This is a genomic window from Kordia sp. SMS9, from assembly GCF_003352465.1.
Lineage (GTDB): Bacteria > Bacteroidota > Bacteroidia > Flavobacteriales > Flavobacteriaceae > Kordia.
In genome coordinates, this window is the sequence record NZ_CP031153.1 from 2,383,843 (window position 1) to 2,441,513 (window position 57,671).

A 57,671-nucleotide genomic window follows, 5' to 3' on the forward strand; every position below is an offset into this window, starting at 1 on the left:
GATTCGTTATTTACGAGCGACAGTGCGGTAATCTGTTTGTTTCATAGCAAAATGGTGCTTTGATAGCAGAAGATTGCCACGTCGTAAACTCCTCCAAGGACGTTTCATATTTTATCAGGAAAATCGTGAATCAACAATCGTAAATCATGAATCAAATTTCATCACTTCGAGTGTTTTTTCAAAGAAAAAAAGTATCGAGAAGTACTTTGAAAGTTAATGCTTCTCAATAGATTTCGATACAAAATCTTTTCAAGATTTCACTCAATCTGACGTTTGAAAAAAAATCAAGAATCGTAAATCATAAATCAAATTTCATCACTTCGAGTGTTTTTTCAAAGAAAAGAAGTATCGAGAAGTGCTTTGAAAGTTAATGTTTCTTAGCAGATTTCGATACAAAATCTTTTCAAGATTTCACTCAATCTGACGTTTGAAAAAAAATCAAGAATCGTTAATCAACAATCGTAAATCATGAATCAAATTTCATCACTTCGAGTGTTTTTTCAAAGAAAAGAAGTATCGAGAAGTATTTTGAAAGTTAATGTTTCTCAGTAGATTTCGATACAAAATCTTTTCAAGATTTCACTCAATCTGACGTTTGAAAAAAAATCAAGAATCGTTAATCAACAATCGTAAATCATAAATGAAATTTCGTCACTTCGAGTGTTTTTCCAAAGAAAAGAAGTATCGAGAAGTACTTTGAAAGTTAATGTTTCTCAGTAGATTTCGATACAAAATCTTTTCAAGATTTCACTCAATCTGACGTTTGAAAAAAAATCAAAAATCGTTAATCTACAATCGTACATCAAAAATTTACTGAAACGTAAAGTTGATAAAAATCCCACGTGTTTGCATTTTCTGAATATTACTTGTCCACGGACTGTTAGGATCTTGATCGCGCACCAATTCATCATTCAAAGCAAATACACCACGAATAGAAGGCGTAAATTTAAAGTAGTATAAATAGAAATCCACTCCAAAACCTAATTCATAATAAAACGTTCGTTGCTTCATACGAAATTGGTTGTTGCTATTGTCATCAGGATTTTTTTCATTGCTCGATAAGTTGATCGACGTTGAAAATCCGCCCACAATAAACGGCTTGAAGTTGTTGATTCGCTTCGTTCCAATTTTTAACAATAATGGAATGTGCACATAACTCGATTTTATTTCACGTTCTCTATCTACAGGATCAATCAAACCGTAACTCGCAGGATATTCAATATTACGTGTTGTAAAGAAGATTCCTGGTTCCAAGCGCAAGTTCATATAATTATTCAACTTTACATCTCCCACCAATCCAACATTAAAACCAGTAGAAGGTTTTAACTGAATAGCATCTGAATTTTGGTTATACGTAAATTTAAAATCGTAACTGTTAAATCCTAAAAAATAACCCCAAGTAAGCGTGTTGTTGTCTATTTGACCGTTTCCGCCACTTGCGTCATTTCGAACTTTTTTCTTGCTAAATAATTGAGAGTGCGCAGATTGGAGCGCAAACAAACAACAGATGATGAACAAAATTTTCTTCATAAAATCTATTTTGTTGCGGTGTAAATACTCGCTACACCAAACGTTTGTGGTTTATCTTTCACATCTATAAACCCAATTTTTCGTAAAATATTGTTGAAATTTTCTCCATACGGAAAAGCCGCTGCCGATTCTGATAAATATCCATAGGCAGAATTGTCTTTTGAAAACAGTCTTCCAATTAATGGTAATATGTATTTTGTATAGAATTTGTAAAATTGTTTGAAAGGTGTTTTTGTAGGGACAGAAGTTTCTAACACGACAAAAATTCCTTTGGGCTTTAAGACTCTGAGAATTTCTTGCAATCCTTGTTCTAAGTTTTCAAAGTTACGCACACCAAAAGCTACGGTAATGGCATCAAAGGAATTGTCTTCAAACGGTAACTTTTCGCCATCGCCCAATACCATTTCAATTTTTTCGTGGAGTGCTTTCTTTTTAATTTTTTGTTTTCCAACGTCTAGCATTCCTGGCGAAATGTCCAAACCTACAATGCGTTCCGCGCTAGTTTCTGCTAAATTAATCGCCAAATCGGCGGTTCCGGTAGCGATATCCAAAATCGTTTTCGGATTGGTTTCGCCCACCAAACGCACAACTTTTTTACGCCATTTGATATCGATCCCAAAAGAAATCACGCGGTTCAATCCGTCATAATTCTTCGAAATGGTATCAAACATCTCCGTAACCTGTTCTTTCTTGCCACGATCAGACTCTTTATACGGTGTTACATTCTTTGACATATAGGAAATTTTGGCAAATATAATTAATCCTATCATCAAACATGTGTTGTAATGCCTATAATTTGTCAGCGATTCAAAAACGTGTCAGCACAAAAATCTTTCACAAATAATAGAAGACTCTCAAAACGTAATCTGCACGAAATCTAGCAGACTCCGTTAAACTATTAGCAAGAGATTGCTTTTTTCTCGTATATTTGTATACTTTTTCAATAAGAATATTCGATGAAAATTATAATTGCGGGAGCTGGTGAGGTAGGATATCATTTGGCAAAACTACTTTCTTACGAATCTCAAGATATTACTTTGATAGATTGTAATAAAGAAAACTTAGAATATGCAGATGCACATTTAGACATTCGTGTCGTTAAAGGTGATAGTACTTCCATTAGTGTATTAAGAGAAGCCAGAGTTGCTACGGCAGATTTGGTAATTACCGTTACATCTTCAGAAACAACAAATATTACGATATGCGTTTTGGCGAAGCAATTGGGTTGTAAACGTACAATTGCACGAATTTCCAATACGGAATTCATCGACAACCAAGAAGAATTAAAATTTATCGACTTAGGAATCGACGAATTGATTTCTCCTGAAAAATTAGCCGCTGCCGAAATAAAATTACTGTTAGACCAATCTGCCTTTAACGATAGTTACGAGTTTGAAGATGGTGCGTTAACGATGGTCGGAACTATTTTACAACGAACTGCGCCTTTTGTAGGCAAAAGTGTGAAAGAAGCTGCAAATATTTTTCCAGAATTACACTTTGTGCCGATTGCCATTCAGCGATTTGGAACGCAATATACGCTCATTCCACGTGGCGATACCTTATTTAAAGAAGGCGATCAAGTATATTTTGTCATCTCAAAAGAAGGTGTGGAAGAATTGTACAAATTGATCGGAAAACAACGCGAAGACATTAAAAACGTCATGATTCTTGGCGGAAGTAATATTGGACATAAAACGGCGAGAGATCTTTGTAAAAATCGTTTCAATGTAAAATTGATCGAAAAAGATAAAGAAAAAGCGTTCGAACTGGCAGATCAGTTGCCAAATGCTATGATTATTCAAGGTGACGGACGCAATGTAGAATTGCTGGAAGAAGAAGGAATTTACGATATGGATGCGTTTATTGCGGTTACTGGAAACTCAGAAACGAACATTATGTCGTGTTTGGTAGCAAAGTCGAAAAGCATTCGAAAAACCATCGCTTTGGTGGAAAACATGGATTACTTTCAACTGTCACAATCTATTGGAATTGATACCTTAATCAATAAAAAACTATTAGCGGCAAACAATATTTTCAGACACATTCGTAAAGGTGACGTGGTGGATATGACGCGTGTAAACAATATGAACGCTGAATTGTTAGAATTTGTCGTAAAGCCAACTTCACGCGTATGCGATAAAAAAATAAAGGATCTTGATTTTCCACGATCTGCCATTATTGGTGGTGTCATTAGGGAAGGTGAAGGACTCATCGCGTTGGGCGATTTTCATATCAAATCTGGCGATAGAGTTGTCGTCTGTAGTTTGCCACAATCCATCAACAAAGTAGAACGCATGTTTCTCTAACCTTGGGTGATGAAGATAAATTATAAAATCATATTTCACTTGATGGGATTGCTGTTGATTTGCAACGGCGGATTCATGTTAGTCGCAACTTTGGTCAGTTTTCTGTATGAAGATGGAATTACGTTTCAGTTGTTTTTAGCAGGATTGGTAACCATCATTGCAGGTGCGCTTTTTATGCTGACCACAAAAGATCATAAAAAAGAAATTAAAAAGCGAGAAGGATATATTGTCGTAACTTTTGGCTGGATTTTTATGTCCCTTTCGGGAACGTTTCCGTATTTATTTACGAAAGTCATTCCGAAATTTACCAATGCCTTTTTCGAAACCATGTCGGGCTACACCACAACTGGAGCCACCATTTTAGAAAAGATTGAAGGTTTGCCAGAAGGAATTCTGTTTTGGCGAAGCATGACACATTGGATTGGCGGCATGGGAATCATTGTATTGGCAATTGCTATATTACCCTTGTTGGGAATAGGAGGCATGCAGTTGTTTGCCGCAGAAGCGCCTGGACCAAGTGCTGATAAATTACATCCGCGAATTACCGATACCGCCAAACGATTATGGCTAATTTACGTAGGATATACAGTTGCCGAGACCATTTTATTACAAGTGGCAGGAATGTCATTTTTTGATGCAATAAATCACGCGTTGTGTACCTTGTCAACAGGAGGGTTTTCCACAAAAGATGCCAGTATAGCGTATTGGAATGACAACCCGATGATACAATATATTATCATTTTATTCATGTTTTTGGCAGGAACGAACTTTATATTGAGTTATTTCGCTTTTAAAGGAAAAGTCCAAAAAGTTTTTCGCGATGAGGAATTCCGAGTCTACGCAATTTTTGTCGTCATCTTTACATTGATTGCCACCTTTATTGTATATACACAAGCCAATGTAGAACCGTCTGACTATCATCCAATGGTTTGGGGCGAATTGGAAAGTGACTTCCGGCATTCCTTATTTTCGGTCATCGCTGTCATTACCACCACAGGATTTGTCACCGCCGATTTTACAGGATGGACGACCTTTTTAACCATTTTCTTCTTCGGATTAATGTTTCTCGGAGGTTCCGCAGGTTCCACTTCAGGAGGTGTAAAAGTAGTGCGGCACTTGTTGATGATTAAAAATGGTTTGTTGGAATTTAAACGAACTTTGCATCCGCGTGCAATTATTCCTGTGCGTTATAACAACAAGTCTGTCTCAGAACATATTGTCTACAACATTTTAGGATTCTTTATTTTGTATATGTTGTTGTTTATTATTGGAGCTTTAGTTTTAGGATTTGTTGGTTTAGATTTCGAATCTGCCATTGGTGGCGCAGCATCTTCTTTAGGAAATGTAGGACCTGCATTGGGTGACTTAAATCCGCTTGAAAATTACAACTCTATACCTTCTGTTGGAAAATGGTGGTGTACTTTTTTAATGCTTTTGGGACGATTGGAATTGTTTACGGTTTTAATCCTTATGACGCCATTTTTCTGGAGAAATCGTTAGTTTACAGTGTTTTAAAAATCTACGCTTTAAATTTTTTTTAATTTTTTTTGTAACATTTTTTTTGTTGATCCGTCATACTTATGTAAATCAATCAAAAAACAATCATCATGACAACAACAAATTTTACACACACCTTTTTGGTTCCTGAGGAACCCACGGTATCCACTAGAAATTTTGTAAACAGAGGAATGTTAACTTCTCGTTACAAAGAAGAAATCAAAGACAATTTTAGCAATATGGAATCAAGTTCCTTGTTCCGCTTAAAGCAACACGTTCGTGCCAATCAACACAGATTTATGCCTGCAGCGGGAACTATTTTAAAAGTATCTGTTTTCGTTATTGCATATCTAATCGCTTTCATATAAGTTGAAGCTATTAGTATAAAAGTACGAAGCCGTTTCAATACATGTTGAAACGGTTTTTTTATGTTTTTATATAGAAATCTTATTAAAAATATTGCTTCAAAACAGGACTTTTTTAAAGATTTTAGAAACGTGTACATACTTTCTTAAAGGGTTTTCCAGTAAAAAAGGGGAAAAAACCCCTTTCACAGCTCACAGGTTTTATGGATATTTACAAATGTGAAACAAAAGTTAAAAAACAATGCTTAGAAAGTTTAATTTCTTGGAATTCTGCTGGTTAGCGACCGTTATTTTGCTTACAAGTACGGTGATTACCATTTTTACCAATACAGATGTTGCGGTAGAAGCTACGCCTGCACGTACGCTATTCGGAATAGACCTCACGTATTGCATTGTGATTTTTTATGCCTTTAATACATTTTTATTCTTCGGAATTAAAGAGTTTTTCTGGCGTTACGAACGAAAGTTTCCAAACACCATTATCATGTTTAGTGGTGCAATATTGACCATTTCACTTTTAATACTTAATATTATTTAGTTAATCTCAACCGAGCCAAAAGATGTCTTTATCACACATTTTTTGGCTTTTTTGATTTTTGATCGCTTCACTTCGACAGGCTCAGTGTGAACGCTTTTGGATCGCTTCGCTTTTGGATCGCTTCGCTTTTGGATCGCTTCGCTTGGACTCTTACAATACTTAAGCGTCATTTCGAGTGATTTTTCGCAGAAAAATTGTATCGAGAAATGCTATGAAAGAGTTTTTTCTGAAACTTTAAAATAAACGAACTCATCATACAAAACAAAAAAAAGCTGCTTCCCGAAGAAAACAGCTTTTAGTGATTGTGTAGCATTTATTTTATTGTAATACTTCTTTAATTTGCTTAATCGCAGCACGTAATTCTGCTTCCGAAGCCGCATACGAAATACGAATACAGTTTGGATTTCCGAAGGCTTCTCCTGTAACCGTAGCAACTAATGCTTCTTCCAATAAATACGTTGAAAAGTCAGTGGCATTGTTGATTGTTTTTCCGCGCAATGTTTTTCCGAAGAAGGAAGAAACATCTGGAAATACATAAAAAGCACCTTCAGGAATGTTGAGTTTGAATCCTTCAATTTCTCCGAGCAATCCTAAGACGATATCTCTACGTTTTAAAAATTCGTCCATCATGTATTGAATTTTATCTTTCGTAGCTTCTAACGCAGCAATAGTAGCACGTTGCGCAATACAATTGGCACCACTTGTAACTTGTCCTTGAATTTTATTGCAAGCTCTGGCTATTTTTTCAGGCGCACCGATATATCCAATTCGCCAACCTGTCATCGCAAACGCTTTTGAGACACCATTTACTGTAATTGTACGGTCGTACATAGATGGAATTCTTGCAATGCTGAAATGTTCACTAGTAAAGTTGATATGTTCGTAAATTTCATCAGCGACTACATAGATATTCGGATGCTTTTCCAACACTTGCGCCAACGCTCTTAATTCTGCTTCGCTATATACAGAACCACTTGGGTTGCATGGCGAACTGAACCAAATCATTTTCGTTTTTGGCGTAATGGCAGCTTCTAACTGTTCAGGTGTCATTTTGAAATCAGTTTCTATGGAAGTTGCTACTTGTACAGGCACGCCTTCTGCTAATTTTACAATGTCACTATAACTTACCCAAAATGGCGCAGGAAGAATTACTTCGTCGCCATCGTTTAATAAAACCATCGCTGTGTTAGCTAACGATTGCTTTGCGCCTGTAGAAACCACAATTTGACTTGGTGTATAGGTTAACTTATTATCACGCTTAAACTTATTGATAATGGCTTCTTTCAAATCCGCATAGCCATCTACAGGAGTGTAGCTATTGTAATTGTCGTTAATCGCTTGAATAGCTGCTTCTTTTACAAATTCGGGTGTGTTGAAATCAGGTTCGCCCAGGCTTAAACCGATAATGTTTTTTCCTTCATTTCGTAGCTCTCTTGCTTTTGCTGCCATTGCCAAGGTGGCAGAAGTAGACATGTTTAAAACTCTTTCAGATAATAATGACATGGTTGTGTGTTGTTATATTTTTATAATGCTGAACGTTGCGAAATTAGGTATTTTAAAATTTAAGAAGAAACAAAGCAGCGACTAATTGTTTCGTTTTTTGGAATGTGTTTTAGTTTTTAGAAAATCCTCATAAATTCTGTGTAGATTGTTACAGAAATCAAAAAAAGCCTACGGAAAGTAGACTTTTTGTAAGTGATGCTATTTTTTAGTTAGCAAGACGCATTTTTTCAAGTTTATAAAACTCTCTAAACGAAATCATACGTTGTTGTTCTTCATCCCAAAGTTTTAAAAACATCATTTTTAGTCCGTCTTTAAACGATAAAGTTGTTACGTATTTTGATAAGATTTTATTTTCTTGGATACACTTTTTTAGGTTGTAATTTGGAATTCGACTGTTTAAATGATGAATGTGGTGAATGCCAATATGTCCCGTAAACCATTCCATCACTCTTGGTAGTTTTAAATACGTACTTCCTTTGATAGCAGACAGTAAAAAGTCCCAATCCTTTTTCCACTTTTTATAGGAAAACTCATGTTGATGCTGAATGTAGAAGAACCAAAATGCAATGATTCCGAAGAAAAATAGAATGATGAATTGCACCGCAAAGAAGTTTGCCCAACCTACTAAATACCCAATAATTAAGTATGGAATGATGATGATGAGGTTATCTTTTAACAGTAATAACGTAGTTTTTTGCCATTTGTTAAATTGTAAGAACGGATATTTCGTAGTTACAATTAGGTAATATGCAGGCGCAATCACGAAAATGACGAGCGGACTTCTGAATATTTTGTATTTGAATTTTCCCCACCAACTTTTCGCGCGGAATTCTTCTACCGTTAAGGTTGGCATATCGCCGATTTGTCTCGTTTCTAGCTGTCCGTTGTGTCCGTGATGGAACGTATGTGTTACCGACCAATATTTGTAAGGTAAAAAACTAAATACACTACACACATAGCCAATAATATCACTTGCTTTCTGCGATTTAATAAAGGAACCGTGTCCGCAATCGTGCTGAATAATGAAAATTCGCACTAAAAAGAAGGCATTTAAAATTCCTAGTAAAATGGTTAGGGTTAACGAAAATTTAAGCGTAAAATACATTAAAACCCACACGGCAATAAAAGGCAAAAAGGAAGATGCCATTTGTCCGATAGCAATTTTTGTATTTTTCTTTCTGTATTTGGCTATGATTGATCTCCAGTTTTTCAGCGCTTCTTTAATCTCTTTATCAATATTTTTTTGCATAATGGAGGAAACTTTAATCTTTAGAATGATTTCAAATTACGACTACAATATATTGCAAATATCGCAATTTGAAAACAATAAATTTACTAAATCGTAAATAAAGAGTAGTTTTGTTCCAGATATGAGAATTATACAAAAATACTTTACAGATATAACAGAAGTTCAAGCCGCACAGTTTGAACAGTTGGAAGCTTTATATAAAAAATGGAATGCACAAATTAATGTGATTTCACGAAAAGATATTGACGAATTGTACCTACGCCATGTGTTGCACGGATTGGCAATTGCGAAAGTGCAACCGTTTGTGGCTGGTTCCAAAATACTCGATGTTGGTACAGGTGGCGGATTTCCTGGAATTCCGCTGGCAATTTTATTTCCAGAGGTCAAATTTGTACTGGTTGATGCCATTGGTAAGAAGATCAAAGTGGTACAAGCTGTTGCCGAAAGTATTGGATTGACGAATGTTTCTGCGCATCATTTGCGTGCCGAGAAAGTGAAAGGCGAGTTTGATTTTATTGTCAGTAGAGCAGTTACCAATATGCCCGATTTTGTAAAATGGGTTCGTAAAAAAGTAGCTAAAAAACAGCGACACGAACTTAAAAACGGAATTTTGTATTTGAAAGGTGGCGACTTAACCGAAGAATTGAACGGTTTTCCAAAAGCAACGTTGTATGATATTCCCGATTATTTTGAAGAAGATTTTTTTGAAACTAAAAAAGTAGTGCACCTTCCATTAAAGTATAAACCTTAAATTAAAATCCCTTATGCAATAATTCATAAGGGATTTTTCGTAGTTAGTTGGTTGGTTTGGTTATTGAAAGTTTTTTTTAAAATGCGGTTGTTATGTTGACGGTAAGTCCAGTGCTTTCTGGTACAAAACGACAAACACCACCAACACAAATCAATCCGCCTCGTTGTCTTCCGTAGTTAAGTCCTATACGAGTAGCACCTCTGGCGTAACTACCTCCAACATTGTAATAGTGAATTTGATCATCTGGATCATCGTTTCCGTAATTGTAAATGTCATTTAGGTAAAATGATAATCTTGGGTTTACATTAAATTCTAGGGTAGCTCCAGCCCAGTTTTTCATGTCGTCTGGTGTCCATAAATGTTGCAATTCAACACGAACCGATCTTCTAGAGTTGATTCGGTATGTGGTTTCTACGACACCAATATTAGAATTTACGACACCAATTTTGTCTACGATATAGCGTTCGTTGTAATATTGATTTACATAGTAAAATATACTTTGCCATTTGCGATTCCATTTTTTACGCACTTCTAAACTATACTCAGAAAAATACTTTGTACCAAAACCAAAATAATCTATTTCGGCTTTTCGATCGGTAAAATTAAAATCTCCTCTTAATCCAGCCCAATACGCAGCATTTACTGCGATTTTTGTCCCGTACTTTCCTCCAAGTGGCGTTCCTTTTTTAAAGTTGTAAAAAACATCAATCTGCCCTCCAATTTCTCCATACTTTAATAAAGAAGGATCTGGAACTGAAATAGTAGGTTGTGCTTGATACACGTATATATTTGTCAATAAATAATCGTGTTGTTTTGTCAATCCTGGTAAATAATTCATGATATTTTCATTGAATACATTTCCAGAAGCTTCCCTTTCAGAGAAGAAACTCATGTTTTCCAGTCTTCTTAATGTTACATCGATTCCTAATCCTTTTTGAGAATATCCAAAGTTTAGTAAAAGTCCATTTCCAGGTTCTACAAAATTAGCTATATATCGTTGTGTATTTACAACGGCATCTTTACTTTTAGTAATAAATTCTATTCCAGAATAAAATGAGTTTCCTGAATAATCAAGTCGTGCAGAAAAGGCATTCGTCATTTCATCAAAGCCAGTATTTTGAAATTCTTCAGGAATATCTTCTTTTCTCCCAACATAGCTAAATCCAGCAGAGAGTGATGAAGTTTCTAATTTGAATACATTTGTAAGATCAATTTCAGAATTAAATCCAAAAATTTCACCTTCTGACACTTCAAAACCATCTCGTTGTCTTGCATACATTCCTGTAAATGATAACGCGTTTGATGGTTCGTACTTTACACGTCCACCTCTAAAAGAGTTATTGATACCTAGTGGTCTGTTTTCCCATCCACGTAAAATAAGTCCGCTTCCAAACTGCTCATAAAAATAACCTGCGGTTACTTCCAGTTTTTTAGTTTTATACATTGCATAATATTGTGCAATGCCTGAATCATCTAATTTTGGGGAATAGTTTAGTAAAGGCATTGGCGCGTATGATTCTACTTGAATTCCTGCAAACCAATTTCCGTAATTATAATCTAATTTTAGGTAATTATTAGATCGTACGTGTTCGTCTTCGGCGAATTTTCCAAGACCCGTATCGTCATTGTACCATTGTACAATGGATTCAAATCCACCAGTAAGGGTTCCCCAGTTTTTTTTATCTTCATCTTCTGTATTTTGTGCAAATCCTACAGCACATATCAATACAAAAGACAAGCATAATAATTTCTTCATGTAAGTTAAAGTTAGTTAGTTTAGTGTTAGGCTGATGTGTAAATAGCGGTGTTATTTGGCGTTTTTCTTTACAACATCATACAATTGGTCTTCTGCGCCAGGAAAGTAGCCTGTGTGGCGAAATACAATTTCTCCATCCTTAATTACAATCACGTGTGGAATCGTAGTAATATTTAATGCGCGTTGTAGGTCTTGATTTTCATCTAAGAGAACTTTATATTCCCAACCTTTACCGTTAATTAGTGGCTTAATTCTTTTTTTAGTTCTAGCATCATCAGTGGCAATGGCGATCAGTTCAACATTCGTTTCATCTTTCCAATCTTCATATACGTCATTTATAGCATCTAGTTCGTTTATACATGGTACGCACCAAGTTGCCCAAAAGCTAAGGATTTTTACGCCTTTTTCTTTGGTAATTTCATTCATGTTTAATGAGCTACCATCTAAATTTTTAACCGTAATATTCGGAATTTTTTTTTGAGCATTTGCCTGTATTGTAAGCATTAAGAATATGCTAACAATACCCATAATTGACTTCATATTTTTTAGTTTAATAGTGAGAATGCTGTAAATATATAAAAGCTAACGTTAAAAAAGCAAGAAAAATAAAATAAATCAATTTTAACATTTTCTCCACATTCTCTATATAAGTTATAGGTTATTTAATTGATTTACTGTTTATTAGATTTTTCTTTTTTTTAACAAAAATTTAATATAAATTAGTCGCCATTATACCATAAACCAAACTTTAATAAACAAAAAAAAGTCTTATGAAAACAAAAAACATTTTTCAATGCCTACTTGTTGTAGCGGCACTATTTACGTACTCATGTAGTAGTGATTCTGACGGAGACTCTGGAGATGGAGGTTCTGGAGGTACATCAGGACTCACTTCAATTACAATCACTGCAAGTCAACTTTCTTTCGAAATTGGAGATTCTGTAACTTTTACCGTAACTGGAAATGATGGATCAAATGTAACGACAGAAGCTACTGTTTTAGTGAACAATAGTTCTATTCAAGGAAATGAATATACGCCAACAGCAACTGGAGGCTATCAAATAAAAGCTACGTATGATGGATTGACGAGTGCTACAATTAATCTTGAAGTAACTCCACCAGTAATCCTTGCATTACGTGTAGAGTCTTCAGCAGACAACATCAAAGTAGGAGATACCGCTGATTTTACTGTTTTTGGAACAAATGCTTTAAATGATGAGTATGATGTTACAAACAGTGCTATAGTATCTGTTGATGGAACAGCTATTGATGGAAACAGATTTATGGCAACTAGTATGGGAACGCTTTCAGCTACAGCTTCAATTGGAGAAATCGTGTCTGATGCTGTTTCAGTAACTGTAGGTGAAGAAACTGCACCAGGAACCTTTCAAAAAACAGTTAATATTATAGATGCAACTGGAACATGGTGTCAATTTTGCCCTAGAGTATCTTACGGAATTGAATTAGTTGAAGATGCTACAGATAAAGCATTTATTATTGCTGCGCATAGCGGTGGAGGTGATGTGATGGAAAACCCAGCTAGTATAGCTTTAGTGAACCAAGTGAATCCTGCGGGAACTTTCCCAACAGCTGTACTTAATGGTACTATCGACTGGGCATTCCCAGAGCCAGACAATGTTGCTCAAGTTACTAACTTAGCTACTGGAACAACATCTAGAGGGTTATCTGTAAACTCATTAGTAGTTGGAGACAACTTGCAAGTATATGTGAGTGCAGCATTTGCACAAGCTATGCCAAACGCTAAATTAGCAGTATATGTTCTTGAAAGTGGAATTGATGCTCCTCAAATAAACGGTACAAGTTACTATGGAGGTGTTAATCCACTTACGGAAGCAGATGGTTTCACACACAATCATACATTAAGAAGTTCACTTACAGCTGTGCTTGGAGATGCTATCCCTGCAGGAAATACTGGTGCAGGTCAAAAGTATACGCAAGTATTTAATGTTCCTATCCCAGCTAGTATTCTTGATCGAAATGAGATATCTGTTGTAGCAATGATCATTGGTGATAACTTTGAGATTGTAGCATCTAACGGAGGTCACACAGGAGTAGACAAAGACTTTAACTAATACTCAATTATAATTAGCTAGAATTATTTTAATTCTTTATATAAAAGCAGCTCTACGGAGCTGTTTTTTTTTGTGACATTTATGCGCTGAATGTAAGTTAATACGAATTTTACTATGAGATGCAAAAAATTCGCAGTGTTCTATTATGCCAAAGCAACTTCACTTTTTATAGTAGAATTGGAATAATTATGGTAAAACCGTAGGGGAAAATGTGAGTTATTAGTTACATTTAGTTGTTATTAACCACAAAACTTATTATCATGAAAAAAAAGTCATTAAAAAAAATTAGTTTAAACAAGAACGTAGTTTCAAATTTTAAGGTAGAGCAATTAAAAGGAGGAGCACTTAGTGATTTATGGCATCAAGACGAAGATGGATACTGGGTATGTTGTACTTTTTTTGGACCATGTTAAATCTGTAAACTGATTTTACCATCAATAACAATAGCATAAAGAATAAAAAAAGCTGAAGAGTTTATCTTCAGCTTTTCTATATATTATATATGGTATATTATCCTAAAAACGGATATCTATAATCTGTTGGTGTTACGAACGTTTCTTTGATTAATCGTGGAGAAACCCAACGCAATAAGTTTTGTGCAGAACCTGCTTTATCATTGGTTCCCGAAGCTCTGGCACCACCAAATGGTTGCTGTCCTACAACTGCTCCAGTTGGTTTGTCGTTTACGTAGAAGTTTCCAGCACAGTTTTCCAAGGCTTTTGTAGCTTCATCAATCGCATAACGATCTCCAGAAAATACAGCGCCCGTTAATGCATATTCAGAAGTTTCATCAACTAACTTTAACGTGTCTGACCAATCTGCATCGTCATAAACATAAACAGTCATCACAGGACCAAACAACTCAGTTTCCATGGTGGTATACTTTGGATCTGTGGTTACAATTAAAGTGGGTTCAATAAAATATCCTTTCGATTTGTCATAGTTTCCACCAGCAATAATTTCTGCATTTGCATCCGTTTTTGCTTGATCGATGTATTTTGCTAATTTATCAAATGAACCTTCATGAATTACCGCTGTAATAAAGTTTCCTAAATCAGCAGGCGACCCCATTTTGAAAGAAGCAATATCTTCCTTTACATAGTTTAGTACTTCATCAGCAATTGATTTTGGTAAATATGCTCTGGAAGCGGCACTACATTTTTGTCCTTGAAATTCATAAGCACCACGAGAAATTCCTGTCGCAACTTGTTTCGGGTTTGCACTTGGATGCGCAATGATGAAATCTTTTCCACCAGTTTCACCTACAATTTTTGGATAGGTTTTGTAGGTGTGAATGTTGTTTCCAATTTTCTTCCACAACTCTTTAAATACATACGTAGAACCTGTAAAATGCACTCCGGCAAAGTCTGGACTTTCCAAAATGGTGTCTGTAATCATTACGGGATCGCCATACACAACGTTGATAACGCCATCTGGCACACCAGCTTCTTTAAAAATATCTACAATTACTTTGGCAGAGAAAATTTGACTGTCACTTGGTTTCCAAACAACCGTGTTCCCCATCATTGCAGCACTTGCAGGCAAGTTGGCAGCAATTGCCGTAAAGTTAAAAGGAGTAATTGCGTATACAAATCCTTCCAATGGTCTGTATTCTACACGATTCCAAATTCCTTCTGCTGAATCTGGTTGCTCTTCATAAATTTGCGACATAAATTCTACGTTGAAACGTAAAAAGTCAATCAACTCACAAGCTGCATCAATTTCTGCTTGGTGTACCGTTTTTGATTGCGCAATCATCGTAGAAGCATTAATCTTTGCTCTGTAAGGTCCAGCGATCAATTCAGCAGCTTTTAAAAAGATAGCTGCGCGTTGTTCCCATGTCAATTGAGCCCATTTTTTTCTAGCTTCCAAAGCACTTTCAATCGCTTTTGTTACATGTGCTTTTTCAGCTAAATGATACGTTCCTACAACATGTTGATGATCATGCGGAGGCGACATTGTGTTGGTGTTTCCTGTTTTAACTTCCTCGCTACCGATGTACATTGGTACATCTACGTTTCCGTTAAAATAGGCTTCGTATTGTGCCACAACCGCAGCTCTTTCAGGACTTCCTAGAGCATACGATTTTACGGGTTCATTAATGGCTGTTGGAACTTGAAAAAATCCTTTTCCCATAGGTGATATTTTTAATTGAGTTATGTTTTGAATTCGAGCCGCAAAGATACAAAAAAAATGCTCCTTATGAACAGCTATAATTTCTCCATGTTTTTCTAGTTTTTTATTGATTTTGAATGTGTTCAAAGGTGTGAAGTGTACACAGTTTTTATGTAGAAGGCAAGAAAAATCTATAGTCTTAAAAGAAAAATCAACTTGAAATAAAATAATTTTCAACAAGCATTTGTAAAATAGTATATTTACTCACACAACCATTCACAATACAAAAAGATGCAACACATACACAAAAATGATATTTCTGAATTGGAGAAAAGCAAATTGGACGTTTTACTGAAAGAATACGAAATTACGAATGCTAAAATTGAGAAGTTTGTGGGAAGTCAGTTTTTGTATACACAAGGTTCGTTAGCGCTGGCTGGCGGTTATGTTCTTTTTTTAGTAGAAGGTGTTAAGTTGATTGATCAATCTGTGACAACTGGTGGCGGAACAAAGTTGTACATTCAGTTTTTGCCGTTTTTAGTGTTGATTATTTTAAGTGGAATTTTGTATCAATATCAACGCACGATTGTGTTGCAAGGATACAAGCAGTATTTGGAGTTTGCTATCAATAAAATTGTGGGAAAAAATTTGATGTCGTACGGTCAAATTGGTGTTAAAAAAATGCTGCAAAGAAATCCGATTGCGTTGATGAATTCGATTATTTATGGACTTGTCTATTTGGCTTCCTGTGCTTTTGCATATTACAAACCGTCAGGAACAGAAGAACCGCGATGGATTGTATATCACATTGTTGCTTTTATTTTGTTTTTGATTATTGCTTTAGTAAGCACAAATGGAAACACGAAAAAAGTGAAGAAGATGGCAATGGCGTATTATGAATCAGAAGAAATAGTGGGAAGTGAATGATGTTATTTGTGTCTTTTTGCTGAAACTACAAGTGTTTAGAGCGATTTAGTAAAGTAGAATCTTTATTTTTGTGAAAATCACAAATCAGATGCAAGAGTTTTTTCTCTCCAAAATTAAAGAAGCGTTACCGAAAAATACTTCCTTAAACGATACAGTTGCGGAGGTGTTAGACATTAGTTATGATGCCGCGCACCGACGTACAAGTTTGAAAAGCAAATTGTCACTCGAAGAAGCTATCAAATTATCACGTTATTTTAATTTTTCTATTGATCAGTTATATGAAATTGGGTTGCAAAATGTAGTTGCGGTTGAAAAAACGCAGATTATTTCAACGCAAGAAGATTTAGAGCAATATTTTAAGGCTTCTCATGAAAATTTACAACAGATTTTGGCAATGAAAGGTTCTGAGATCATTTATTCCGCCAAGGATTTGCCAATATTTTACACGTCTTCGGATAATGTGCTATCGCGATTTAAAATATATGTTTGGTTGCAATTGTTGAGTGAAGATCAACATGTACTTTCGTTTGACAACTTTGCGCCATCGGTTTCATTAGTCGCTGCAGCTTCTAGTTTGGGCGAGTTGTATGCGAATTTAAAAGTCACCGAAATTTGGGATATTACCACGATTAATAGTACGTTGAAGCAAATTCACTTTTATTACAAATCTACCTTATTGTCAGAAGTGATGGCGTTGCAATTGTGCAATGATTTGCGCACTTTGATTGAAGCGATAGAGTTGAAAGTTGCCAATGATGACCACTATCAATTGTATTACAACGAATTGTTATTGATGAACAATACAGTATTGGTAAAAACGCCTGTTATCAAAACCTTGTTTGTTCCGTATACAATTCTTTCGTATTACAAAACCAGCGATACGGAAACATTGTTGCAAGTGGACAAACATTTGCAACGACAAATGCGAAACTCCAAACTATTATCTGCCGCAGGGAAAAAGGAGCAGCGTATCTTTTTCAATAAAATGTATAAAAAAATTGGAGCGTTGCAGTATTTGATTAAAGCGGAAAATGTGTTGGATTTTGAATGATAACTTAGACGCACTTTCGCTCTTAGACTTATTTAAAACTTTAGAATTCTTTGAAACGTCCTTGCAAGGAAGCATGACGCGGCAATCTGTTTCTTTTTAAAACTGCTTTTTGTTTGAAACGGTATATGCATATTGCCTTTATATTTCAAGAGTTCTTTGTCACAAATGCACAAATTTAGACACTCTTGCTTTAAGATCGCTTTTGTCAATTCAAAAATTTAAAAAATCAACGATTCAAGGTTTTTTTGGAACTCTTTTGAAAACTAGTGTTGTCTTATACCAATTTACACATAAAATGATGTTTATAAACTCGTTCATTCAGCATTCTATTTCCTTGCGATTATTTTCCGTAGCTAAGGCTATGCAAAACATTATCAGCGTTCTACAATGCCAAAGCAACTTCGCTTCTTTAGTCGCATCTTACAGTAAAATAGGTATAAGATTTTAGTTTACGTTATTTATGTATTAAAAAAAGAAAATTGTATTTTCAGCTACACTCAATAAAATGTATTATCAAAAAGTCTTTGAAGAAATCTAATAGCTAATCAGCCGTATTAGTGCTAATTTTTATAGTTTGAAATTCTAAAAGTAGGCGCATTGAGCGAAGTCGAAATGCAAATCAATTCAGTGCAAAAGGAGCACTCAGCTTAAACGTAGGAATAAAAACTCGGAATTTCTTTGTAGTAGTGAAATTCACCATATTATAATGTCCGCGCATGGCTCCAATAGGAGAAGCTAAGAGGCAACCCGATTGATAGGTGTGTGATTCTCCAGGTTTAAGTACAGGTTTTTTTCCAATTACACCTTCGCCATCTACAATTTCAACACTATTTAAAGCATCAAAAATTTGCCAATGTCTGGACGTTAATTGTACTGAATCTTTGCTCTGATTCTCTATGGTAATTTGATACCCAAAAGCAAAATGCATCTTGTAGTTTTTGAAGAATGTACCTTCAAAACTCGTCTCTACGGAAATCTTTATGCCTCTCGTAACCTGTTGAATCATTGTTTGTAGTTAATTCGTTTGCACTATTTTTAATTACATCTTTTTTAAATCGAGGTATAATCAAAAATACAAATTTTATAGCTATGATCTTACAAGTCGTTAAAATTTTAACGATTTTATAGGAAAAACAGCTTTTTTTAGTTTTTAATTACTGTTGAATTGGTTGTGCCAATACCAATCACACGATCGTAAATTTCTCCAAATCTTCTAAAGTACACTACTATTAAATAGTCGTTTTCAGTTTCAAAATTAGAACCGCTAATTTTAGAGGAATCTACTTCGCCTTTTTCATTTACGACTACATATTTATAATTGTAAAATCCTTGTTTTAGCAGTAATTGTGCTTCATACATGTCTGTTTCAGGATTGAAAAATAGTTGATTTTCTTCACTAATTGCATGATTGTTAAATCGCCCAACAACATACACTTTACTTCCTGTTAAGTCCATAAAATTCTGCAATGAAAAGTGAATAAACGCATAATCGGCTTCAATTGACGGATCGGTTCCTACGATAGTATTCACTAAAAAATCACCATTAATATCAGGATTAAACGTGTATTCCTGTCCTGCACGCGTAATATCGGTATGTAAATAATTATGATATAAATCGCGTAATTCAATGCTGGCAACACTTACATTACCACCACGGATTTCTTTATTTTCAAAATTAAGGTATTCATTTCCGCCAGGAAAACTTGTTTCCGTGTTGTAGCGATACACAAATCGTGTTCCTAAGGTGTATTGCGGTGTAATGTTGTAAATGGCAGTTTTCCAATCATAATTCTGTAAAATGGCAACTTTCAATTCACGTTCAGGATTGCGAAGGCGTAAACTGGAAGCATTAATTTCAAATTGAATCAATTGATCTTCTTCTATCGTACTCAAATCGCGCGTTCTATGTACTGCGGCGCCCACGCCAATGGAGTTTTCATACACAATAAATCTGCGGGAAAACATCAATTCGTCTTCATCGTCATAAATAGAAAGCATGTAATTTCCTGTCAACAATAAGGTTGTAAACTGATTTGGAATCGTCAATCGGTAATTGGAATATAATTGTAACGTATTGAACGAATTTTCATAATTAATAATGCGTTGGTTGTCCATACCGCGCATATATTGTGCTTTTGCGAGATTGGAAGGTGTCCAATCATAATTGCAATGTACAATCTTATAATAATAGTCCGCTTCATCGCCATTAATATCATCAAAAGTAACTCTTAACGGTTCTCCAAGTTGTAGTAATGGAAATTGATCACCTTGATTCGTTCCAATAAGATCAATACTTTTAATAAAATATGGAGGTTCAACTTCTACAAGTGGTTCTCTTTGTGCGTGTAAACATAAGCTACAGAGTAAAAGTGTTAAAAAAATACTAAAGGTGCGTACTGTCATTCGTTTCAATTTTCTACAAAGATACGCAAAATGCATGCCTAAACGCAGAACGCCTGTAGGCAGCGGCAAAACATCCTTAAAAACACTTAATTTAGAATGAGTATAAATAAATTTTATAGTTCTATATTGGCTTTTAGATGAGGCTATAAATGTTTAAATTTGCACGATTTTTAGATAAAAAATTCATAACTATGTCAAAAGACATTCGCATAAAAAAAGGCTTAGATATTAAGCTTGTTGGCGAAGCAGAAAAAACTACAGTAGCTGCAAAAGCAAGTAGTTATTATGCGATAAAGCCCGAAGATTTTCACAGTATCATTCCTAAAATGTTGGTGAAAGTCGGTCATAAAGTTAAAGCCGGTCAGGCACTTTTCCATTCCAAATTAGACGAAGCATTACTATTTCCATCTCCTGTAAGTGGAGAAATTTCAGAGATTGTTCGTGGAGCAAAACGTAAAATTTTAGAGATTAGAATTTTAGCAGATGCCACACAGACACATCATGATTTTGGAAAGAAAGATGCTGCAAAAATGTCTGGTGATGAGGTTAAAAAACACTTGCTTGCTGCAGGTTGTTGGCCTTTCATCAAGCAACGTCCGTATGATGTCATTGCAGATCCAGCAAAATCGCCAAAAGCAATTTTTGTTTCTGGACATGACAGTGCGCCGTTAGCAGCAGATTTGGAATATACCTTAGCAGGAAAAGAAGCAGAATTGACTGCAGCTTTGACAGCATTAACCAAACTTACTGAAGGAAGCGTTCATGTTGTTACAAAAAAAGGAGGCAATTCTCCTTTGGCAAATGTAGCAGGAACTTCTTCTCATACCGTTTCTGGTCCGCATCCAGCAGGAAATGTTGGAACGCATATCAATAAAATTGATCCTGTAAACAAAGGAGAAGTTGTATGGACAGTAGCTGCCAAAGACCTAGTGATTATCGGTGAAGTGTTGCTTTCAGGAAAGTTTAATGCTACACGCACCATCGCGATCACTGGTTCACAAATAACAAAACCACAGTATGTAACTGCTATTGCTGGTGCCAACATTAAAGATTTGGTAGCAGACAATATCAATTTAGATAACACGAGAGTCATTAGTGGAAATCCATTGTCAGGAAAGCAGGAAAGTGCAGAAGGCAATATCGGTTTCTATGACAACCAAATCACAGCGATTCCAGAAGGAGACGACTACGAATTCTTCGGATGGAACAAGCCTATTTTTGATAAGGTGAGTGTGTCGAGAGCATTTACATTTTCATGGTTAAAGCCAAACAAAAAATACGATCTCAACACCAATACAAACGGAGAGCACAGAGCATTTGTGACTACAGGAACTTTTGAGCAAGTATTCCCGTTAGATATTTATCCAATGCAAACGTTGAAAGCATGTATGTATTCAGATTTAGACGAAATGGAAGCTTTAGGAATGTATGAAGTAGCTCCAGAAGATTTTGCATTGACAGAATTTGTATGTGTGTCAAAACAACCACATCAAAAAATTATCAGAGAAGGTTTAGATTTAATGCTTAAAGAAATAGGATAGAGCTATGAGCTTAAAAGACAAATTACACAATTTAAAAGAAAAGTATAAAGGGAAAAAAATGGCGCCTGCATTCAATGCATTGCACACATTTTTATACTTGCCTAACGAAACTACGCACAACGGAACGCATGTAAAAGCGGCTGACGATTTAAAGCGTACGATGAACACTGTTATTCTTGCATTGGTTCCATGTTTAATCTTTGGAATTTTCAATGCAGGATACCAACACTATTTAGGATTGGGTGAAATTGAAGCGTCTAATGGATTCTTAGGAAGTACATTTTGGACGTTTGATAACTTAATTCACGGTGCATGGAAAGTATTGCCTTTAGTAATTGTTTCTTATGGTGTCGGATTGGCAGTAGAATTCTTATTCGCGGTCATCAAAGGACACGAAGTAGAAGAAGGATACTTAGTAACGGGAATGTTAGTACCATTAATTGTTCCAGTTGATATTCCATTATGGATGTTGTCTGTAGCGGTTATTTTCGGTGTTGTCATCGGGAAAGAAGTTTTCGGTGGAACAGGAATGAACATCTTAAATCCAGCATTAACCATCAGAGCCTTTCTATTCTTCGCCTATCCAACATGGATGTCGGGAGACAAAGTATGGGTGAGTGAAGCTGTTGAAAGAGATCAACTAATTGCTGCAGGACAAAATGTCGATGCTATTTCAGGAGAAACTGTACTAGGATACTACGCAAAAGCAGGACAAGAACTCACTATAGCAGGAACCAACGGAGGAACAGACATTGTAACTACGTATGGAGATAGAGCTGCAGATTTATATTCGTATTCAGATATGTTTTGGGGATTAATTCCAGGATCTATTGGAGAAACGTCTAAATTCTTAATCATCTTTGGTGCCTTATTCTTAATCTTTACCAAAATTGGAAGTTGGAGAATCATGCTAAGTACTGTAATTGGTGCCTTAGTGATGGGATTAATTTTCAACGGCGTTGTAGATGCAGGAATTATCGGAGAATCGAGTAAATTTTACGGATTAATGAGTGTTCCTTTCTGGCAACATTTAATTATAGGAAGTATCTTGTTTGGAGCGGTTTACATGGCAACAGATCCAGTAACTGCTTCGCAAACAAACAAAGGAAAATGGATTTACGGGTTCTTAATTGGTTTCATTTCGATTATGATTCGTGTGTTCAATCCAGCATATCCAGAAGGTGTATTCTTAGCAATATTGTTAATGAATGTATTCGCACCAACCATTGATCACTACGTGGTTCAATCGAATGTGAAGAAAAGAATGAAACGTCTAAAAGTAAAAACAGCTTAACGATGGAAAAAAGAACAGATAAAAATTCATATACCGTTATATTCGCCATTGGAATGGTGTTGGTAGTGGGAGCAATACTTGCGTATTTAGCTTCTACATTCAGACCGATGATCGCAGAAAATGAGCGTTTGGAAAAGCAACAAAACATCTTGTATGCTATGGGCGTTAACAACAACGAACCAGGAAGTGCAACGTTTGTTTCTACACAAGATGCTCCAAAATTATTTCAACAATACATCAAAGAGCAACTTGTTATTGAAGATGGAGAAGTAAAAACAGACGATCAAGCGTATTTAATCGATGTTAAAAAAGAGCAAACCAGAGCAAAAGCAGGGAAGTCCAGAAGACTGCCTTTATTTGTAGGTGAAAAAGATGGAAAGAAATTCTACATCGCACCCATTAGAGGAAAAGGACTTTGGGATGCCATTTGGGGATACATTGCTATGGACGAAAATATGGTAGTTCAGGGTGTATACTTCGATCACAAAGGAGAAACACCAGGACTAGGAGCTAACATCAAGCAGCGTTACTTTATGGATGATTTCTCTGGAGAACATTTATTAACAGATTCAGGAAGTTTCAAAGGAATTACAGTTTCAAAAACAAACGCTGACCCTACGAATAAAGACAAAGAAGATTACGAAGTTGATGCGATTGCAGGAGCAACTATTACAGGTGACGGAATTTCAGCCATGATCAAAAAAGATTTAAGGTTGTACGTGCCATATTTTAAGAACTTAAAAAATAGAGGATAAGCCATGGCAAAAGATAGTAAGTTAATATTAGATCCATTAACGGACAATAACCCAATCACAATTCAAGTATTGGGAATCTGCTCTGCATTGGCAATTACAGCAGAATTAGAAGCATCGATTGTAATGTCTATCTCCGTACTATTTGTAATGGGAGTTGGAAACGTCGTAATATCTTTGATGCGAAACATCATTCCTTCAAAAATTCGAATCATTGTACAGCTAATTGTAGTGGCAACACTAGTAATTATTGTAGATCAAGTACTAAAAGCCTATGCGTACGAATTGAGTAAAACGTTGGGAGCTTTCGTAGGTTTGATCATTACAAACTGTATCATTATGGGACGATTTGAAGCATTTGCTTTAGGAAATGGACCTTGGAGATCATTTTTAGACGGAATTGGAAACGCACTTGGTTATGCAGTTATCTTAATTATTGTAGGATTCTTTAGAGAATTGCTAGGTTCTGGAACATTATTAGGAATCCAAATACTCGGAGATCCAGTAGCAAAAACAGGATTATATGCATTTGGATATGAAAATAACGGATTCATGTTGTTATCTCCAATGGCATTAATCGTAGTAGGAATTATTATTTGGATACAACGTTCAAGAAACAGAGCTTTAATCGAAGACTAAAAAATAGTAGTGAGCTATTAGACATGAGAATTGAGACTTCTCAATACTAACAACTCAAAACTCAATACTAAAATATATGGAACATATAGAATTATTTTTCAAATCAATATTCATAGATAACATGGTATTTGCAACGTTCTTAGGAATGTGTTCGTACTTAGCGGTATCTAAAAAAGTAACGACTGCTGTTGGATTGGGAGCTGCGGTAATCTTCGTATTAGCCATCACAGTACCGTTAAACTGGTTGCTAGACCAATACATCTTGCAACCTGGTGCTTTAACTTGGTTGGGCGCAGAATATGCTGACTACGATTTAAGTTTCTTATCGTTTATCATGTTCATTGCAACCATTGCAACCATGGTACAATTGGTAGAAATCATTGTAGAAAAGTTCTCTCCGTCACTCTACAACTCTTTGGGAATATTTTTACCACTAATTGCGGTAAACTGTGCCATCTTAGGAGGTTCATTATTCATGCAATCAAGAGAAATTGCTACCTTAGGATTGGCGACTACTTATGGCGTAGGATCAGGAATTGGATGGTTCTTGGCGATCTTAGCCATCGCAGCTATTCGTGAAAAAATCAGATACTCGGATGTGCCACCACCATTAAGAGGTTTAGGAATTACCTTTATCATTACGGGATTAATGGCTATCGGATTTATGAGTTTTGGAGGCATGTTAACAGGAGGAGATGAAGCAGAAAAGCCAAAAGAAAATACGGCTCAGATCGAAACTGTAAAAGACAATAGTACTACAAAAGAAATCGCTAACAATACAAAAGTAATTAATTAGTATGATGATATTACAAGCAAGTACAACAGGAACAATCGTAGCAACAGTTAGTGCCTTTTTACTAATCACATTAGTACTCGTTGCACTATTGTTATATGTAAAACAAAAACTATCACCATCAGGACCCGTAAAAATTACGATCAATGGTGAGCGCGAAATAGAAGTTGCTTCAGGAAGTACACTTTTAACTACGTTAGGAGGCGAAAAAATATTTTTACCATCTGCTTGTGGTGGAGGTGGAACTTGTATTCAGTGCGAATGCCACGTATTAGAAGGTGGAGGAGAAGCATTGCCAACAGAAGTGCCACACTTTACAAGAAAAGAACTAAAACACGGCGCACGTCTCGCTTGTCAAGTAAAAGTAAAGCAAGACATGAACATTACAATTCCAGAAGAAGTATTTGGAATTAAAAAGTGGGAAGCAACCGTAGTTCGTAACTACAACGTAGCATCATTCATTAAGGAATTTGTTGTTGAAATTCCAGAAGATATGGGATACAAAGCTGGTGGATATATTCAAATTGAAATTCCTCCATGTGAGATAAAATACGAAGATATTGACATTACGGCGCATCCAGAAGAACACGAAACGCCAGACAAATTTCAGGCAGAGTGGGACAAATTTGGATTATGGCCGTTAGTGATGAAAAACAATGAGGTAGTAGAACGTGCGTATTCAATGGCTTCTTTCCCAGCAGAAGGACGCGAAATCATGTTGAATGTGCGTATTGCAACACCGCCATGGGACAGAGCTAAAAACCAATGGATGAATGTAAATCCGGGAGTAGCATCGTCGTACATCTTTGCACAAAAACCAGGAGACAAAGTAACTATTTCTGGCCCTTACGGGGAATTCTTCATTAACGAATCAGAATCAGAAATGTTATACGTTGGTGGTGGAGCAGGAATGGCGCCAATGCGTTCACACTTATACCACTTATTCAAAACGATTAAAACTGGAAGAAAAGTAACGTATTGGTATGGAGGTCGTTCCAAGCGCGAGTTATTCTACATAGAACACTTTAGAGAATTAGAAAGAGACTTTCCAAACTTTAAATTCTACATGGCACTTTCTGAACCATTAGAAGAAGACAACTGGAAAGTGAAAACAGATATCAATGACGAAGCAGGAGATGGTTTTGTAGGTTTCATTCACAACTGTGTAATTGATAACTACTTAAATCATCATGAAGAGCCAGAAGACATCGAATTATACTTCTGTGGGCCACCATTAATGAACCAAGCCGTTCAAAAAATGGGAGAAGACTTCGGAATTCCAGACGAAAACATCCGATTTGATGACTTTGGAGGATAAAAATCGTCCACAAACAAACACAAAAAAAGGATCGCAACAACAGCGATCCTTTTTTTATACCTTCATATCTACGTTTCATCGAAAAAAGGGATATAACTAAAGAATAATCTGTGTATCTTTAAGAACTAATATTACAACACTAAAATGACGCGTACACTACTATTACTAGTATTTCTTTTCTCCTTTGGAAGTACAATTGCACAAAAAAAAGCCATTACTCACGACGATTATGATTTGTGGGAAATTATTACAAATACTCAAATTTCCGTACAAGGAAAAATAATTGTTTCAACAATTAAAAAGAACACGCGAAGAGGTGACGGCTATTTGGAAATTTACAACAATCAAACTAAAAATAAAGCACGTTATTTCAACGGTGATGAGAGCGCCATAACAGAAGATGAAAAGTTTGTTATCTTTCAAAAAAAGGTAAAATACGCAACCAAACGTATAGAGAAGAAAGATAAAGTTAAAGAGAAAGATCAACAAAAAGAGGTGCTTTACATTTACGATGTTGCCAACAATGCCATCTATGATTCCATTACACGTGTAAAATCGTATACACTTCCGTTGAGAAATAGTAATTACTTTGTTGTAGAAAAATTCAAAAACAAAAAAGATTCCATCAAAGGAGACAGTTTGCCCGCTTGGAAAAACAATTACGCGCTTGTATACGATATAAAAACAAAACAGCAAGATACTATTTTTGACATCAAAGATGTAACGGTTCCTAGAAATGGAAATACATTTTACTACACCACCAAACATAAAAAACGTAAAAAGAAAGCCAAAGCTATACACGCATACAATACTGCTACAAAAACCAGCAAAGTGATTGATAGTTCATGGTATGATTACAAAAAACTAAGTGCAAACAAGCTTGGCAATCAACTCACATTCATTGCAGACAGTGATTCTACAAAGACAGATTCTTCAACTTTCAAATTGTATGCGTACAAAAATGATACATTGAAATTATTATTAGATAACGAAGATGCATATTTAGGAAAAAATGAAACCCTAAGTGGTACTAAGCAACCTTTCTTTTCTGAGAATAGTAAGCGACTGTATTTTTATTCTAAAGTAAAAAGCTTACACAAAAAAGATACGACACTTTTAGACGACGAAATTCCTGAAGTAGATGTATGGAGTTGGAATGACGAGATAACACAGCCACGACAAAAGGCAAATAGCAGCACATACAAAGAAGATACGCGACTGTATAGTTACAATGTAGAAAAAGAACGGTATGTAAAACTTCAAGATGATGTTATTGACAATATCACACTATTTGGTAAGTACCAAAAAAAATATGTGATAGGAGTCGATTATACTCCGTATGCAACGGAAACATGGAAGTCACCTACGGAGCGTGATTATTATGTAATTGATATAGAAACAGGGAAGAAACGACTGCTTTCAAAAAGAATAACTTCCTCTATAAATATGGCGCCCGATGGAAAACATGGATTCTATTTTGACAGAAATACTTACGATTGGATTTCTGTTGATTTGGAAACATTGCAAATGCGCAACTTAACTCAAAACCTAAAAGTAGCGTTTGAAAATGAACGAAATGATATTCCTGCATCTGCAAGAGCATACGGTAATGGAGGTTTTGACAAAGAAGGAAATCTACTCTTATATGATCGATATGATATTTGGAAAGTAGCACTTGACGGATCAGCAAAACCCAAAAATATCACCAGAAAAGGAAGACGAAAAAAGACGGTGTATAGAACTAAAAAATTAAACCGAAAAAACTGGCTATTTGCTTCATATATAGATGGAAAACTATTGCTTTCTGGATTCAACGAAGAAAATAAAACAAGCGGTATATATTTGCTAGATGATGGAAAATTAATAGAACGAATTCCATCAGATACACACCTAATTTCTAGCTATCAAAAAGCTGAAAAAGCGGATGTATTCACATTTACAAAGCAAACGTTTGCAAAATATCCAGATGTATCTGTAACGACAGATAATTTTAGATCACACACAAAAATCACAGCACTAAATCTACAGCAAAAAGATTTTAAATGGGGAACTTCCGAATTGACTTCTTGGAAAGCCTATGACGGAACCAAACTCGAAGGAATCATTTACAAGCCAGAAGATTTTGATCCGAATAAAAAATACCCATTAATGGTATATTTCTATGAAAGAAACGCCGATAACTTGAATTATTATTATTCGCCAAAACCAAGTGCTTCTACGGTAAACTATCCGTATTTGGTAAGCAATGATTATATTGTATTTGTGCCAGACATTGTATACAAAACAGGTCAGCCAGGTGATGACGCCTACAATTGTATTGTTTCTGGTACCGAAGCGATGGAAAAGAAAGGATATATTGATAGCAGTCGCATGGCAATACAAGGACAAAGTTGGGGCGGATATCAAGTTGCCTACTTAGTGACCAAAACCAACAAATACAAAGCTGCAATGGCAGGCGCACCTGTTAGTAATATGACATCAGCCTATGGTGGAATTCGTTGGGGAAGTGGCTACAGCAGAATGTTTCAATATGAAAAAACACAAAGTCGCATTGGTAAAAACCTGTGGGACGGATTTGATTTATATGTGAAAAATTCGCCATTATTTCACTTGCCAAATGTGGAAACTCCACTGCTCATCATGCATAACGACAATGACGGAGCGGTTCCGTATTATCAAGGAATAGAACTCTTCATGGGAATGCGACGCCTAAAAAAACCTGCGTGGTTACTTGTATACAACAACGAAGCACACAACTTGCGTAAAATGAAAAACAAGCAAGATCTTTCTATCAGAATGATGCAATTTTTTGATCATTACCTAAAAGATGCACCTGCGCCCACGTGGATGACCAAAGGTGTTCCAAGAGCTGAAAAAGGCATCAACTTTGGGTATGAGCTTGACAAACAATAAAATATAAAAAAGGATTGCTGTAAAAGCGATCCTTTTTTTATGGTTGAAAAATGAGTTCAGCAAAATCAACCGAAAATAAAGTATCTTTACAAGATATTTAGTTGATAGATAAAATCATACACTTTATCGAAATTCAACACAAAAAGGAAAATAAAAATTGCAGCCATCCAGAACCGTATATTTTCGTGGTTGTGTTGGTCGATTACTTCGAAACTATGGAAAAGTTAACGAAACAACAATTGCATAATCTCGCGATGAATATCGTAGGAAAAGAGTTAGAAGAAAAAGGATTTGAATTCTTGGCAGTCAACAGCAAACTCAACAAGCATCCACAATTTGTGTGTATTGATGCTAACAATAAAAAAAAGTTTGTGCTGGTCAAAGCAGTTAGCTATCCAGAAGATCCAAAAGAATATGATGCCATTTGGATGGAAACTTTCAAACAGCATGTAGAAAAATTTGAAGCTGAACTCTACTTTGCAGGTGTTGGACTCGGAAACGCCGATAATCCATTAGAAGAAGTAGTAAAAGACCAACCATACGTACTCGATTATGATGGTTTAATACAAATACTATAAAACACAAATGAAAGCAATTACATTTCCCCTATACTTATGTATAGCTTTTCTAACTACTTCTTGCGCTGAAAAACCCAAAGACTTGATGATGCATAAAAACCAAGGATTTGCACTTGGTAACACGTATAACATTCAATACGAAATTCACGACGAAAAAGAAGAGTATCAACAAGATATTGAAAATATTTTTCACGAAGTAAACACATCGATGTCTGCATACATTCCAACATCTGATATCTCCAGAATTAATAGAGGTGATAACAGTGTAGTTATTGATAAACATTTTCGTGAAGTGTATGATTTCTCAAGAGAAGTCTATGAAAAAACAGATGGCTTTTTCGATCCAAGTGTAGGTGCTTTGGTCAATGCTTGGGGATTTGGTCCTGAAAAACCAATCAACAACCTCACAAAACAACAAGTAGACAGCATTATGGCTTTTACAGGATTTGATAAAGTACGGATTTCTAAAGAAGGAAAAGTATATAAAGACAATCCGTCGTTAACTTTTGATTTCAATGCTTTGGGAAAAGGCTATGCAATTGATCTTATTGGTAAAATGTTTGATGAAAAAGGCATCAAAAACTATATCATTGAAGTTGGTGGAGAAATCTTAACGAAAGGGAAAAATATCAAACAAGTAAAAAAATGGGCAGTAGCTATTGATAGTCCCGTGCAGGAATCCAGCGAGCGTCAATACACAGAATACATTACGCTTGAAAACAAAGCAATGGCAACTTCTGGAAACTACCGAAAATACAGAGTTGATCCAGAAACGGGTGATCATTATGTACACATTCTAAATGCAAAAACCGGCTACCCAATGAAAAACAATGTATTGAGTGTTTTTGTAATTGCTGATAATTGTATAACAGCGGATGCGTACGCGACTGCGTTTATGGTAATGCCGTATGAAAAAACAAAAAAATTGCTCAGCGAGTTACAAGGAGTTGATGCTTACATTGTAAGTAAAGATCAATATGGAAACGTTCAAAAATATACGACAAATGGTTTTCAAAACGTAATCACTACGAAGTTTTAATTTTTTCACCAAAATAAGCATCTCCTCATTCACGGAGTTCGACGTAGAAAATCGTGAAGTTTAATATAAAGTACTGAAAATTTAAAATTTGTAAAATTGAGTTCAGTCGCAATTCAATTAAAATACATATTTCTATAGTATTATCCTAAGCTACGATCGGTATCTACTGATCATGTGCGACTGATATTTTTTGTAAGTTTCTTAAACTCATGTTACACCAATTTACACATAAAATGATGTTTATAAACTCGTTCATTTGGCAGTTTAGTTCTTTGCGAATACTTTCCGTAGCTACGGCTATACAAACCCTTCACAGCATCCTATACAGCCAAAGCAACTTCGTATCCAAAACACCATTTTAAATGTAAATTGGTGTTAATTAAGGTTTTTAACTACTAATGGTGTGGTTTTTATGATAGCAATCACTAAAATAGAAAGTAACTTTAGTGCATTATTAAAACACATATCATGAAAAAAAAGAACTTAAAACACAACGGACTTAGTTTAAACAAAAATGTAATCTCTAACTTTTCTACCAAAGAATTAAAAGGAGGAACATTTGGACTTTCAAATTTTGCAGACGCAGATACAAATTGTGGCGCACTTACGGGAACATGTCAAACAGCCTTAGGTTGTCCGTTCACAGACACTTGTCCACCAACAGAATTATGTATTCCTACAATATCTTGTCAGCCCAACGGAATCTGTTAAAAACAAAAAGAACATCAATTTACAAAACGATCCTTGATACTGTCAGGGATCGTTTTTTTAATAAAAAAATTTGTGAGCTACATGTTAAATAGGGTTTTAGTGTAAACTTAGTGTGGTTGTATGAGCAATAAAATCTTTTCAAGTTTTGTAATTTTAAAAGTGAACCATAAATTTAAAATATCATGAAAAAAAAGAATCTAAAACACAACGGATTAAACTTAAACAAGAATGTTGTTTCTAGTTTAGAATCGCAAAATGTAATGGGTGGAGCCACAAATTCCTGCTTGATTTTTGTCAATACAGATTGCGCGTATACGGCAGGATGTAACTTCACAAATGGCTGCCCGCAAACAAACGGATGCCAAACAAATGGCTGTCCGCCGCGAACAAATTTTGACTGCCCTTTCATCTCAGAGTCGTGTCCTGTGAATGGAATCTGTTAAAAATAGCAACAATACTAAAAACAGAAACGATCATTGGCAAGCGCTGATGATCGTTTTTTTATAAAAAAATACAGTTTAGAAACCCAAAAAGGACTTTCAGCAAAAAAAGTGGAAATCAGTTAGAAAAAATGGTAGTTTTGGTAGTTATAATAAAAAACCTTGATAAAAAACCTAATCCATCTTTTCGCATTACTCGTTTTTTGTAGCGTATATGGGCAACATCCTATCTACACACAATTCTCAGAAAAAGACGATCTGCCCGATATTGAATTCTACAATATGATGGAAGACAGTCAAGGTTTTATGTGGCTTGCCGCCGATAGAGGATTTTACAGATACGACGGAAATCAATTCAAACTATTTACAAACAAAGAAAAAAGAGGACTATCAGTTTTTGAACCAAAAGAAGATCACTTAGGACGTGTTTGGTGCTGTAATATAACGGGACAATTCTTCTATGTAGAAAATGATAAACTTGTTACGTTTATAGACTTAGGAAAAAAAATAAGATGGCAACTTGGGAGTTTTCTTGTCACAAAAAAATATTTGATTGTATTTACCGTTCAAGACGTTTATAAAATTTCATTAGAAACGAAAAAAATTGAAAAAAGTGTCAATCTAACCAGTAGATCCCTTGGAAATCCTTACCAATTTGAAGATAAAATATACGTAACTGCTAACAATAGTATCTTACTGTTAGATTTGGAATTAAACGTACTCAACAAAATTACTTCGGAAATAATTGAAGATGATTTGGCAAATAGAGTTGTCGGAAAAACAACCATTTCTGGCTATAAAGGACGTATGTATTTGAACTTTACAGATAGTAGTAAACAATCAAACCTGTACATATTTGATATAAACTCTGGGCAATATGACAAAGTGATACTAGAAGAAGAATTGCAAAAAAGTCATATTGTATCTATCAGCTTTTATGAAGATATCATGTTTTTTTGCACCTACAGCGGACTTTGGTTGTATGAAGTACAAACTGATGGTAGCATTCGTTATAAAAATAGGTATTTCAAAAACCAATATGCCTCCAAAATACATGTAGATAAAAGTAAAAATTACTGGGTTACTACTTTGCGGAATGGTGTTTTTGTCATTCCAAATATCCACAACTATACGTACGACTTTCCCAATGGAATAGAGGATTTTAAATGTATAGAAAAAATAAATGAGGATGTGTTTTTTTACGGAACATCCGATGGAAAAGCTGGGTTTTACAATATGAAAACCAATACGATTGATAAAATTCCGTTACAAGGCAATACCGCAGTAACGGCTGCATCTTTCGATAAGAAACAACAGTTGTTATACATAAGTCAACAAAACAGTGCTACCATTTATAACTTACAAACAAAAACATCTAAAAATAGTGTTGTGTTTGTAAACAGTCGTACCATTTCGTACTTAGATGCCAATACATACTTCTTTACCAATTATCGTGGCGCAATGAAAGTAAAAGACGATAAAGAAGTATTGCGTATAGGAAAGTTACGCGCGTATTTAGGTTTTTATGACAGTAGTAGTAAAAATAGTTATGTTTCGTATGTAGACGATTTAATGAAGTACGACTCCGAGTTCAACGGAAAAAAAATTCGTTACCAAGGAAAAGGAATCAACGCTACGGGAATTACAAGAACCGACAACGGAATTATTTGGGTTTCTACCTTTAAAGATGGTATATACGGAATTAAAAATGATAGCATCATTGCAAGTTACACTACTAAAAACGGCTTGGTTTCTAACTTTACACAAAAAATAAAAGGCTACAAAAATGAACTTTGGATCGTTACGAACAAAGGAATTCAATTATTAGACATTGAAACGAAAACACTTAAAACGTTGACAAAAAGTGATGGAATTAGCACCTATCTAATCAGTGGAATTATTCCTTTTAAAAACAATGTGGTCTTCGCAACCAACAAAGGGATATTTTCAATTGATCGCAAAACGGTATTCAACAGAAGAGCCAAACCCGAAATTTACTTTACAGGCATTCAAATTAATGAAAAAGACACCTTACTGCAAGAAATGTATGAATTGCCACATTCTCAAAATGCTGTAAAACTAAGCTTCAATTCAAACGGTTTTCGATCTAAAGAACACATTCGTTACAAAAGTAGATTGCTGGGCTTTAATGACGATTGGATTCCTGTTGACGAAGGAATCGACTTTGTCAAATACAACAGTTTGCCTGTCGGAAACTACACGTTTCAAGTAAAAGCGACGTCTAGCTCTTTGGCAGGCGAATCGGAAGTGGCTTCCATCAACATAGCCATCAAAAGCCCATTTTGGAAACGCCCTTTGTTTGTATTAAGTGCGGTGCTTGCAAGTTTATTTCTTGTCATTATTTACTACAGAAACCTTCTAAAAAAGCGCGAAAAACAAAAAAACAAAGAACTCGAAAAATTGGAGCAAGAGCGCGAATTGGTATTTCTAAAACTAGAAAACTTACGCTCACAAATGAATCCGCATTTTATCTTCAATGCGTTGAATTCGATTCAAGAATACATCATTCTCAACAAAAAAAACCTAGCTAGTGATTACTTGGGGAAATTTGCCGATTTAATTCGTACCTATCTCAATCATAGTAACAAAGGTGTCATTTCTTTGCAAGATGAAATTGATTGCTTGGAAATGTATTTAGAATTGGAAGAATTACGCTTTGAAGACAAACTCAACTATACCATTCAAATAGACAAAGAAGTAGATCCAGAAGCGATTTCGATTCCTACAATGCTCATTCAGCCGTATGTTGAAAATGCACTAAAACACGGTTTATTACACAAAAAAGACAACAGAGAATTACGTGTTACGCTTGAAGCATCTCACAAAAACGACACCATTACCTGTGTTATTGAAGACAATGGCGTTGGACGCGAAAAAGCATTGGCAATCAAGTTGAAAAAAGACAAAATGCACAAATCGTTTGGAACACAAGCCACACAAGATCGCTTGGACTTACTCAATTACGGAAAAGAAAAGCAAATAGGCGTTTCCATTGAAGATTTACACGATCAAACAACACAACAACCAAAAGGAACAAAGGTGATCATCACAATTCCAATCACAAAAATAAAAAGCAAGCGATGAAAGTAATAATCATAGATGACGAACGAAAAGCAAGAAGCTTACTGCATGTTTTAATAGATGAAAACTGTCCTAAAATCACAGAAATATTTGAAGCAGAAGACTTGCTTTCGGGTGTGGAACTCATCAAAAAAGAACAACCACAAATTGTATTTCTCGACATAGAAATGCCAGAACACTCTGGGTTGGAAATTATGAACTTTCTTGACAAAGAAACGCTCAACTTCGAAATCATCTTTACAACGGCGTATAGCGAATATGCCATCAAAGCATTTCAACTTTCTGCTATTGATTACTTGCTAAAACCAGTGCGCGCTACACAAATACAAGAAGCGGTGGAAAAAGCACTCAAACACATTGGGAAATCACAAATAAATCACAAGCTAGAAGAACTCAAAAAAAGTCTGGCTTCGTCCAATTTCAATAAAATCGGATTGCCGTTTTCGGATGGTTTCAAATTTGTAAACTTCAACGAAATCATCTTGCTAGAAGCAGACGGCATGTACACAAAAATTACCACAATCAACGAATCGGAAATCTTAGTCAGCAAACCACTCAAACACTTTGTATCTTTACTCGAAAACATAAAAGCCTTCTACAAACCACATCGTTCGTATCTTATCAATCTCAAATACATCAAAGAATACATCAAAAAAGATGGCGGTTACATTGTGATGGACAACAACGAAACAGTTTCGATCTCTAAAGACAAAAAAGAAGAATTTCTAGCCATTGTTCAAAACATAGGATAATTTATTTTGAAAGAAAAAACACCGACAAACGCTCGATAAATCCGCGAAAAACCATTCTCAAAAAATACTAAAAAACGTTTAGCAGTTCAAAAAGCACTTTCAGAAGATGAAATAACATATATACAAGTAGCGAGATACTTTTGCCTTTGTAAACTATAAACTATATACCTAATGAAGACAAAAGTATTTTCCCTATTTCTCTTTGTGTTTAGTATTTCGCATGCGCAAGTTCCTATTAGCGGACTTACGCATGAATACCTCTTTACAAATGGAAGTTACAACACTACTGTGGGTTCTGATAATTTAACGCAATCTGGTGGAACCATAACCACAGTAGCCGATCGTAATGGCGCGCCTGTAAATGCACTAGCACTCAACAACTCATTTCTATTTACACCACAACTCGCTTCTGGTTTTAGAGTTTCGGTTAGCTTTTGGATCAAAACAAATACAAACGATACTTTTGATCGTGCCATCATTGATTATCACGAACGTGTAGCAAGAATTCCAACAGGTACGGAAACAGGTTTTTTTCTAACCTTAGATGAAGGGAAAATTGATTTGACAGCAAACTATCAATATGGATATAACTTCATGCAAGTTTCCGAAACGACTTTCTTTACAGGAACACATGGTTTTCGAAGCAATGCTTCTGTTGGAGATAATAACTGGCATCACATCACACTCACCATAGATACTGGCGCTTCAGGCGGAAACATCTTCTATCAATACAACTTATACATTGATGGCGTTTTAGACAATACATTAACAAGAACAAGTACGCCACCTGCACAAGCAGGACAAATATACGCCATACTATTTCCGAATGAACGTGTAACTATAGGAAACAACAAAAATGGGAACCTAATTGCCGATCGTGTATACGGAGATGCTATTGATGACATTCGTTGGTACAACAGAACACTAAATCTGTCAGAAGTAAACCAGCTTCTCAATGATGCGGATAGCTGTATTCCAACACAACTTACCGCAACAAACATACAATCGAGTACAGTTGATTTGTCTTGGACCGCAATACCCGATCAAACCGCTTGGGATGTTTCATACACAACACCTGGCGGCGATCCAAGTACGGGAACAATTGTTTCCAATGTAGGTGCAAGTCCGTATACGCTTTCAGGGTTGCAACCGACAACGGCGTATGACATCTATGTGCGAAGTACGTGTAATGGAGTGTTATCGGGTTGGTCAACTGTCGCTTCCATCACAACGACGGCAGTTCAAGAAAGAATCTATGTAGACATTGATGCAACAGGTGCTAATGATGGTTCTAGTTGGGCAAATGCGTACACAGACTTAACGGATGCACTCACAGGAATTACTACAGGAACAGAACGTACTATATGGATTGCAGACGGAACGTACACACCAACCACCGCAAATGCAGATCCGAGAACAGCAACATTTACCATTCCAACACTCGTAAAAATATATGGCGGATTTATCGGAACAGAAACAATGCTGTCGCAACGAAATCCAGCTATAAACATTGCAAAACTTAGTGGAGATGCACTTGGAAATGACAACGGAACAATTACGGTGACCGAAAGTACACGTGCTGATAACTTATATCATGTAGTATCGCTAAGAGAAGACATGACAGATGTACTCATTGACGGAATTACCATTGCAGACGGAAATGCCTCAGGAGGCGGAACATTTACAGGACCAGTAGCAAACCGAATCAACAACGGAACTGGCGGAGCTGTATATGTGGCGTTGGCAAACAATTTAGACAGGGCAGAAGCTATATTTAACAACTGTATTTTAGAAAATAACTCAGGGCAAAACGGAGCTGTTTTCGGAACCTACGTGCAAAACTCAGGTGTTTCTGTAAGTTACAATATAGACTTTACAAACTCTAAAATACGCTCCAATTATGGAAGTCTAGGATCTGTAGTGCAATATTACGGATTAAATGGAGGAACCATTTCAGGTAAAATTGTAAACTGTCTATTCACAGACAATACAACGCCTGTTTCACGAAATACAAGTTCGTGTATATGGATTGCACGTTTAAATGGTGTTGCAAGTGTAGTACAGTTAGACATCATCAATTCAACATTCACAAACAATTCAGCGCAAAGCGGACAAGTAATCACAACTACGGGCGCACCAGAATTATCGAACATCAATAACTCAATCATTTACGGAAACGGAAGTACTACGCCACTTGATTTTAACACAGCACCATTTCCAGGTGTCAACAACTCTATTGTAGAAGGTGGACAAGAAGGCGGCATCAATCTCGATCCTTTATTTACAAGTGCAACCGATTTTACATTACAACTCGCTTCGCCAGCAATTAACGCAGGGAATAACACTTATTTACCTGTAGATATCACCGAAGATATTGATGGAAATCAACGTATTTTTGACACTACTGTAGATATGGGAGCGTATGAATTTAATGCAAGCTGTGGCGAATTTTTCAATGTAACACTTACGCCAAGTCCAACTATTGCAACAGAAGCGACACTAACTTGGAATCATCCGTTTGATGCTAATGATACATTTGATCTTGTATATGTGGTGAGTGGAATGCCAATAGGGAACGGAACTGCCATCAATGGAATCTCAGGAAACACGCAGTTACTTACAGGATTAAGTGCAGGGTTTTACGACGTGTATTTACGAGCAGACTGTTCAGGAAGTCCAAGTACGTTTGAGTTACACACGGTAGGATTCAAAGTGCCAATCTTCGTAAACGTAAATGCTACAGGAGCAAATAACGGAAGCAATTGGACAAACGCATACACTTCGCTAGAAACAGCTTTGTCAGTTGCAAGTAATGAAGATGTATTGTGGGTTGCAGCAGGAACGTACAAACCCGCAGGAACAAGTCGTTTAAACTCATTCAACATCACAAATGACAATCTAACGATTTACGGAGGATTCAACGGAACGGAAACACAACTTTTAGAACGTGATTTCAGTACGAATGAAACGATCCTTTCGGGAGACTTGAATGATGATGATACTGTACTAACATTCAATGGAGGCGGACGTAATGAAAACTTATATCATGTTGTTGAGGTAACAGGACAAAATGTTACTATTGACGGACTCGTAATTTCTGGTGGACAAGCAACGGCAACTTCAGGAGATGATCGTCTTGGCGCAGGAATTTACAAAGACACTGGTGTTAATAATTTAGTCATTACAAACAGTAAACTTCGAGAAAATGTAGCCCTTGGTGGTTCTGCAATATTTGCGCGTTGTGCTAATGGAGAAATACTAACGGTAACCAACAGTATATTCAATGACAACTTGGGTACGTATGCCGCAGGATTATATACCATCAATGGTAACAATGATAGTTATACAGTTACACTAGCCAACAGTGTATTCTATAACAATGTCACAAGAGATTCAGGAACGAGTCAAGGATTTACAGGAAGTTCAGCTTGGTTGCGCGCCAACGGAACAAGTAGTTCACTAACATCAACTGTAACCAACTGTACATTTGCAGACAATACAGACATTGGAACACGCGCATCCACAAACAGAGGAACATTCAGTGCCAGTCGTTCTATCAATGGCGGAACACATTCTTTGACGATGTCCAACTCTATATTCTACGGAAACAGAGGCACAAGTAATGTCGTTACGCGCGCCATTACGAACGGACATACAATAGCTGTAACTTCATTAACGGTTAACAATGTTATTGCTGAGAGTACAACAGGTTTATCAGGAACCAATATTACAAGTGCAAACCCTATGTTTGTAGATGATGCCAATGCAGATTATTCCTTAGCAGCAGGCTCACCAGCAATCAACGCAGGAAACAACGCCAATGTAATTGGTACTACAGATGTAGCAAACAACAATCGTATAGAAGGAACAACGGTAGACATTGGCGCGTATGAATTTGCGGCTTCACTATCGGTAGCTCTAAGAGTATTTTTGCAAGGTGCAATGTTAGGTGCAAGTACGAGTATGATGAATGACAATTTAAGATCAGGAAGCCACTTGCCAACAACATCTCCATACACCGATGGAGCCACTTGTGATGCTGCGGTTTTTACAGTAACAGGCAATGATGCTATTGTAGATTGGATTTGGGTAGAATTAAGAGATGCAACCACAAATACAACAATCATAGCATCGCAATCAGCATTGCTACAAAGTGATGGCGATATAGTTGGAGTTGATGGAATTTCGGCACTAGTCTTTAATCAAACTGCGGGCAACTATTACATCGTACTAAAACACAGAAATCATTTAGGTGTTATGACAAACAATACAATAAGTTTAAGTGGAGTTGCCACCGTGGTAGATTTTACAGATGCCAACAATCAAATCACTTTTGGAAGCAATGCGCAAACTACGTTCGGAATGCCAAGTGGTGTTGTAGCTATGTGGGCAGGAAATGTAAATGGTGATAACATCGTACAATATTCAGGGACTACACCAGATGCGCCTAGTATTCTATCAGAAGTATTAAATGATCCAGGGAACTTCCTTAATTTTCCAACATACGCTTTAGCAGGCTACAATGTACATGATATAAATATGGATGGTAGCACACAATACACTGGAACAACACCAGATACACCTTTCATTTTACAAAATGTATTGGCGCATCCAGGGAATTTCTTAAACTTTAGTACCTACCAAATTCTAGAGCAATTACCATAAAACGAAACACGAATGATTACATTCAGTATAAAAACAATAAGGTGATATTCTCTGTGGGAATGGAATAACACTTCCGTAGAAAGGACACAGATTACCAAACGTTTTACCAGGCAATAACTTATAGTTTACATTATTGCGCAAATCCTGCAAGTTTTCATGCTTGTAGGATTTTTTTTGTTTTTAGCAGTTCAAAACTAACTTTCAGAAACTCACTCGTTATTTCTGTGAACACAAGTAGTAGTTTTAGGTCATAGTAATTAATCGAACGTTTTAAACATACGATCAAACCGTTTGATGAATAGCCAAAACACGATCGGATTGAAAAACGGCTTCAATTCGATCGTTCATTCAAATAAACATTTCAGAAACTCAGAACTGCATTTCGGAAAATGCCTCAAGTTTTCGCTTCAGATCTGTTATATATTTACTACCGAAACAAAAAATAGAAGCTTTTATGAAACTAACAATCATTATCATTAGTTTACTTTCGGTACTTTCATTCTCATCAATCTCAGAAACGACTACAACCGCAGAAGAAACTACCGAAGAAATCTACGGAAGTAGTTTTAAACTCATCAACGATACAAAAAGTAAAGTTTCTATCTACACAGGAAGTGGCTATGTTTCCTTAAACAAAGGAGGCAAAACAAGCATTTCTTGTAAAATTGGCAAAACGGTGCATTGGGCAAGTAAAGGAAAAAAAGGCGACGTCATCTTCAAAATCACAAGTGATATGTGTGGCGAAACCATCAAACTTTCCAAAATGGTGGATTAAACCGTTGTTATTCCAACGAATATTCTGCAACTAATTTTACAAAATCCAACGAACTAATCATGCCTTTTATTTTCCCTTCATGCATGGCAATTATATGATGTACCTTATGTCTAAGCATCATTTTAGCGGCCGATTGAGCGCTAGAATCTATATGAACAACATGAACGCTTGTGTAGGTCATTATATCTTTCACCGTTGTATTGTCATGCACTTCTTTATTAATATCTGTGGCAGTGACAATGCCTCTAATAATCATTTCAACTTGAGCTGAATCTTCGGAATACGAAATAATTGGAATTGCATGAATTCCGTTCTCTTTCATAAGAGTTCTAATTTCTTGAACACTACTTTCTTCTGTCGCAGTAGTAACTGGAGACGACATAAAATCTTTTACTTGTATTCGCATAACGAGTGTTTTTTAGGTTAGTGATACCAATTTTATAGTTAAATTGGTATGATAATATATAAACAGTAGCTTTCAACGCTTTGACTATTATCAAAAATATGAATATAGGTTCATTCGGGATATGATAAAAATCATATTATGAATATCAGAATTTTTAGAAATTGTACTATCAAAAAATAGATGCGCATTCACAAAACAACTTAAGAAAATGAACTTTACATCTGAACATTTCAAAAAAGCAAAAACAAGAAATGATCTTATTAGTCTGGCAAAAGAACATGACATTTCAATTTCCAAAACCTTGAACAAGTTAAAATATGAAGCCGAGTTAGTCATGTTACAAGCTGAATTTGTGAATCTTCAAAAATGGATAGCAAAGAAAAAAATGAGAGTTGTTGTACTATTTGAAGGGAGAGATGCTGCGGGAAAAGGCGGATCAATAAAACGATTTAAAGAGCACTTAAACCCAAGAACATCAAGAGTTGTAGCATTGACGAAACCAACGGAGGTTGAGAAAGGACAATGGTACTTTAGGCGATATATAAAAGTGTTGCCAAACCCTGGAGAAATTGTATTTTTTGATAGAAGCTGGTATAACCGAGCAGTTGTAGAACCTGTAATGGATTTTTGTACCAAAGACGAATACAATAAATTTATTGTACAAGTTCCTGAATTTGAACATTTACTCTATGAAGATAATTTAATAATCATCAAATTTTGGTTTTCTATTTCTAAAGAAGAACAAAAAAAGAGGTTTGATGCGCGATTAAGTAATCCGTTGAAAAAATGGAAATTCAGTCCCGTAGATGTCAAAGGACAAGAACTTTGGGAAAAATATACGTACTATAAAGAACAGATGTTTAGCAAAACCCATACAAATTTTAGTCCTTGGATTATTGTGAAAACGAATGACAAAAAGCAGGCAAGACTAGAAAGCATGCGGTATGTGCTATCACAGTTTGACTATGATGGAAAAGGAGAATCAAAAGTGTCGCTGCTGCCTGATCCAAATGTGATTATGAGATATCACAGAAGTGCCATTCAAATAGATATGTAAAACCAAAACAACACACAAGATGAAATTAACGGAGGAAGAAATAATGCTTCTGAATTCTAAAATTGGATTGCATACACTTTTGAAAAACAAAAAAGTAAACATTCCTAAAGTTTTAGAAGAAGTAAAATATATCAATCACCTAAAAAGTCAACAAGAAGAATTAATAAAACTTCAAAATTGGGTGATAAGAGAAAATAAAAAGGTAGTCATTCTATTTGAAGGTAGAGATGCTGCGGGAAAAGGTGGTGCCATACGACGAATTACAGAATATATAAACCCTAGACACTTTAAAATAGTTGCGCTCAACATTCCGACTAGCGACGAAAGAAAACAATGGTTTTTTCAACGCTATATTAATGAGTTGCCCAAGCCAGGAGAAATCGTATTCTTTGATAGAAGTTGGTACAATAGAGCCGTCGTGGAGCCTGTAAATAACTTTTGTACGGAAAAAGAATATGAAATTTTCATGACGCAAGTCAATAGTTTTGAGAAAATGCTCATTCAATCTGATACCTATCTCATTAAATTCTATTTCTCCATCTCAAAAAAAGAACAAGCAAAACGTTTCAGAGAAATAAAAGCGAGTCCTTTAAAGCGTTGGAAAATGTCTCCTGTTGATGAAAAAGCCCAAGCGTTGTGGGATGAATATACATTGTATAAAGAGAAAATGTTTGAAGTTACAAATACGAAACATGCACCTTGGACAATCATTGATGCCAACAAAAAATCACCGGCTCGGTTACAAGCCATTGAACATATCTTAGCAACAATTCCGTATTAAAATAAAGTTTACTACTAAGGCTTTAAAAAGCTCAACGGAAAAAAAGTTAAAATAACAGGAAAAGAAACAATCGTAAATGGTTTGGAAAAAGATGATGACATCATCAAACAAGGACGCTCAAAGGATATCATTCATATCAAATCACCAAAAATAGAAATCATTACGGATTGATAAATCTCAATACTAACTCTTAAAACAAACTGGAATAATTTCCCCTTCCATCAAGCAATATTCTTCCAGTTCTTCAGGTGTGAAATGTGCTGTATAATCTTCTTCTTTTACCGTAAATCCAACACTTCGGAGTTTATCAAAATAATCGAGTCCGTACACGCGCACATGATCATACTGACCAAAGATTTTGGTGCGTTCCTTTTTATCCGTAACCGAATCGTCTTCAAAAGTAATGTCGCGCTCTAAATCTTGTGGAATTTGTAAAATCGCCATTCCGCCAGGTCTCAACACACGATGCAGCTCTTGCATCGCTTTCGTATCGTCAGGAATATGTTCCAATACATGATTGCACAAAATCGTGTCAAACGAATCGTCTTCAAAAGGCAAATCGCAAATATCAGCTTTCACATCTGCCAAGGGCGAAAACAAATCTGTCGTCGTATACTCTAAATTTTCCTGATGGCGAAAACGCTTGTAAAATGCTTGCTCAGGCGCAAAATGCAATACTTTTTGAGGTTTGGTAAAGAAATCGGTTTCACGCTGTAAATACAACCACAACAACCGATGGCGTTCTAGTGAAAAGGTACTGGGCGACAAGGCATTTTCTCGATTCACTGCATATCCGTACGACAAAAACGATCGAAAACGTTGACCATCAATCGGATCTGTGTAATTTTTTCCCTTCAAAGTAAATGCAATAATTGGACGAATCCAATAACTCATCTTAATTAAAAGCGGTCTTGGAATCGTATTCAATATATATTTAAAGAGTTTTTTCACTTGTAAAAAGTCTACTATGCTTGTCTAAATTCGTCTTCTTCGTCACTTTCAATGCCTAAAGCATCATAGATATATTTAAACGTAGACAATAACTCTGGTTTTCCGTTTACTAAAGCTACATCGTGTTCAAAATGTGCACTTGGTTTACCATCTTTCGTCAAAACTGTCCAACCATCACGCAAAAACTTAATTTCTTTAACACCCATATTAATCATCGGTTCAATAGCGACCACCATGCCTTCTACAAACTTCTTTCCGCGTCCGCGACGTCCGTAATTTGGCATGTTAGGATCTTCGTGCATTTTTCGCCCCAATCCGTGGCCTACCAATTCGCGAACTACGCCATAACCGTGTGCTTCACAATATTTTTGAATCGCAAAACCAACATCGCCTACACGATTGCCTGCTTTAAACTCGCGAATTCCAACATACAAGGATTCTTTCGTTACTTTCAACAACTTTTCTGTCTCAGGATCAATTTCTCCCACAGGAAACGTATACGCATGATCGCCGTAAAACTCATTCTTAATTGCGCCGCAATCAATAGAGATAATATCGCCTTCTTGCAATGGTGTATTGTTCGGAATTCCGTGTACTACTTGTGCGTTTGGACTCATGCAAAGTGTATTTGGAAAATTGTACAAGCCTAAAAAGCCAGGAATAGCATCATGATCGCGAATAAATGCTTCCGCCAAGGTATCTAAATGTAAAGAGGTAACGCCAGGTTTAATTTCGCTGGCTAACATTCCCAAAGTTTTGGAAACAACTAACGCACTCTCGCGCATCAATTCAATTTCTTCTCGTGTTTTCGGTTTGATCATTTCTTTAGAAAGGAAAACAATCCTTTTTTCTTTTTTAAATTTTCGTTTGGCAATTCGTTGGTAAGGAGTTGATATACTTTTCCCCAACCTATAAATCCGCCAATATTTCTATCGTCAATAAAATAGTCTGCGTTGATTTTTCGACTTATTTTTCCTTCAAAAACTTCTTCTGGATAACTGTTATTTACGGCGTAAAAGTCGATGCCATTTTCTTTGCAAAATTTTACAGCTTCCTCCAACTTTCGTCCGCTTCTGTACGTCCATAAAATCAAGCGATGTCCATCGTGTTCCAGTCTTTTCAATGTTTCAAAAGCAAAGATTTTCGGAGCCCCAATTTTAGGATACGCATCGTCTACAATAGTACCATCAAAATCTACAGCAATTAGTAAGCTTTCTTTCACAATCATTCCACTTCCTATTTTGTAACTGCAAAGCTACAAAGAATTCGGGGATTACTCTGCATACGTATGTTTGTAGTCTTCTCCAGATAAAATACTGAGCATATCTTTTTCCAAAGAAGTTACGGGCGATTCCACAATTCGGTTGAGTTCTTTTCCGTCTTTATAAAAGATAAACGTGGGCACGTTGGTAATGTCAAAACCATCTTCTAAATGTTCAGGTGTGACTTTATCTTCATCAACCGTGATCAATTCTACGTCGTTTTCGGGAATGCTTATCAAATCTAAAATTTTGTAAAACTGTGGGACTTCGCGTTGACTGTCTTCACACCAAGTTCCCATAAATATTTTCACATTTACATCTGCCAACAACGGTTGCACTTTTTCTGCCGTTTCCATATCTACCGAATAAGTTGCATACGTGGGCGCAAACCAACTGTCATACGGTTCAGCAGCAATGACTTTCCGTGTTTGCACACCTGTAATGATCGGTAGTTCTTCTTCCTCTTCATCAATCACTTCTTTGGTGATTGTGACTTCTTTTTTTTCGTCCGTTTTTTCTGTTGAATTCGTCTTTTTTTCGTCTTTACACGCAAAAAATGCCAATGCAATAATAATATAGAGTGTTTTTTTCATCAGATTAGTGATTTTTGTGTCATTAATTCAGGTTGCGGTAATCCGATCATTTCTAAGATTGTTGGTGCAATATCGCCCAAAACTCCGTCTTTTATCTGTTTGATGTCTTCGTCTACCAAAATAATTGGTACAGGATTCGTCGTGTGCGCGGTGTTTGGACTTCCATCCGGATTGATCATGGTATCGCAATTTCCATGATCGGCAATAACTATTGTGCTATAACCGTGTTTTTGCGCCGTTTCAATAATGGCTTTGGCACATTCGTCCACCACTTCACAGGCTTTTACTGCTGCGGCAAAATCTCCTGTATGTCCTACCATGTCTGGATTGGCAAAGTTTAAGCACACAAAATCTGCCACTTCTTTTTCGAGTTCTGGAATAATTTTATCGCGAATATCATACGCGCTCATTTCTGGTTGTAAATCGTATGTTGCTACTTTTGGTGACGGACATAATAAACGTTCTTCACCTTCAAAAGGCGTTTCTTGTCCACCGTTGAAAAAGAACGTTACATGCGGATATTTTTCTGTTTCTGCAATACGAATTTGTTGCTTTCCATGTTTCGCCAAGACTTCTCCAAGTGTATCTTTTATATTTTCTTTATTGAATACGACATGCACGTTCTTGTACGAAGCGTCGTAATTGGTCAAGGTTACATAATAGAGTGGAAGTGGCTTCATGTCAAACTCAGGAAACGCTTGTTGCGATAATACTTCTGTCAATTCACGCCCACGATCGGTTCTAAAGTTAAAAAAGATCACGACGTCATCTGCTTGAATCTTTGCAATGGGTTGATTATTTTCGTCAGTCATGACAATCGGTTGGATGAATTCATCCGTCACATCCGCATCGTAACTCTCTTGAATACTTTGTGTAGCATTTGAACTCAGTTTTCCTTCTCCGTGAACCAATGCGTTGTAGGCTAATTGCACACGTTCCCAGCGTTTATCTCTGTCCATCGCATAATAACGACCAGTAATAGTGGCAATTTTGGCGTTTGCCTTGCGGCAGAATGTTTCTGTTCGTGCAATAAAGTCTTTCCCCGATTTCGGATCCACATCTCTACCATCGGTAAACGCATGTACAAATACATTTTGCAAATCATAACTGCTAGCTAAATTCACCAAACCTTCCAAATGATTGATATGCGAATGCACACCACCATCAGAAACCAATCCTAAAAAGTGAACCGCTTTGTTGTGGTCTTTTGCGTGTTGCAAGGCATCTTTTAGTACAATTTCGTCTTTGAGTGTATCGTTCTGAATTGCCAAGTTAATCTTTGCCAAATCTTGATACACAATGCGTCCTGCACCTAAATTCATGTGTCCAACTTCACTATTTCCCATCTGTCCTTCGGGCAAACCGACATTCATTCCGTCTGTTAACAAATTGGCGTTTGGATAGGTTGTATACAAACTATTGATAAAGGGAACATTGGCATTGGCAATGGCAGAAACTTTCGGATCTGGCGATTTTCCCCATCCATCTAAAATCATTAATATGACTTTCTTATTCATGCGAGATAAATTTTAAAAAAATAAAAATAAGTCTATTTGCCTTTATTACACAATGCAAATTCAAAAAAGGTTCTTTTTTTATAAAGGTTTATCAAATTCACAGTAAAAGACTGTTTTTTCTGTAAAAGCGTCAAACTTATATTATTAAGGAATTCTTAAAAATATCAGTACAAAATCTTAATCATTTTCCAACTTTTAAGAGTGCTTTAACATATTTAATAGTGAATGGTTAAGAAAGTGTTATAATTGAAATGTTGTTGCAACATTTTTTGTTGGCTGTCGTCTCTTAGATGTGATTAAAAATTAAAAATCACGAATTCATCAATTAATAAAACAACAACATTATGAGAAAAACAATCTTTATGATCGCTCTTATAGTAGGAGCATCATTCACTACGGCTAACGCAACTGAAACAAACAACGAATCCACAACAACAAATTACAAAGTGACAGCGACAAGCATTACAAAAGTAAATTCTTTCTGTATTGCCATTGCAAAAGGTGACTTTGACACCGTTAAAAAAATGATTGAATTTGGCGAAAATGTAAACAAAGTATCTAACGGAAAAACACCGTTAATGTATGCAGCTCGTTACAATAGAGTAGAAATTATCAATTTGTTGCTACAAAATGGTGCGGAAGTAGATGTTAAAGACAAAGACGGACGCAAAGCAATCGATTATGCAAAAATTTCAAAAGCATTAGGCGCTAAAAAAGTTTTAGAGAACGCTTCAAAATAAATACTGAATTAGTTACACCTAAAAGTAAAGCCGTTTCGTAAGTGAAACGGCTTTTTTTATGGAGTTTTTGTATTATCGTGGCCATTTTTGACATTGATTGTTACCGTAACATCTTGTAACATTAATAGTTTCTGCCGGACACTGATTTGTGAATCCTGGAATTCCACCAGTTACCACAGTTTTATTCAAAATACTTACTTGCTTTTTGTGTAATTGTAAAGAACTTTTCTTTTTTTTCATGATTGTTTCCTTATAAAGTTAATAGAATAGAAAGATACAGAGAAAAGTCAAAGCACAATTACTGTTTTACCGTCGTTTGTGGTAATGTTGAAGCATTCACTTCGATTCCGCTCAGTGTGAATGGTTTTCTTTTTTAAAAGTATAAAAGCTACGATAAAAGTTCAGGATTGATATCGAGAATGTTTTCTTTGATATATGAGTTGATAAATGTTTCGTTAAAATGCTCACTTCCCATCAGTTTTTCTGCTTGCAGCATCGCTTTGATGTCTAGTTTTTGATATTCCTTTAACATTGGAATGGAAAGTGGCGCATAACTGTAATGCCAAGGTTCATATTTGAAACCTTTTCGATGCGCATCATCAGTGTATACGATATGAAAATCGTAGGTATTTGCATGTTGTTCTAACCATTCGCGAAGTTTGCAAAATGGGCCATCGCCGTGAAACTTTTTCGGCACCAACACATCACCGCTATAGCTGCTATTTTTATCAATAATGTCAATATCCGTTCCCCAATGATGTCGCGAAGTTCCTGGAATGGTAGAATACGTAATGATTTTTTTTATGGCATTTATAGGCGATAAACCTTGTTTGGTAAAGCGTTTGTATTTGCGTTCCCAAATTCGGTTTTGGTGTGCATAATTTCGGTAACTTGATACAACATGAATGTCAATTCCTTCTTTGGCAGCCGCAGCGCGCATTTTCACAAAAGCATCATACGCTTCTTTTCGGATGGAAAAACCGTTGCCAAAAACTGTGGGATTTCCTTTGCCAATCAATTCTAACGGATCTATTTTTTGATGATTGAATGCCATGCTTGGGAAACTGTGTAAGGCAACAGCGCCCAATCCGAGTAACTTTGTGAAGTCTTTTCTATTCAAGAGAAAGTGATTTTAATAATTTATCAAACGAAAGATAGTAAATTTTTGATGTCCCATTGCTGCCAGTATTCATAACTTCTTTTAATTTTTCAAGTGACATATTTTTGTATGAAGATTGAATGGTAGTTTTTTCACTCGTAAAGAAAAAATATTGCCGATCAAACGTTACAAACGGACAGTAATCTATTTGATCAGAATTGATAAGTTTCCCTAAATGAACCGCTTCTTTCCATGTTCCGTTTTCGCGAAAACTTAGATACAAATCTCCACGACCTAAACTGCCTTTTCTGCCATAAGAGCCAAAAATAATGAAGGATTCATCTGGACTTACGTACGCATTGTATTCGTAGGTTTTTGTGTTAACGCCAGTACCTAAACTCAGAGGTGTTTGATAGTTTCCGTTGGTAAAAGCACTTTTATAAATATCTTCTTTTCCTTTCGCATCAGCGCGTTCCGCAGTAAAATAAATAGTGCCGTTATTCGCAATGGAAGGATAATATTCGTTTTTATCCGTGTTGATAGTTTCTGGCAATCGCGTTGGATTTTTCCAGGTTCCGTTTTCTTTATTCACAACCCACAAATCGTAATCTTTCTTAGGAACGGTTTCATCTCCAATAGGACGTTTGGATGCAAAAAAGAGCTGTTTCCCATCAGGAGAAAATGCAGGTTCAATATCATGATACTTTCCAGAAAAAGCAGCAATCGTAAATTCCGTCCACTGTCCATTCACTTTTTTAGACGTTAGAATGGTTCTAAAAGTGTTTTTTGGCGCATCTAATGTGAAGAAAATTTCGTCATAATTTGGTGAAATTGCCATATCGCGCACATTGATATTTTTAAATTCAGGTAAGTCTATAAAAACTTTCGGTGTCGCTATATTTTTTTCAAAAGGAATGGAAGCTTGTTTTTGTGCGATTAATTGTGTGCTAGCCAACACTAGAAAAAAGATCATTTTTTTCATGAGGGAAATTGTTTTGATGGAGGATTGATTGTGAAAAAGTACTCTTTTTACCTTTTTAGTAACGTTAAAAAGTAGTTAATCTTTACTCGATAATCGAGATTTAAAATGCTCCAGCACTTGCGTCGAAATGTTTTTTTAGTTGTTTCGGCTGAATACTTCTTAGGCTTACCCAGAAGTAGTTGACTTCGATAAGGATTTTTTCATGACAAAATGCAAGCCAATTTTCGGAATATTGAAAGGTTTGGCAAACTTTTCATAGCCAAGTTTTTCGTAAAACTGAACTGCGATTTCGCGAGCGTTCATCCAAATAAGTGTTCCGCCACGAGCGAGAATCATTGTTTCAGCTTTTTTTACCAATGCATCACCAATGCCACGTTTTTGAAAGTTGGACAAAACCGCCATGCCACGCAATTGAAAAGCAGTGTCAATTTGTAGTGCTGCATGATTATTTTTCATCAAGGTAACTACGCCTACCAACTGTTGATCAATATAATATCCTAAATGAAATGTAGTTGGCAAGTCATCACCTGAAAAATGGCAAGATTCTATCGGTTTTCCTTCGCGTAATACAGGATGACGTACGTTAAAAGCAATCGTTGCCGTAATTTCTTTAATACTAAAATGAGAACTTTTCATAGTCAAAAAATTGTACGATTCTTCAAAAGTATCACTAATTTGGGAGTTGAGTTTTATAGAAATAAATTAATTTTACACAAAAAATATCCTATGGAGATTAATTTCAAGCAGCTACATAGAGAAGAAGCGCATCAAATTTTACCCTATTTAGATCGTATGAATGCACAAAAAGTTCCGATGGATTTGCTCACGGAACGTTTTGACGAAATGTTGTCACAAAATTATGAAGCATTCGCTATTTACGATCACGATCAACTCATTGGTTGTTTTGGATTGTGGTATATGACGCGTCATTATTGTGGAAAAAGCTTTGAGCCCGATCATGTATATATTGAAGAAGCGTATCGGAGCAAAGGTATTGGTGCCGATCTTTTTCAATGGATTGAAGCCTATGGGAAACAAAAAGGTGTCACTGCTATTGAATTGAACACCTATGTAGAAAACTTCCCATCACATAAGTTCTATTATAATCAGGGATTTGTGGCGCGAGGTTACCATTTTTTGAAAAAAATCTAAAAAAACATTTGGAAAGAGAATTGTTATTTTTCTATATTTGCATCCGCTAATGCGAGAGTAGCTCAGTTGGTAGAGCGTCAGCCTTCCAAGCTGAATGTCGCCGGTTCGAACCCGGTCTCTCGCTCTACAAAAGCCGATTCAGATGAATCGGCTTTTTTTATGGAAATATAATTTCGGATCCTGTCGATAGTTCAACAGGTGTTTTGTCTTGTTCAAAAATTCGAGCACTGTGCGGACCTTCTAACGTAGTTTGATCGCCTTTGACGCGAATCCAGCTTCCTTCTCTAATGCCCACTACAGGCAACGAATTAAATTTATGAAATTCTTTAATGCGTGTTTCACGAGTTTCGCCCATGTGCGTACTGCCTTCTATCGGATCTAAATAATGTGGATTGATGTTGAAAGGAATTACACCTAAGGTTTTAAAACTTGGCGGATATATAATTGGCATATCGTTTGTGGTTTGCATAGTCAATCCGCAAATATTACTTCCTGCACTGGTTCCTAAATACGGTGTTCCGTTAAAAATAGCTTCTCGTAATGGCTGTATCACTTGATACACATACAATTGAGAAACCAATAAAAATGTATTGCCGCCACCTGTAAAAATTGCTTTTGCATCGGCAATAGCTTCAGCGGGATTTTCAAATTCGTGAATGCCGCGAACGGTTTTGTTAATCTTCGCAAAGGCTTTTCCGATAGCAGTCGTATATGCATCATGGGTAATTCCTCCTGGACGTGCGTATGGGATAAATAAAATTTCTTCCGTATCTTTATAAAAGATGGAAAGTTCGTCAAGCAAATATGCTAACGGATCGCTTCCGTGAACAGTGGACGTACTGGCAATGATGAGGTTTTTCATAAAAGATAAATTCTAAGTGTAAAAATAATCATTAAAAGGTTTTAACAAAAGTTTAATGTCCATTGGCATTTTTTTAAGGACAAAAAGTAAGTTCTTTATATTATAAAAAAAGAATACCGTTTAACCAACAATAACCATAGCTATGAAACCAACATTACTCTTATTTTCTTTACTCTTTTCCACCATAATGCTTGCGCAAGATGCAGAACGTAACATATTGCGTGGTGCCGTTGTGTACAGAGACGTTAAAGTAACAGGTGTGAATATTGTCAATAATACCACCAGTAAAGGAACAACCACTAACAAGAAAGGTGAATTTGAAATTTTAGCCAAAAAAGATGATATTTTAATCTTTTCTTCGGTTCAATATACCATTAAGGAAATTGTAATTACGGATAAAATTATTGAGAACAATCGTTTGGTGGTTGAGGTGAAAGAAAAAGTAGAAGCTTTAGACGAAGTCGTAATTAGTCCAGAAAATAGAGATAAATTCCTTGATTTTCAAGAAGAAGAAATTGTAAAATACAAAGATTATCAATTTGCAGACGACCGGTATTCGGAAGTGCGGAATGAAGCGTTGAGCCAAATGGAGTTTCGAGGTGCCAATGTGCTTGGCTTAGTAGGAATGTTGGTAAATGCCATTTTTAAAGGCAGTGGGAAAAATAAAGAAAAGCCAAAAGCTATTTATGAACGCACTAGTTTTAATGAAGTTCGCTATCGCTATAAAGACGAATTTTTTACAGATAACTTAGGAATTCCAGAAGATAAAATTAGTGCCTTTTTATATTATTGTGACGATCAAATGCCTTCTGAAGATATTTTCTTAGAAAAAAATGAGTTCTTAATGATCGATTTTATGGTAAAACACAGCAAAGAATACCTCAATTTGAAAGAAACCAAAAATTAAAAAATAGCATTCAAGCAAAATTTTTAAAAATGGAATGCTTTTTGGATATCTTTGTGACAATACGATAAACGTCAATTAATTTCATGAAAATTCAACGATTCCTTTTACTATTCCTACTAGTTCCGTTGTTTGCATTTACGACAGCGCATAAGTTTTATGTGAGTGTGACTACTATAGAACATAGCAAACCCGACAAAGCGTTGCAAATTACTACGCGGATTTTCATTGACGATTTTCAGCGTGTATTGGAAGAACGCTACGGTCTTCAAGAGGAATTAACAGTTGAAAAAAATCCAGAAGTTGTGGAAGGTTTCATGCGAAAATATTTGACCAAAAAAATCAAGATTTGGGTGAATGGAGAAATAAAAGCCATCAATTTTATTGGAAAAAAATACGAAGACGATGTAACGGTGTGTTATCTTGAAATAGAAGATATTGAACGTGTGCAATCGCTCGAAATTGAAAATGGATTATTGTACGAAATAGAAGAAGATCAACAGAATTTGGTGCATGTAAAAATCAATAATTCACGGAAAAGTTTATTATTAGTGAAGGAAAACGATAAAGGTTTGTTAAAATTTTAACAACAAAATTTGAAAATAGTTACTTTTGGAGTTGGAAAACCACAAACCTATTTTTTACAAACCTAATGAAACGTATACATTTCTACCTCTTAGCTTTCTTATTTATGGGAGCAAATCTTGTCACAGCACAAGAAGACAAAAAACCTCAAGGGCATATCAATACAAACAAGTTCAGACAACTATATCAAGAATTTGCAACCCCAAATATGTACCGTACAGCTTCTGGAGCTCCAGGAAAAGCATACTACCAACAACAGGCCGACTATGAAATGGAGATTGAGTTGGATGATAAAAATCAAAAAATTTACGGAGTTGAAACCGTTACGTACACAAACAATTCACCAGATGACTTAGAATACCTTTGGGTACAACTAGACCAGAATGTTCGTGCTAAAAATTCTCTGAGAAAAGTAAAAGATGGAGGGAGAATTCCGCGGATGCAAAGAGCTTCTAAATTTGTAGGGAGTTATGTAGCAGATCCGTTTGATGGAGGATTCAATATTGATTATGTAAAAGATTCGAAAGGAAGACCAATGTCTTTTACAATCAATGAAACGATGATGCGTATCGATTTACCAAAGGCATTAGAGTCGGGTGATAAAGTTTCTTTTTCTATCAAATGGTGGTACAATATCAACAATCACGTTACCAATAGAGGGCGTTCAGGATATGAATTCTTTGCAAAAGATGGAAACTACGCCTATGTCATTGCACAGTTTTTTCCACGCATGGCAGTATATAATGATGTAGAAGGTTGGCAAAACTATCAATTTTGGGGAAATGGTGAATTTGCGTTGCCATTTGGAAACTATGAAGTAAGCATTACTGTTCCTGCAGATCATATATTGGACGCTACCGGAAAGCTGCAAAATAGAAAAAATGTATACTCAAAAGAAATGATGAAGCGGTATGAACGTGCGTTAGAATCGTATGACGAACCTGTAATCATTGTGACACAAGACGAAATAGAAGCCGCTGAGAAAAACTTTTCAAACCAAAAGAAAACTTGGAAGTTCTACGCTGAAAATGTAAGAGACTTTGCATTTGCAACATCGCGTAAGTTTATTTGGGACATGCAAGCGGTAAATATCAATGGTACAAGAGTGATGGCAGTTTCTATGTACCCGAAAGAAGGAAATCCACTTTGGGAAAAATATTCAACAAAAGCTGTAGTAAGTACATTAAAAACGTATTCAAAACATACATTCGACTATCCATACCACAAAGCAATTTCAGTACATGCTAAAAATCAAGGAATGGAATATCCAATGATTTGCTGGAATTACGGTCGTCCAAACGAAAATGGAAGCTACTCAGAACGTACCAAGTTTGGAATGATCAGTGTGATCATTCATGAAGTTGGACACAACTTTTTCCCTATGATTGTCAACTCTGACGAACGTCAATGGGGATGGATGGACGAAGGATTGGATACATTTATGCAGTACTTAGCTGAACAAGAATTTGCTGAAGCGCATCCAGAATCAGTTGCATCTACAGGCGGGAAATATCCTTCACGAAGAGGAGAACCATCTAAAATAGTTTCATACATGAAAGGCGGTCAAAATCGCTTGTCGCCAATCATGTCGAATCCTGAAAATGTATTCAAATTAGGACCAAACGCTTATGGGAAACCAGCAACAGGATTAAACATTTTGAGAGAAACAATTATGGGACATGATGCATTTGATCATGCATTCAAAACATACGCACAGCGTTGGAAATTTAAACATCCAACTCCTGAAGATTTCTTCAGAACGATGGAAGATGCTTCTGGAATTGACTTAGATTGGTTTTGGAGAGGTTGGTTTTACACAACAGATTTTGTAGACATCGGAATTGAAGGTGTAAAAAAATACCAAGTTGGAGTACGTAATGTGAGCAATAGAAGTTTTGTGTACTTTATTCCAGAAGATGACGAGCGATACAAAAAAGAAAACGAAGGGAAATCTGTAATAAACAAAGAAGGCAGTGAATCTTTAAAGGAATACTTAATGGATAATTTTACGGCAGAAGAAAGAGCAGCCATGGACGATCCAAAATATTTCTATGAAGTTGAGTTCAACAAGCCAGGTGGTTTGGTAATGCCAATTATTTTTGAATGTACCTATGAAGATGGATCAAAAGAAATGATCAAATATCCAGCGCAAATTTGGAGAAAAAATGACAATCGTGCGAAAGTTGTTGTTGCATCAGAAAAAAAATTAGTCAACATTCAGTTAGATCCAAAGCTAGAAACAGCCGATATTGATACCTCAAACAATTTCTGGCCAAAAGAAGAAGGGCAATCAGACTTCAACAAATTCAAAGAAGACAAAATAAAGCAATAACATTGCGACATACAACACCATGTAAAAGCCAGCGATATCGCTGGCTTTTCTTATTTAACGTGAGTTCGACTTAAAAAACCTTTATTTTACTTGTAATTTACTGAAAAATAAACACTTGTCAGTTCGAGCGCAGTCGAGAACAGCTAAGAATTGATATTTTCAAAGGAATCTCGACTGCGCTCGATTTGACATTAAGTGTAATGTATTAACAATAAAGTACATAGCATAATATTTATATCGAACTCACGTTATTTAATGAAAAGTTTACAGAAAAAATAACAGAAAGCACTAGTGTTTCAGACAAGAAAAAAAGATCAAACAAGTTCATCATAGGATTTACTTGATTATATTTGTATAATAATTGAATAAACATGGTATTATTTATTAGTGGTGGAGAAATATTTGTAATCATGCTCATTGTAGTAATGGTATTTGGTGCGGATAAAATTCCTGAAATTGCGCGCGGCTTAGGAAAAGGAATGCGTCAATTAAAAGATGCTACAAATGAAATAAAGCATGAAATTCAAAAAAGTGCCGAAGACAGTGGCATAGATACTGATATTGCCAGTGATGTTCAAAATGAAATCAACAAAGTAAAAGAAGATATTGATGACATGTCAGGACCTATCAAAAGGCAATTTTAATGCTCAATAGCTGGTTGACATACGATAAAGAATTGCTCATTTATCTAAACAATTTAGGAGATATGCAATTTGAAATCTTTTGGCTCTCCGTCACAAAATTTATCTATTGGATTCCACTCATCATCTTTATTTTTTATAGCATCTACAGAAAATTTCCAAAAAAACAAGCCGTATACATTATCGGTTATGGCATTGGCATTTTATTATGCTCTTTACTCGTTGTAGAACTTGTAAAAATAGGTGTAGAGCGCATGCGTCCTTGCAACGATCCATCGGTGGCGCCGTTTCTAAACATTGTCATTCAACCCAAAAATTACAGCTTTTTCTCTGGACATGCTACCGTTTCCGTAGCTTTTACCACCTTTATGTGTTTAATGGTGAGAAAATCGCTTCCGCAGATACGACTCT

General features: G+C 35.9%; 53 protein-coding genes and 1 tRNA gene (1 of these 54 running past the window's edge). 34 read left to right on the plus strand and 20 right to left on the minus strand.

The annotated features are described in order from the left end of the window. Positions 1–810: 810 nt before the first annotated feature. A complete protein-coding gene (locus KORDIASMS9_RS10355; protein WP_114902777.1) occupies positions 811–1,530 on the minus strand; it encodes a porin family protein in 720 nt (239 codons plus the stop codon). Positions 1,531–1,535: 5 nt separating this feature from the next. After that, a complete protein-coding gene (gene ubiE, locus KORDIASMS9_RS10360) occupies positions 1,536–2,264 on the minus strand; it encodes a bifunctional demethylmenaquinone methyltransferase/2-methoxy-6-polyprenyl-1,4-benzoquinol methylase UbiE (RefSeq protein WP_114905206.1) in 729 nt (242 codons plus the stop codon). Between the two features lie 222 nt (positions 2,265–2,486). Between ubiE and trkA the strand changes: the two genes are divergently transcribed. From trkA to KORDIASMS9_RS10380, 4 genes are all read left to right on the plus strand, one after another. After that, positions 2,487–3,836, plus strand: a complete 1,350-nt coding sequence (trkA, locus tag KORDIASMS9_RS10365) for a Trk system potassium transporter TrkA (protein WP_114902778.1) — start codon at positions 2,487–2,489, stop codon at positions 3,834–3,836. A 9-nt stretch (positions 3,837–3,845) separates the two neighbouring features. Next, positions 3,846–5,336, plus strand: coding sequence for a TrkH family potassium uptake protein (locus KORDIASMS9_RS10370; protein ID WP_114902779.1), 1,491 nt, complete (start codon positions 3,846–3,848; stop codon positions 5,334–5,336). Positions 5,337–5,443: 107 nt separating this feature from the next. Next, the gene (locus KORDIASMS9_RS10375) at positions 5,444–5,701 is read left to right on the plus strand and encodes a hypothetical protein (RefSeq protein WP_114902780.1); all 258 of its coding nucleotides are present in this window, start codon (positions 5,444–5,446) and stop codon (positions 5,699–5,701) included. 238 nt (positions 5,702–5,939) lie between these two features. Further along, positions 5,940–6,236, plus strand: a complete 297-nt coding sequence (locus KORDIASMS9_RS10380) for a hypothetical protein (protein WP_114902781.1) — start codon at positions 5,940–5,942, stop codon at positions 6,234–6,236. Positions 6,237–6,554: 318 nt separating this feature from the next. On the opposite strand, the gene KORDIASMS9_RS10385 is transcribed toward KORDIASMS9_RS10380, so the two are convergent. Both KORDIASMS9_RS10385 and KORDIASMS9_RS10390 read right to left on the minus strand, forming a co-directional pair. After that, positions 6,555–7,739, minus strand: coding sequence for a pyridoxal phosphate-dependent aminotransferase (locus KORDIASMS9_RS10385; RefSeq protein ID WP_114902782.1), 1,185 nt, complete (start codon positions 7,737–7,739; stop codon positions 6,555–6,557). 205 nt (positions 7,740–7,944) lie between these two features. Beyond that, positions 7,945–8,988 (minus strand): fatty acid desaturase, encoded by a 1,044-nt coding sequence (locus tag KORDIASMS9_RS10390; RefSeq protein WP_240321169.1) that lies wholly within the window; start codon positions 8,986–8,988, stop codon positions 7,945–7,947. 121 nt (positions 8,989–9,109) lie between these two features. Between KORDIASMS9_RS10390 and rsmG the strand changes: the two genes are divergently transcribed. Continuing rightward, complete coding sequence (gene rsmG / locus KORDIASMS9_RS10395; RefSeq protein ID WP_114902784.1) at positions 9,110–9,739, plus strand: 16S rRNA (guanine(527)-N(7))-methyltransferase RsmG; 630 nt, start codon at positions 9,110–9,112, stop codon at positions 9,737–9,739. Positions 9,740–9,815: 76 nt separating this feature from the next. Here the strand turns inward: rsmG and KORDIASMS9_RS10400 are convergent, their stop codons facing one another. Together KORDIASMS9_RS10400 and KORDIASMS9_RS10405 are read right to left on the minus strand one after the other, a co-directional pair. Next, positions 9,816–11,495 (minus strand): DUF6029 family protein, encoded by a 1,680-nt coding sequence (locus KORDIASMS9_RS10400; protein WP_114902785.1) that lies wholly within the window; start codon positions 11,493–11,495, stop codon positions 9,816–9,818. Between the two features lie 51 nt (positions 11,496–11,546). Then, positions 11,547–12,035 carry a TlpA disulfide reductase family protein gene (locus KORDIASMS9_RS10405; protein WP_240321170.1) on the minus strand — a complete coding sequence of 163 codons (489 nt, stop codon included), beginning with the start codon at positions 12,033–12,035 and terminating at the stop codon, positions 11,547–11,549. Positions 12,036–12,265: 230 nt separating this feature from the next. Between KORDIASMS9_RS10405 and KORDIASMS9_RS10410 the strand changes: the two genes are divergently transcribed. Further along, the gene (locus KORDIASMS9_RS10410) at positions 12,266–13,588 is read left to right on the plus strand and encodes an Omp28-related outer membrane protein (protein ID WP_114902787.1); all 1,323 of its coding nucleotides are present in this window, start codon (positions 12,266–12,268) and stop codon (positions 13,586–13,588) included. Between the two features lie 260 nt (positions 13,589–13,848). After that, entirely contained in the window at positions 13,849–14,001 is a 153-nt protein-coding gene (locus tag KORDIASMS9_RS23215; RefSeq protein ID WP_162819874.1) for a hypothetical protein, read from the plus strand. 97 nt (positions 14,002–14,098) lie between these two features. Here the strand turns inward: KORDIASMS9_RS23215 and pruA are convergent, their stop codons facing one another. Continuing rightward, on the minus strand, positions 14,099–15,724 hold the full coding sequence (gene pruA / locus KORDIASMS9_RS10415) for an L-glutamate gamma-semialdehyde dehydrogenase (RefSeq protein WP_114905207.1): 1,626 nt from the start codon (positions 15,722–15,724) through the stop codon (positions 14,099–14,101). A 270-nt stretch (positions 15,725–15,994) separates the two neighbouring features. Here pruA and KORDIASMS9_RS10420 point away from each other — a divergent pair, with 270 nt between their 5' ends. After that, a complete protein-coding gene (locus KORDIASMS9_RS10420) occupies positions 15,995–16,630 on the plus strand; it encodes a hypothetical protein (RefSeq protein WP_114902788.1) in 636 nt (211 codons plus the stop codon). A gap of 88 nt (positions 16,631–16,718) precedes the next feature. Next, positions 16,719–17,681, plus strand: coding sequence for a hypothetical protein (locus KORDIASMS9_RS10425; RefSeq protein ID WP_114902789.1), 963 nt, complete (start codon positions 16,719–16,721; stop codon positions 17,679–17,681). Positions 17,682–18,300: 619 nt separating this feature from the next. On the opposite strand, the gene apaG is transcribed toward KORDIASMS9_RS10425, so the two are convergent. Both apaG and KORDIASMS9_RS10435 read right to left on the minus strand, forming a co-directional pair. Then, positions 18,301–18,687 (minus strand): Co2+/Mg2+ efflux protein ApaG, encoded by a 387-nt coding sequence (gene apaG / locus KORDIASMS9_RS10430; RefSeq protein WP_114902790.1) that lies wholly within the window; start codon positions 18,685–18,687, stop codon positions 18,301–18,303. Between the two features lie 137 nt (positions 18,688–18,824). Further along, positions 18,825–20,084 carry a DUF5103 domain-containing protein gene (locus KORDIASMS9_RS10435; protein WP_240321171.1) on the minus strand — a complete coding sequence of 420 codons (1,260 nt, stop codon included), beginning with the start codon at positions 20,082–20,084 and terminating at the stop codon, positions 18,825–18,827. A 191-nt stretch (positions 20,085–20,275) separates the two neighbouring features. Between KORDIASMS9_RS10435 and KORDIASMS9_RS10440 the strand changes: the two genes are divergently transcribed. From KORDIASMS9_RS10440 to KORDIASMS9_RS10510, 15 genes are all read left to right on the plus strand, one after another. Continuing rightward, positions 20,276–21,625: a Na(+)-translocating NADH-quinone reductase subunit A gene (locus KORDIASMS9_RS10440; RefSeq protein ID WP_114905209.1), complete on the plus strand. Its 1,350-nt coding sequence runs from the start codon at positions 20,276–20,278 to the stop codon at positions 21,623–21,625. A gap of 4 nt (positions 21,626–21,629) precedes the next feature. Further along, positions 21,630–22,919 carry an NADH:ubiquinone reductase (Na(+)-transporting) subunit B gene (locus tag KORDIASMS9_RS10445; RefSeq protein ID WP_114902791.1) on the plus strand — a complete coding sequence of 430 codons (1,290 nt, stop codon included), beginning with the start codon at positions 21,630–21,632 and terminating at the stop codon, positions 22,917–22,919. A gap of 2 nt (positions 22,920–22,921) precedes the next feature. Beyond that, positions 22,922–23,674 (plus strand): Na(+)-translocating NADH-quinone reductase subunit C, encoded by a 753-nt coding sequence (locus KORDIASMS9_RS10450; protein ID WP_114902792.1) that lies wholly within the window; start codon positions 22,922–22,924, stop codon positions 23,672–23,674. A 3-nt stretch (positions 23,675–23,677) separates the two neighbouring features. Further along, the gene (locus KORDIASMS9_RS10455) at positions 23,678–24,310 is read left to right on the plus strand and encodes an NADH:ubiquinone reductase (Na(+)-transporting) subunit D (protein WP_114902793.1); all 633 of its coding nucleotides are present in this window, start codon (positions 23,678–23,680) and stop codon (positions 24,308–24,310) included. A 76-nt stretch (positions 24,311–24,386) separates the two neighbouring features. After that, the gene (nqrE, locus tag KORDIASMS9_RS10460; protein WP_114902794.1) at positions 24,387–25,106 is read left to right on the plus strand and encodes an NADH:ubiquinone reductase (Na(+)-transporting) subunit E; all 720 of its coding nucleotides are present in this window, start codon (positions 24,387–24,389) and stop codon (positions 25,104–25,106) included. Positions 25,107–25,110: 4 nt separating this feature from the next. Beyond that, the gene (nqrF, locus tag KORDIASMS9_RS10465) at positions 25,111–26,421 is read left to right on the plus strand and encodes an NADH:ubiquinone reductase (Na(+)-transporting) subunit F (protein WP_114905210.1); all 1,311 of its coding nucleotides are present in this window, start codon (positions 25,111–25,113) and stop codon (positions 26,419–26,421) included. 144 nt (positions 26,422–26,565) lie between these two features. Further along, positions 26,566–29,334: a prolyl oligopeptidase family serine peptidase gene (locus tag KORDIASMS9_RS10470; RefSeq protein ID WP_114902795.1), complete on the plus strand. Its 2,769-nt coding sequence runs from the start codon at positions 26,566–26,568 to the stop codon at positions 29,332–29,334. 215 nt (positions 29,335–29,549) lie between these two features. Beyond that, positions 29,550–29,912 carry a Na(+)-translocating NADH-quinone reductase subunit F gene (locus tag KORDIASMS9_RS10475; protein ID WP_240321172.1) on the plus strand — a complete coding sequence of 121 codons (363 nt, stop codon included), beginning with the start codon at positions 29,550–29,552 and terminating at the stop codon, positions 29,910–29,912. A gap of 7 nt (positions 29,913–29,919) precedes the next feature. Continuing rightward, complete coding sequence (locus tag KORDIASMS9_RS10480; RefSeq protein ID WP_240321173.1) at positions 29,920–30,951, plus strand: FAD:protein FMN transferase; 1,032 nt, start codon at positions 29,920–29,922, stop codon at positions 30,949–30,951. A gap of 468 nt (positions 30,952–31,419) precedes the next feature. Then, on the plus strand, positions 31,420–31,662 hold the full coding sequence (locus KORDIASMS9_RS10485; protein ID WP_114902797.1) for a hypothetical protein: 243 nt from the start codon (positions 31,420–31,422) through the stop codon (positions 31,660–31,662). A gap of 182 nt (positions 31,663–31,844) precedes the next feature. Continuing rightward, the gene (locus tag KORDIASMS9_RS23220; RefSeq protein ID WP_162819875.1) at positions 31,845–32,105 is read left to right on the plus strand and encodes a hypothetical protein; all 261 of its coding nucleotides are present in this window, start codon (positions 31,845–31,847) and stop codon (positions 32,103–32,105) included. Between the two features lie 159 nt (positions 32,106–32,264). Further along, positions 32,265–35,207, plus strand: coding sequence for a histidine kinase (locus KORDIASMS9_RS10495; protein WP_162819876.1), 2,943 nt, complete (start codon positions 32,265–32,267; stop codon positions 35,205–35,207). After that, positions 35,204–35,956 carry a LytTR family DNA-binding domain-containing protein gene (locus tag KORDIASMS9_RS10500; RefSeq protein WP_114902800.1) on the plus strand — a complete coding sequence of 251 codons (753 nt, stop codon included), beginning with the start codon at positions 35,204–35,206 and terminating at the stop codon, positions 35,954–35,956. Before KORDIASMS9_RS10495 ends, KORDIASMS9_RS10500 begins: the two co-directional genes overlap by 4 nt. Before the next feature lie 171 nt (positions 35,957–36,127). Then, positions 36,128–40,621, plus strand: a complete 4,494-nt coding sequence (locus KORDIASMS9_RS10505) for a choice-of-anchor Q domain-containing protein (RefSeq protein WP_114902801.1) — start codon at positions 36,128–36,130, stop codon at positions 40,619–40,621. A gap of 454 nt (positions 40,622–41,075) precedes the next feature. After that, on the plus strand, positions 41,076–41,396 hold the full coding sequence (locus KORDIASMS9_RS10510; protein ID WP_114902802.1) for a hypothetical protein: 321 nt from the start codon (positions 41,076–41,078) through the stop codon (positions 41,394–41,396). Positions 41,397–41,403: 7 nt separating this feature from the next. Here the strand turns inward: KORDIASMS9_RS10510 and KORDIASMS9_RS10515 are convergent, their stop codons facing one another. Beyond that, entirely contained in the window at positions 41,404–41,802 is a 399-nt protein-coding gene (locus KORDIASMS9_RS10515; RefSeq protein ID WP_114902803.1) for a cyclic nucleotide-binding/CBS domain-containing protein, read from the minus strand. Positions 41,803–42,010: 208 nt separating this feature from the next. On the opposite strand from KORDIASMS9_RS10515, the gene ppk2 (KORDIASMS9_RS10520) reads away from it, so the two are divergent. Both ppk2 (KORDIASMS9_RS10520) and ppk2 (KORDIASMS9_RS10525) read left to right on the plus strand, forming a co-directional pair. After that, positions 42,011–42,859 (plus strand): polyphosphate kinase 2, encoded by an 849-nt coding sequence (gene ppk2, locus KORDIASMS9_RS10520; RefSeq protein ID WP_114902804.1) that lies wholly within the window; start codon positions 42,011–42,013, stop codon positions 42,857–42,859. A gap of 19 nt (positions 42,860–42,878) precedes the next feature. Further along, on the plus strand, positions 42,879–43,640 hold the full coding sequence (ppk2, locus tag KORDIASMS9_RS10525) for a polyphosphate kinase 2 (RefSeq protein WP_114902805.1): 762 nt from the start codon (positions 42,879–42,881) through the stop codon (positions 43,638–43,640). A gap of 183 nt (positions 43,641–43,823) precedes the next feature. Here the strand turns inward: ppk2 (KORDIASMS9_RS10525) and KORDIASMS9_RS10530 are convergent, their stop codons facing one another. The 5 genes from KORDIASMS9_RS10530 to gpmI are packed head-to-tail and all read right to left on the minus strand — an operon-like array spanning position 43,824 to position 47,963. Next, complete coding sequence (locus KORDIASMS9_RS10530) at positions 43,824–44,591, minus strand: class I SAM-dependent methyltransferase (RefSeq protein WP_114902806.1); 768 nt, start codon at positions 44,589–44,591, stop codon at positions 43,824–43,826. Between the two features lie 14 nt (positions 44,592–44,605). Continuing rightward, complete coding sequence (gene map, locus KORDIASMS9_RS10535) at positions 44,606–45,412, minus strand: type I methionyl aminopeptidase (RefSeq protein ID WP_114902807.1); 807 nt, start codon at positions 45,410–45,412, stop codon at positions 44,606–44,608. Next, entirely contained in the window at positions 45,409–45,819 is a 411-nt protein-coding gene (locus KORDIASMS9_RS10540) for a BT0820 family HAD-type phosphatase (RefSeq protein WP_114902808.1), read from the minus strand. Before KORDIASMS9_RS10540 ends, map begins: the two co-directional genes overlap by 4 nt. Before the next feature lie 45 nt (positions 45,820–45,864). Further along, on the minus strand, positions 45,865–46,446 hold the full coding sequence (locus KORDIASMS9_RS10545; protein WP_114902809.1) for a thioredoxin family protein: 582 nt from the start codon (positions 46,444–46,446) through the stop codon (positions 45,865–45,867). Then, complete coding sequence (gene gpmI, locus KORDIASMS9_RS10550; protein WP_114902810.1) at positions 46,446–47,963, minus strand: 2,3-bisphosphoglycerate-independent phosphoglycerate mutase; 1,518 nt, start codon at positions 47,961–47,963, stop codon at positions 46,446–46,448. Before gpmI ends, KORDIASMS9_RS10545 begins: the two co-directional genes overlap by 1 nt. Before the next feature lie 344 nt (positions 47,964–48,307). On the opposite strand from gpmI, the gene KORDIASMS9_RS10555 reads away from it, so the two are divergent. Next, positions 48,308–48,703: an ankyrin repeat domain-containing protein gene (locus KORDIASMS9_RS10555; protein WP_114902811.1), complete on the plus strand. Its 396-nt coding sequence runs from the start codon at positions 48,308–48,310 to the stop codon at positions 48,701–48,703. 72 nt (positions 48,704–48,775) lie between these two features. Here the strand turns inward: KORDIASMS9_RS10555 and KORDIASMS9_RS23225 are convergent, their stop codons facing one another. The 4 genes from KORDIASMS9_RS23225 to KORDIASMS9_RS10570 form a co-directional block, all read right to left on the minus strand. After that, a complete protein-coding gene (locus KORDIASMS9_RS23225; RefSeq protein ID WP_162819877.1) occupies positions 48,776–48,943 on the minus strand; it encodes a hypothetical protein in 168 nt (55 codons plus the stop codon). Positions 48,944–49,091: 148 nt separating this feature from the next. Continuing rightward, positions 49,092–49,823, minus strand: coding sequence for a M15 family metallopeptidase (locus KORDIASMS9_RS10560; protein WP_114902812.1), 732 nt, complete (start codon positions 49,821–49,823; stop codon positions 49,092–49,094). After that, the gene (locus tag KORDIASMS9_RS10565) at positions 49,816–50,784 is read right to left on the minus strand and encodes a PD40 domain-containing protein (protein WP_114902813.1); all 969 of its coding nucleotides are present in this window, start codon (positions 50,782–50,784) and stop codon (positions 49,816–49,818) included. The genes KORDIASMS9_RS10560 and KORDIASMS9_RS10565 overlap by 8 nt, the downstream gene beginning before the upstream one ends. Before the next feature lie 165 nt (positions 50,785–50,949). Beyond that, complete coding sequence (locus KORDIASMS9_RS10570; RefSeq protein WP_114902814.1) at positions 50,950–51,420, minus strand: GNAT family N-acetyltransferase; 471 nt, start codon at positions 51,418–51,420, stop codon at positions 50,950–50,952. A gap of 90 nt (positions 51,421–51,510) precedes the next feature. Here KORDIASMS9_RS10570 and KORDIASMS9_RS10575 point away from each other — a divergent pair, with 90 nt between their 5' ends. After that, on the plus strand, positions 51,511–51,936 hold the full coding sequence (locus tag KORDIASMS9_RS10575; protein WP_114905212.1) for a GNAT family N-acetyltransferase: 426 nt from the start codon (positions 51,511–51,513) through the stop codon (positions 51,934–51,936). Positions 51,937–51,987: 51 nt separating this feature from the next. Beyond that, positions 51,988–52,060 (plus strand) — tRNA-Gly (locus tag KORDIASMS9_RS10580). A gap of 33 nt (positions 52,061–52,093) precedes the next feature. On the opposite strand, the gene pepE is transcribed toward KORDIASMS9_RS10580, so the two are convergent. Then, positions 52,094–52,798, minus strand: coding sequence for a dipeptidase PepE (gene pepE / locus KORDIASMS9_RS10585; RefSeq protein ID WP_114902815.1), 705 nt, complete (start codon positions 52,796–52,798; stop codon positions 52,094–52,096). A 142-nt stretch (positions 52,799–52,940) separates the two neighbouring features. On the opposite strand from pepE, the gene KORDIASMS9_RS10590 reads away from it, so the two are divergent. The 5 genes from KORDIASMS9_RS10590 to KORDIASMS9_RS10610 form a co-directional block, all read left to right on the plus strand. After that, entirely contained in the window at positions 52,941–53,705 is a 765-nt protein-coding gene (locus tag KORDIASMS9_RS10590) for a carboxypeptidase-like regulatory domain-containing protein (RefSeq protein ID WP_114902816.1), read from the plus strand. Between the two features lie 83 nt (positions 53,706–53,788). Beyond that, positions 53,789–54,289 carry a DUF6702 family protein gene (locus KORDIASMS9_RS10595; protein ID WP_114902817.1) on the plus strand — a complete coding sequence of 167 codons (501 nt, stop codon included), beginning with the start codon at positions 53,789–53,791 and terminating at the stop codon, positions 54,287–54,289. 65 nt (positions 54,290–54,354) lie between these two features. Further along, positions 54,355–56,619 (plus strand): M1 family metallopeptidase, encoded by a 2,265-nt coding sequence (locus tag KORDIASMS9_RS10600; protein WP_114902818.1) that lies wholly within the window; start codon positions 54,355–54,357, stop codon positions 56,617–56,619. Positions 56,620–56,990: 371 nt separating this feature from the next. Continuing rightward, positions 56,991–57,263: a twin-arginine translocase TatA/TatE family subunit gene (locus KORDIASMS9_RS10605; RefSeq protein ID WP_114902819.1), complete on the plus strand. Its 273-nt coding sequence runs from the start codon at positions 56,991–56,993 to the stop codon at positions 57,261–57,263. Further along, positions 57,263–57,671, plus strand: partial view of a phosphatase PAP2 family protein gene (locus KORDIASMS9_RS10610; RefSeq protein WP_114902820.1) — the 5' portion only. Its footprint extends 155 nt past the window's final position; 409 of the gene's 564 nt are visible here — the first part of the coding sequence; the start codon lies at positions 57,263–57,265; its stop codon lies beyond the right edge, outside the window. The genes KORDIASMS9_RS10605 and KORDIASMS9_RS10610 overlap by 1 nt, the downstream gene beginning before the upstream one ends.

Bases quoted from the DNA above. Each gene is read 5' to 3' on its own strand.
- nqrF (WP_114905210.1), top strand. From the start codon at position 25,111: ATGATATTACAAGCAAGTACAACAGGAACAATCGTAGCAACAGTTAGT.
- trkA (WP_114902778.1), top strand. From the start codon at position 2,487: ATGAAAATTATAATTGCGGGAGCTGGTGAGGTAGGATATCATTTGGCA.
- KORDIASMS9_RS10405 (WP_240321170.1), bottom strand. From the start codon at position 12,035: ATGAAGTCAATTATGGGTATTGTTAGCATATTCTTAATGCTTACAATA.
- KORDIASMS9_RS23215 (WP_162819874.1), top strand. From the start codon at position 13,849: ATGAAAAAAAAGTCATTAAAAAAAATTAGTTTAAACAAGAACGTAGTT.
- KORDIASMS9_RS10565 (WP_114902813.1), bottom strand. From the start codon at position 50,784: ATGAAAAAAATGATCTTTTTTCTAGTGTTGGCTAGCACACAATTAATC.
- KORDIASMS9_RS10420 (WP_114902788.1), top strand. From the start codon at position 15,995: ATGCAACACATACACAAAAATGATATTTCTGAATTGGAGAAAAGCAAA.
- KORDIASMS9_RS10485 (WP_114902797.1), top strand. From the start codon at position 31,420: ATGAAAAAAAAGAACTTAAAACACAACGGACTTAGTTTAAACAAAAAT.
- KORDIASMS9_RS10400 (WP_114902785.1), bottom strand. From the start codon at position 11,495: ATGAAGAAATTATTATGCTTGTCTTTTGTATTGATATGTGCTGTAGGA.
- KORDIASMS9_RS10575 (WP_114905212.1), top strand. From the start codon at position 51,511: ATGGAGATTAATTTCAAGCAGCTACATAGAGAAGAAGCGCATCAAATT.
- KORDIASMS9_RS10500 (WP_114902800.1), top strand. From the start codon at position 35,204: ATGAAAGTAATAATCATAGATGACGAACGAAAAGCAAGAAGCTTACTG.
- KORDIASMS9_RS10435 (WP_240321171.1), bottom strand. From the start codon at position 20,084: ATGACAGTACGCACCTTTAGTATTTTTTTAACACTTTTACTCTGTAGC.
- pruA (WP_114905207.1), bottom strand. From the start codon at position 15,724: ATGGGAAAAGGATTTTTTCAAGTTCCAACAGCCATTAATGAACCCGTA.
- KORDIASMS9_RS10445 (WP_114902791.1), top strand. From the start codon at position 21,630: ATGAGCTTAAAAGACAAATTACACAATTTAAAAGAAAAGTATAAAGGG.
- KORDIASMS9_RS10480 (WP_240321173.1), top strand. From the start codon at position 29,920: ATGAAAGCAATTACATTTCCCCTATACTTATGTATAGCTTTTCTAACT.
- ppk2 (WP_114902805.1), top strand. From the start codon at position 42,879: ATGAAATTAACGGAGGAAGAAATAATGCTTCTGAATTCTAAAATTGGA.
- KORDIASMS9_RS10470 (WP_114902795.1), top strand. From the start codon at position 26,566: ATGACGCGTACACTACTATTACTAGTATTTCTTTTCTCCTTTGGAAGT.
- ubiE (WP_114905206.1), bottom strand. From the start codon at position 2,264: ATGTCAAAGAATGTAACACCGTATAAAGAGTCTGATCGTGGCAAGAAA.
- KORDIASMS9_RS10515 (WP_114902803.1), bottom strand. From the start codon at position 41,802: ATGCGAATACAAGTAAAAGATTTTATGTCGTCTCCAGTTACTACTGCG.
- KORDIASMS9_RS10475 (WP_240321172.1), top strand. From the start codon at position 29,550: ATGGAAAAGTTAACGAAACAACAATTGCATAATCTCGCGATGAATATC.
- KORDIASMS9_RS10570 (WP_114902814.1), bottom strand. From the start codon at position 51,420: ATGAAAAGTTCTCATTTTAGTATTAAAGAAATTACGGCAACGATTGCT.
- gpmI (WP_114902810.1), bottom strand. From the start codon at position 47,963: ATGAATAAGAAAGTCATATTAATGATTTTAGATGGATGGGGAAAATCG.
- KORDIASMS9_RS10390 (WP_240321169.1), bottom strand. From the start codon at position 8,988: ATGCAAAAAAATATTGATAAAGAGATTAAAGAAGCGCTGAAAAACTGG.
- KORDIASMS9_RS10375 (WP_114902780.1), top strand. From the start codon at position 5,444: ATGACAACAACAAATTTTACACACACCTTTTTGGTTCCTGAGGAACCC.
- KORDIASMS9_RS10505 (WP_114902801.1), top strand. From the start codon at position 36,128: ATGAAGACAAAAGTATTTTCCCTATTTCTCTTTGTGTTTAGTATTTCG.
- KORDIASMS9_RS10380 (WP_114902781.1), top strand. From the start codon at position 5,940: ATGCTTAGAAAGTTTAATTTCTTGGAATTCTGCTGGTTAGCGACCGTT.
- KORDIASMS9_RS10540 (WP_114902808.1), bottom strand. From the start codon at position 45,819: ATGATTGTGAAAGAAAGCTTACTAATTGCTGTAGATTTTGATGGTACT.
- KORDIASMS9_RS10410 (WP_114902787.1), top strand. From the start codon at position 12,266: ATGAAAACAAAAAACATTTTTCAATGCCTACTTGTTGTAGCGGCACTA.
- KORDIASMS9_RS10450 (WP_114902792.1), top strand. From the start codon at position 22,922: ATGGAAAAAAGAACAGATAAAAATTCATATACCGTTATATTCGCCATT.
- KORDIASMS9_RS10595 (WP_114902817.1), top strand. From the start codon at position 53,789: ATGAAAATTCAACGATTCCTTTTACTATTCCTACTAGTTCCGTTGTTT.
- nqrE (WP_114902794.1), top strand. From the start codon at position 24,387: ATGGAACATATAGAATTATTTTTCAAATCAATATTCATAGATAACATG.
- KORDIASMS9_RS10370 (WP_114902779.1), top strand. From the start codon at position 3,846: ATGAAGATAAATTATAAAATCATATTTCACTTGATGGGATTGCTGTTG.
- KORDIASMS9_RS10590 (WP_114902816.1), top strand. From the start codon at position 52,941: ATGAAACCAACATTACTCTTATTTTCTTTACTCTTTTCCACCATAATG.
- KORDIASMS9_RS10440 (WP_114905209.1), top strand. From the start codon at position 20,276: ATGTCAAAAGACATTCGCATAAAAAAAGGCTTAGATATTAAGCTTGTT.
- pepE (WP_114902815.1), bottom strand. From the start codon at position 52,798: ATGAAAAACCTCATCATTGCCAGTACGTCCACTGTTCACGGAAGCGAT.
- KORDIASMS9_RS10510 (WP_114902802.1), top strand. From the start codon at position 41,076: ATGAAACTAACAATCATTATCATTAGTTTACTTTCGGTACTTTCATTC.
- apaG (WP_114902790.1), bottom strand. From the start codon at position 18,687: ATGATTCAACAGGTTACGAGAGGCATAAAGATTTCCGTAGAGACGAGT.
- KORDIASMS9_RS23225 (WP_162819877.1), bottom strand. From the start codon at position 48,943: ATGAAAAAAAAGAAAAGTTCTTTACAATTACACAAAAAGCAAGTAAGT.
- KORDIASMS9_RS10385 (WP_114902782.1), bottom strand. From the start codon at position 7,739: ATGTCATTATTATCTGAAAGAGTTTTAAACATGTCTACTTCTGCCACC.
- KORDIASMS9_RS23220 (WP_162819875.1), top strand. From the start codon at position 31,845: ATGAAAAAAAAGAATCTAAAACACAACGGATTAAACTTAAACAAGAAT.
- KORDIASMS9_RS10545 (WP_114902809.1), bottom strand. From the start codon at position 46,446: ATGAAAAAAACACTCTATATTATTATTGCATTGGCATTTTTTGCGTGT.
- ppk2 (WP_114902804.1), top strand. From the start codon at position 42,011: ATGAACTTTACATCTGAACATTTCAAAAAAGCAAAAACAAGAAATGAT.
- rsmG (WP_114902784.1), top strand. From the start codon at position 9,110: ATGAGAATTATACAAAAATACTTTACAGATATAACAGAAGTTCAAGCC.
- KORDIASMS9_RS10555 (WP_114902811.1), top strand. From the start codon at position 48,308: ATGAGAAAAACAATCTTTATGATCGCTCTTATAGTAGGAGCATCATTC.
- KORDIASMS9_RS10425 (WP_114902789.1), top strand. From the start codon at position 16,719: ATGCAAGAGTTTTTTCTCTCCAAAATTAAAGAAGCGTTACCGAAAAAT.
- map (WP_114902807.1), bottom strand. From the start codon at position 45,412: ATGATCAAACCGAAAACACGAGAAGAAATTGAATTGATGCGCGAGAGT.
- KORDIASMS9_RS10455 (WP_114902793.1), top strand. From the start codon at position 23,678: ATGGCAAAAGATAGTAAGTTAATATTAGATCCATTAACGGACAATAAC.
- KORDIASMS9_RS10355 (WP_114902777.1), bottom strand. From the start codon at position 1,530: ATGAAGAAAATTTTGTTCATCATCTGTTGTTTGTTTGCGCTCCAATCT.
- KORDIASMS9_RS10600 (WP_114902818.1), top strand. From the start codon at position 54,355: ATGAAACGTATACATTTCTACCTCTTAGCTTTCTTATTTATGGGAGCA.
- KORDIASMS9_RS10605 (WP_114902819.1), top strand. From the start codon at position 56,991: ATGGTATTATTTATTAGTGGTGGAGAAATATTTGTAATCATGCTCATT.